Source organism: Streptomyces sp. NPDC037290 (assembly GCF_055603245.1).
Map to the genome: position 1 here is coordinate 91,206 of NZ_JBVJVZ010000016.1, position 50,468 is coordinate 141,673.

Sequence of the window (50,468 nt, forward strand, 5' to 3'; positions counted from 1 at the left end):
GAGGCCCTGAAGGCCATGGACCGCACCCTGCTGGGCGGCACCCCGGAGGAGGTCCCCGAGCGCTTCGAGGCCTCGTCCCCGCTGACCTACGTCGACGACGTCAGGGCCCCGGTCTACATCTCGGCGGGAGTCAACGACCCCCGCTGCCCGATCCGCCAGATCGACAACTACGTCAAGCGCCTGGAGACGAGAGGCGCACCCCACGAGGTGTACCGCTACGACGCGGGGCACGGCTCCCTGGTGGTGGACGAGCGGATCAAGCAGGTGAGACTCGAGATGGACTTCGCGGCACGGCACCTGGGCGGATAGGGGGCCCTCAGCGGAGCTCCGCGAGGCCTCTGCGGGTGGCGGCGACCACGACACGGTCACCCTTGTCCAGCACGTGGTCCGGTGCCGTGTCCGTCCGTCCCTCCAGCGCCAGCACCCTCCAGGACCCGGCCCGGAAGGCGTCCCGCACCGTCCGGCCCTCCAGCTGGGGGTGCCCGGCGACGTCGACCGCGGCGAACAGCAGCACCCTGCGCTCCACGGCGATCGCGCCGAGGACCTGCCGCCCGAGCATCGCCCCGGCGAACGCGGGCGCGGCCAGATGGGTGACGCTCCGGCTGCGGGTGAGGGCGTGCGGGTAGGCGGCGCGCAGGGTGCGGTACACGGCGGTGGCGAAGTCGTCGTCGTACAGCCGCAGCACCACCCGGAGATCGGGCCGTACGGACCGCGCGTACAGCACGGCCTCCAGGTTCGTGGTGTCCGCGCTGGTCACGGCGAGCAGTGCGTACGCCCGGTGGATCTTGGCGGACTCCAGCACCCCTTCCTGGGTGACGTCCCCGAGCACCACCGGCACGCGCAGCCGCCGGGCGGTCGCCAGTCCCCGCGCCTCCGGGTCGGACTCGACGCACACCACGGGGATGTTCAGTTCGCGCAGCCGGGTCAGCACCCGGGTGCCGATCTTGCCGAGCCCGAGCAGCACCACATGGCCGCCGAGGCCGCGCGGCGGCTTGCGCAGGGCGGAGGCGGTGCGGAAGGTGCCCAGCGCCTCCAGCACGGCCGCCAGCAGCACCGGAAGCAGCAGCAACCCGACGAGCCCGGAAAGGAGTTGGAGGATCTGGCGGCCGAGCGGCGCCCCGATGGCCGGGTTGTCGATCGCGAACAGGTCCAGCAGCGTGAAGTAGAAGGCACGCAGCGGATGGATCCCTGGAGTGACCACCCACAGCGCCACGGCGAGCGCGACCACGCACGCCGTCGCGCCCGCCAGCGACCACCGCAGCCGCCGGGAGAAGAGCGAGGCGAGCGGCGGTACCCCGCCACGACCGGGCGCGGCCGGCTCCCCGCCGCCCGCCGACGACACCTGCTCCAGCACCACGGCCGCCCGTCCGGCGGCCTGCCGTACCTCGTCGTCGTCGGGCAGCAGCCGTGGTTCCGGCTCCCCGGCTCCCTCGGGCCCGTCCCCGCCGACGGCGTCCGTACCGGCAGGGGAGAGCAGGGCGAGCGTGCACAGCCCGGTACCGGCCGACGGCCGTTCGACGGCGCGCAGCAGCAGCCCCTCGGTCTGCACGACCTTGCTGGTGCCGGCGACGGCGGTGGCGGCCAGCGCGGGGGCTGCGGTGTCGGCGTCGGACAGCACGGTGGTGGACGCGTCCGTGCCGCCCTCACCGTCGCCGCCCGCCAACGCGGCCGCCTGGTCGAGGAGTTCCTCGATGTGCTGGCCCAGCCGGCGGTTGTAGAGCCTGAGGACGAGCCGCAGCCGCGGGTTGAGCCGGCGGGCGGTCAGCGCCGCCCGGATGTTGGTCTCGTCGTCGTCGAAGACGAGGGCGAGCGCGGCCGCCCGTTCCACCCCGGCCTCGGCGAGCACGGCCTCGGTGACCTCGGCGGCCTCCAGCACCCGGCCGCCGCCCCCGCCGCCCCCGCCGCCCCCGCCGTGACCCCCGCCGGTGCCGGTGCCGCCGCCGGTGGCTGTCGCGGTGTGTGCGGGCCCGGTGCCGCCACGGCCGACCGCGGCGCTCACCACGCGGTCGAACAGCGCGGCCGACGCGGACCGGGCCCGTCCGACCACCGGAGGTCTGGCGGTGGCTTCGTTCGGCGGCACCACGAGGGTGACCTGCTCGCCGTAGACCCCGCGCAGCTCGGCGGCCAGCCGGTGGGCGAGCCCGTCGTCACCGCACACCACCATGTGCGGGGTCGTCGGCCCACCTTGATACGGAACGCTCGCCATGAGGTAAAAGACTGCCCCAAGGAGAAGAGTGGTTCCAGCAACGATGTGAACACCCGGGGGACCGCCCGCGTACGCAGGGGGAGGGAGCGAACCAGGACAGTCAGCCGGAGGGATCCACCCGTGGCCATCACCGAAGACGCCCCGCCCGGCGCGGACGTCACCCCCGCCGGCGCGCCATCGGCTCCGGAGGGCCGCCGGCTCAACTCCCCTCTGGTGCTGACCCTCACGCTGCTGCTGGCGGTCCTCGCCCAGTCCCCGATCCGCGGGTTCCTCGGCACGCCGCTGATGCAGAGCTGGATGACGGTGTTCGTCGCGGTGACCGTGCAGGCGCTGCCCTTCCTGGTGCTCGGCGTGCTGCTGTCGGCGGCGCTCGCGGTGTTCGTGCCGCCGTCCTTCTTCGCGCGTGCCCTGCCCAGCCGCCCCGCCCTCGCCGTCCCCGTCGCCGGGATCGCGGGCGCGGTGCTGCCGGGCTGTGAGTGCGCGTCGGTGCCGGTGGCGGGCGCCCTCGTCCGCAGGGGAGTCACCCCGGCCGCCGCCCTCGCCTTCCTCCTCTCCGCCCCCGCCATCAACCCGATCGTGCTGACCGCGACCGCCGTCGCCTTCCCCCGCGACCCGGAGATGGTGCTGGGCCGGTTCCTGGCGAGCCTGCTGGTGGCGTGCGCGATGGGCTGGCTGTGGCAGCGCCGGGGCCGCACCGACTGGCTGCGTCCGCCGGCCCACGGCGCGCACGAGGGCGCGACGAAGGGGGAGGCGTTCTGGAACTCGGTGCGGCACGACACCATGCATGCCGGCGGGTTCCTGGTGCTCGGCGCGATGGCCGCGGCCACGCTGAAGGCGGCGACCCCGGCGGACTGGCTGCGCACGGCGGCCGGAAACCCCGCCTTCTCCGTGCTCGCCCTCGCCGTCCTGGCCGTGCTGCTGTCCATCTGTTCGGAGGCGGACGCGTTCGTCGCGGCCTCCCTCACCCAGTTCTCGCTGACGGCGAAGCTGGTGTTCCTGGTGGTGGGCCCGATGATCGACCTCAAGCTCTTCGCGATGCAGGCCGGCACCTTCGGCCGCGGCTTCGCCCTCCGCTTCGCCCCCGCCACCTTCGTGATGGCGGTCGCGGGTGCCGTACTGACCGGGACGGTGCTCCTGTGAACCGCCAGTCCCAGGCCGCCGTCCTGTTCCTGCTCGGCGCCGCCCTGCTCCACGCGGGCGGCACGGACCTCTACCTCCGGTACGTCAAGGAGGGCCTGCGCCCGCTGCTGCTGGCCTCGGGCGCGGTCCTGATCCTCGCCGCGCTGGCGACGGTCTGGTACGAGCGCCGACGCGCGAAGGCCGCCACCCCCGAGGCGCACGCGCACCCCGAACCCCGGGTGTCCTGGCTGCTGTTGCTCCCCCTCCTCGCCCTCATCCTGGTCGCCCCGCCCGCCCTCGGCTCGTACAGCGCCCTGCGCGCCGGTACGGCCCTGCAGAAGCCGTACAGCTACGGCACGCTGCCCGCCACCGATCCGGCCCCCCTCTCGGTGATCGACTACGCCTCCCGCGCGGCCTACGGTCACGGCCGCTCCCTGCACGGTCGTGCGGTCCGCGTCACCGGCTTCCTCGCCCTGGACCACTCGGGGGCGCCGTACCTGGTCCGCATGGCCCTCAACTGCTGCGCGGCCGACGCCCAGCCGGTGAAGATCGCCCTGACCGGCACCCTGCCACCGGTCCTGCGACCGGACGCCTGGCTGGAGGTCACCGGCACCTACAGCCCCCGGTTGACCCGTGACCCCGTCAACAACGGCCCCATCCCCTATCTGAGGGTCACCTCGGCCAAACCGGTCCCGGTGCCGCACGACCCGTACGACGAGACCTGGAACACCTGACAGGCCTAGGCCTCCGGTTCCTTCCAGTCGAAGCGCTCCAGGTCCCGCAGCCAGGCGTGGGCGTTGCCGTCCGACGGGGCCCGCCAGTCGCCGCGCGGTGACAGCGAGCCGCCCGCCGAGACCTTCGGGCCGTTCGGCATGGCCGAGCGCTTGAACTGGGAGAAGGCGAAGAAGCGACGGATGAAGACCTCCAGCCAGTGCCGGATCCGGGCGAGGTCGTAGGAGCCGCGGTCGGCCTCCGGGAAGCCGGGGGGCCAGGCGCCGGCCTCCTGGTCGTGCCAGGCGTGCCAGGCGAGGAAGGCGATCTTCGACGGCCGGAAGCCGTAGCGCAGGACGTGGAACAGGGTGAAGTCGTGCAGCGCGTACGGGCCGATCTTCGACTCGGTGGACTGCATCTCCTCGCCGGGGACGAGTTCGGGGCTGATCTCCGTGTCCAGGATCGCGGCCAGGATCTTGCCGGTCTCCTCGTCGAACTGCTCGCTGCTGATGACCCAGCGGATGAGGTGCTGGATCAGCGTCTTCGGCACGCCGGAGTTGACGTTGTAGTGGCTCATCTGGTCGCCGACGCCGTACGTGGACCAGCCGAGCGCCAGCTCGGACAGGTCGCCGGTGCCGAGCACGATGCCGCCGCGCTGGTTGGCGAGGCGGAACAGGTAGTCGGTGCGCAGGCCCGCCTGGACGTTCTCGAAGGTGACGTCGTACACCGGCTCGCCGGAGGCGAAGGGGTGGCCGATCTCCTTCAGCATCAGGCGGGCGGTCGGCGTGATGTCCAGCTCGGCCGCGGTGACACCGAGGGCCCGCATCAGCCGGTGGGCGTTGTCCTTGGTGTGGTCGCTGGTGGCGAAGCCGGGCAGGGTGAAGGCCAGGATGTCGCTGCGCGGACGCCCTGCGCGGTCCATCGCCCGGGCGGCGACGATCAGCGCGTGCGTGGAGTCCAGGCCGCCGGAGACGCCGATGACGACCTTGGGGCCGCCGATCGAGGCGAGGCGCTGCTGGAGGCCGGCGACCTGGATGTTGTACGCCTCGTAGCAGTCCAGGGCGAGGCGCTCGGCGTCGGCGGGCACGAAGGGGAAGCGTTCGACGCGGCGGCGCAGACCCAGGTCGGTGGTGGTGGGCGGGGCGAGTTCGAAGGAGACGGTCCGGAAGCCGCCGGTCCGCGCGGCATGGGTGCGGCGGTTCTCGCCGAACGTGCCCATCCGCTGCCGCTCCTGCCGCAGCAGGTCCAGGTCCACGTCGGCGACCGCGTACTGCTCGCCGAGCGGGAAGCGTTCGGTCTCGGCCAGCAGCGCCCCGTTCTCGTAGATCAGGGTCTGGCCGTCCCAGGACAGGTCGGTGGTCGACTCGCCGAGGCCGGCCGCCGCGTAGACGTACGCGGCGAGGCAGCGCGAGGACGCCGAGCGGCACAGCAGCTTGCGGTCCTCGGCCCGGCCGACCGTGATGGGGCTGCCCGACAGGTTGAGGAGGACGGTCGCACCGGCGAGGGCCGCCTCCGCGCTCGGCGGCACCGGCACCCACATGTCCTCGCAGATCTCGGCGTGCAGCACGAGACCGGGCACATCGGTGGCCGCGAACAGCAGGTCCACGCCGAACGGCACGTCCGCGCCGCCGAGCCGGATCGTTCCGCCGCGCTCGTCGTCGCCCCCGGCGATCTGCCGGCGCTCGTAGAACTCCCGGTAGTTCGGCGGGTACGACTTCGGTACGACGCCGAGGATCCGGCCGCGGTGCACGAGCACCGCGCAGTTGAAGATCCGGTCGCGGTGGCGCAGCGGGGCGCCGACGACCAGGACCGGCAGCAGGTCCGCCGACCCGGCCACGATCGTGGCGAGCGCCGTCTCGACGTCGTCGAGCACGGCGTCCTGCAGCAGCAGGTCGTCGATGGCGTACCCGGACAGGCACAGCTCCGGGAAGACGGCGACGGCGACGCCCTCCTCGGCGCACCTGCGGGCATGGCGCAGGACCGCCTCGGCGTTGGCGGGCGGGTCGGCGATGACGGTGTGGCCCGTGCACGCGGCGACGCGCGCGAAGCCGTGCTGGTAGATCGACCAGAAGCTCAACGGGACCTCTTTCCGAAGCGGCTTTCCTACAGCAGGAAGCCTAAACGGCGGCCCGCCACCCACCGCCCACCTGCGGGTTTCAGCGCGCTGGGGCCGCCTTCGGCGGGCTGAAACCCGGCTGAAGCCGCGCTGAACCACCCCGACGGCAGTCTCTGCGGCATGACGACGACGGACCATGAACTCGCGATCGCAGCCACCGGGTTGCGCAAGTCCTACGGGGACAAGACCGTCCTCGACGGCATCGACATCCAGGTGCCCGCCGGCACCGTCTTCTCCCTGCTCGGGCCGAACGGCGCGGGCAAGACCACGGCGGTGAACATCCTGTCCACCCTGATCCGTGCCGACGGCGGCCAGGCACGGATCGCCGGACACGATGTGACCGCCGGGGCCCAGGCGGTCCGGGCGGCCATCGGGGTCACCGGCCAGTTCTCGGCCGTGGACGGACTGATCACCGGCGAGGAGAACATGCTGCTGATGGCCGACCTGCACCACCTCTCCCGCCGGGAGGGCATGCAGGTCACCGCCGGGCTGCTGGAGCGCTTCGACCTGGCCGAGGCCGCGAGGAAGCCGGCCTCCACCTACTCCGGCGGCATGAAGCGCCGCCTCGACATCGCCATGACCCTGGTGGGCAACCCGCGGATCATCTTCCTCGACGAGCCGACCACCGGCCTCGACCCGCGCTCCCGGCACACCATGTGGCAGATCATCCGCGAACTGGTCTCCGGCGGTACGACCGTCTTCCTCACCACGCAGTACCTGGAGGAGGCCGACCAGCTCGCCGACCGCATCGCGGTGCTCGACGGCGGCCGGATCGTCGCCCAGGGCAGCGCCGAGGAGCTCAAGCGGCTCGTGCCCGGCGGCCACGTACGGCTGCGGTTCTCCGACCCGGTGGCGTACGAGCGGGCGGCCACCGCACTGCGCGAGACCACCCGGGACGACGACGCGCTCACCCTGCAGATCCCGAGCGACGGCAGCCAGCGCGAGCTGCGCGCCATCCTCGACTGGCTCGACGCCGCCGGCATCGAGGCCGACGAGCTGTCCGTGCACACCCCGGACCTCGACGACGTGTTCTTCGCCCTGACCGGCAGTTCCGTACCCGCTCAGACCACCGACAAGGAGACCGCCCGATGAGCACCGCCGGCTACGCCTTCCGCGACAACCTCACCATGCTGCGGCGCAACCTCCTGCACGCCCGCCGCTACCCGTCCCTCACCCTGAACCTCCTGCTCACCCCGGTCATCCTGCTGCTGTTGTTCGTGTACGTCTTCGGCAACGTGATGAGCGCCGGCATCAACGGCGGTCACGCGGACCGCGCCGACTACGTCGCCTACCTCGTCCCCGGCATCCTCTTCCTGACCGTGGCCATGACCTCGCTCGGCACCGCGGTGTCCGTGTGCACCGACATGACCGAGGGCATCATGGCCCGGTTCCGCACCATGGCGATCTCCCGTGCCTCCGTGCTGATCGGCCATGTGATCGGCAGCGTGATCAAGACGCTGGCGGCCCTGGTGCTCGTCCTGGGCATCGGACTGGCCATCGGCTTCCGGCCGAACGCGACGCCGGTGGAGTGGATCGCGGCGGCCGGGCTGATGGCGCTGGTCAGCCTCGCGCTGACCTGGATCGCGGTCGGCATGGGCCTGGTGAGCCCCAACCCCGAGGGGGCCAGCAACATCGGGACCCCGCTGGTCATGCTGCCGTTCCTGTCCAGCGCGTTCGTACCGGTGGACGCCATGCCGGGCTGGTTCCGCTGGTTCGCCGAGTACCAGCCGTTCTCGCCCTTCATCGAGACGCTGCGCGGACTGCTGCTGGGCAGTGGGATCGGCACGAAGAACGCGGTGCTGGCCCTCGCGTGGTGCGTGGGACTGACGGTGCTGGGCTATCTGTGGTCCAAGGCGCAGTTCAACCGCGAGCCGAAGCGGTGAGTGCCCGCAGTGCCTCCGCCCGCAACTCCTCCCGCCCCAGGGCGGCGTACCTCGACCTCGCGTCGGTGTACGCCGCCCTGTCGGCGTTCTCGGCCGCTTCCCGGGAGCGGGTCAGGGACAGGGTGGGGAACTCCCGTACCACCGGCATCCGTTCGGCCAGCGCCATCAGCCGTACGGCGGCCGCCTCGCCCTGGGCCAGCCGGGCATGTCCGAGCGCCAGCAACAACGTCCCGTACACCGGCAGTTCCACCGGGGCCCCGTCGCCGGTCGAGCCGTCGGCCAGGGCACCGGACAGCAGCCCGAGCAGCCGGGCGCGCAACTCCTCGGTGAGCCGGGCGACCGGGTCGGGCCGGCCGTGCAGCGCGTGCGCGGCCACGGCGGCCGACTGCAGCTGCAGCGCCCACGGGTCCACGAACGGATCGTCGGCGGCGTACAGGGCACTGATCTGCCGTACCCGCTCCGCCGCCCGGCGCCACAGTCCGAGTCCGAGTTCGGTCAGTCCGCGGGCCAGCGCGATCTCCGCCCTGGCCGGCAGCTCGGGGCTGAACGTCCCGTCCGTCTCCGGCGGCTGGTCCAGGGTGGCGCGGTCCAGCCAGTACTCGGCCTCCTCGACCTCGCCCTTGTGCAGACAGGCCAGTGCCAGCCCCCAGCGGACGCCGATCGTGTCCTGCCAGTCGCCGAACGCGTCCAGCGCGCTCAGTGCGGCGCGCAGATGGTCGTACGCCTCCGCGCCCCGCTCGGTCTGCAGGCACAGCTCGCTGACCCGGCCGTGGCTGAGCAGGTGCATGGCCGGGTTGTTCAGCGGGGCCAGCGCGTCGACCATCCGGCGGGCGCTCGCCAGCGCCCGCTCCACGTCGTGCCCCGACTCCCAGACGTAGCTGGCGACGCCCGCGGCGATGCCCGCCAGCAGCGGCTCGTCGGCCTCGCACAGCTCCTGGAGCCGGGCGAACTCCGGCGGCCGCATCTCCGGCACGGCGCACAGCACGACGGACAGGGCCCGCAGCACGGTGTCCGGCGGGGCGGGCGGCAGCCGGCGAAGGGTCACCAACTGGCGTACGGCGTGCGGGCCGTGGCCCATGAAGAGGCTCGCCGCGCACACCGCCGCCGCGCTGCGGGCCGGTTCCACGTCCTCGGCGTTCCCGGGCCGGAAGTGGGACAGGGGGCCCGCGGTGTCGGCGGCCAGCGAGGCCAGCCGGGCGTAGTTGGAGCCGGTGGACCACAGGGAGGACAGCACGGCGGTGACGGCCGCGGTGGTGGGTCCGTCGGCGCGGGCCAGCGCGTGCCGCAGGGCGAGGACGAGGTTGTCCTGCTCGGCGCGGATGCGGGACCAGGCGGGCACCGGGTCGTGGCTGAACAGCTGGTCGTGGTGGGCGCGGCCGAAGTCCCGGGCCCAGGCGAGGTACCGGTCGGTCACCGTCTCCTCCTCGCGGGCCTCGGCGCGCTTGGCGGAGCCGAACTCGCGCAGTGTCTCCAGCATGCGGAAACGCACCCCGCAGGGGCTGTCGTCGACCTTGATCAGGGACTGCCCGGCCAGCTGCTCCAGCAGGGTCAGTGCGTCCGCGCTCTCGCCGAGGACGTACTCCGCCGCGTCCTCGGTGAAGCCCCCGGGGAACACGGACAGGGCGCGCAGAGCGGCCTGGCCGTCGGGTTCCAGGAGATTCCAGCTCCAGTCGACCACGGCGCGCAGCGTGCGGTGCCGCTCGGGCGCGTCGCGGGCGCCGCCGCGCAGCAGCGCGAACCGGTCCCTCAGGCGGCTGGAGATGTCGGCCACGGAGAGCACCCGTACCCGGGCCGCGGCGAGCTCCACGGCGAGCGGCAGCCCGTCCAGGTGCCGGCAGATCTCGGCGACCGGACCCGGGGGCAGCTCCACGCCGGGCCGGGCGGCGCGGGCCCGCTGGGTGAAGAGCTCCACCGAGGTCGCATGGGACAGCTCCGGCAGGGCGTAGACGGACTCCGAGCTCAGCCCGAGCGGGGCCCGGCTGGTGGCCAGGACCCACAGCTTGCCCGACCGCGACACCAGCGCCTGGACGAGGGCGGCCGCACCGGCGATGACCTGCTCGCAGTTGTCCAGCACCAGCAGCACCGGCCCGGCGCCCAGCGCGCCGACGATGCCGCTCACCACGTCCGTGCCGCCGGTGAACTGCCGGCCCTCCCCGGCGCCGACCGCCGAGGCCACCTCGCCGGGCACGTCGTCGTCGGCGGTGACACCGGCCAGCGGCACGAAGTGCACCACGGGCTGCTCGGCGGCCCGGCTCACCGCGTGGGAGAGCCGGGTCTTGCCCAGTCCGCCGGGACCGACGACGGTGACCACCCGGGCCTCGCGCAGCAGCCCGGTCACGGCGGCGAGGTCGGCGTCCCGGCCCAGCAGCGGGTTCGGGTCGTGCGGCACACCGTGGCGCACCGGCGCCGCGTCCGCGCTCAGCAGATCCTGGTAGACGGCCTTGAGGCCGGGGCCGGGATCGGCCCCCAGCTCGTCGCGCAGCCTGCGCCGATAGGTGTCGTACCGGGTCAGGGCGGCGGCCCGGCCCGCGGTGGCGGCCTCGCAGCGCAGCAGCTCCGCCAGCACCTCCTCGTCCCGCGGCAGCGCCTGCGCGAGTTCGGCCAGGGGTGTCGCGGCCTCCTCCAACCGGCCCAGCCGGGCGAGGGAGAGCGCCCGGGAGCGGACCAGCGCGCGGTGCGCCCGGACCCGGTCGGTACGCAGCGCCACCACAGGATCGTGCAGGCCCTCCGCGGCCGCGGCGCCCAGGCTCCCGTCCCACAGCGCCAGCCCGGCCTCGGCCTCGGCCAGCGCGCCCTCGTGGTCCCCGGCCCGTGCGCGTTGGGCGCTCGCCGCCTCGTGCAGCAGCAGCGCGGACGCATCGACCTGCGTCTGCGCCAGGGCCAGCCGATAGCCGGTCGGTGTGCTCACGACCAGCTCGGCGCCCAGCTGCGCCCGGAGCCGCGACACCAGGATCTGCACCGCCTTGCCGGGCCGTTCGGGCAGCTCGTCCGCCCACAGCCCCTCCACGAGCCGGCCGGTGCTGCAGCCGGTGCGCAGGTCCTCGGCGAGCAGCGCGAGCAGTCCGCGCAGCCGGGGCGCGGTGATCTCCCGCCCACGGCAGGCGACTCGGGACAGCAGGGTCAACTCGGTCGTCACGCTCCGAAGACTAGCCACCGGCACGAAGGGGCCCGACGGCTACGAGTCACCCGCGAAGACGCGGGAGGATGGAAGGGACACATCCTTACCGACTCAGTGGAGAGGAGGAGACGGGATGGTTACTGCGGCACAGTCCGTGCTCGAGCCCACCGCGCGGGTGCGGGCGCAGAAGAAGTTCTCCGAGGCGGCGCTGACCACCCTCGAGCCCACGGAGCGCGTGCGGGCCCAGAAGGGGCGTCCCAACCCCCGCAGCACCCGGATGTCCATGGGGAGCGTGCGGGCAGGGCAGGAGCGGTCCGAAGGGAGGCACCCCGACGGCGCGGGCCTCCACCTGCACACCCGCACCTTCCACCCTCCGGTTCCGGTCCCGTACCTCAGCCTGGAGAAGATGCCCGCGGGCCTGGACAAGGTCCCCGACAAGCTGGAGCACATGCCCGCGCGGGACCTGGCCTTCTACGGGGGCCTGGGCGCGCTCACCGTGGCGGGAGCCCTGGAGTGGCCGGTGGCACTGGCCATCGGCGGAGCCACCTGGCTCCTGCGCAGCAGGCGGAGAGAAGAACACTGAGGCAACCCCGCCGTCCTCGGGCCGCCAGGCCGGGCCACACGTGGTCGCCGGCGTCGGCTCACAGGCCGGGATCATCGAACTGTTCGAGCAGGAAGTCGACCGGTACGAGGCCCGAGGCGGCGGGTGCGCCGTCGTGAAGCATCTGTTCCGCCCAGATCACCTTGCCGCGGGGGGTGTACCGCGTGCCCCACCGCTGGGCGAACTGCGCCACCAGGAACAGCCCACGGCCGCCTTCGTCCATGGTCGTCGCCCGGCGCAGACGCGGGGAGGTGCCGCTGCCGTCCGACACCTCGCAGATCAGACAGCGTCCGTTCAGCAGCCGTACGCCGACGGGCGGCGAGCCGTACCGGATCGCGTTCGTGACCAGCTCGCTGAGGATCAGTTCCGTGGCGTACCCGGTCTCCTCCAGCCCCCATTCCCGCAACGTCTCCCTGCACCGCGCCCGCACCGAGGGGACCACCGCCGGGTCCGACGGCACCTCCCACTCGGCCACGCGCGAGCGCGGGAACATCCGGGTGCGCGCCGCCAGCAGTGCGATGTCGTCGGCGGAGTGGGACGGCTTCAGCGCGTCGATCACCGCCTGGCACGTCTCCTCCGGAGTGCGGCGCCCACAGCCGTCCAGCGCCCGGTGCAGCCTGTCCATCCCGGCGTCGATGTCGTGGCCGCGGTCCTCCACCAGGCCGTCGGTGTACAGCACCAGCTGGGAACCCTCCGGCAGGGACACCTCGGCGGTCTCGAAGGGGTAGCCGCCCAGGCCGAGCGGTGCCGAGGCCGGCACGCCGGGACAGACGATCGTGCCGTCCGGGCGCACCACCACCGGTTCCGGGTGCCCCGCACGGGCCATCGTGCAGACCCCCGACACCGGGTCGTAGACCGCGTACAGGCAGGTCGCCCCGGTCACCCCCTCCCCTTCGTGGCCCTTCGCGGCGGCGCCCGCGTTCTCCTCGTTGTCCATGCGGACGACCAGGTCGTCCAGGTTCCCCAGCACCTCGTCCACGGGCAGGTCCAGGGTGGAGAAGTTGTGCACCGCGGTGCGCAGCCGGCCCATCGTCGCCGCCGCGTGCAGCCCGCGGCCGACGACGTCACCCATCACCAGGGCGACCCGGGCGCCCGGAAGCGGGATGACGTCGAACCAGTCCCCGCCCACTCCGTCCTCAGCGGGCAGATACCGCCAGGCCACCTCCAGCGCGTCCTGCTCCGGCTGGCCCCGCGGCAGCAGGCTGCGCTGCAGCGTCACCGCCATCGCGTGCTCCCGGGTGAACCTGCGTGCGTTGTCGATGGCCACCGCCGCCCGCGCGGCCAGTTCCTCGGCGAAGGAGAGATCCTCCGGCTCGAACGCCGGGGACCGGGCCTTCCGGTAGAAGTTCGCCACGCCGAGCGGTACGTTGCGCGCCCGCAGCGGCACGGTCACCAGCGAACGCAGCCCGCACTCCATGGCCTTGCGGGCGCGCTCGGGATCCTGCTCCTGCCAGCCGTGCGCCTGCTGCAGATCCGCCTCCAGCAGGCCCCGTCCCTCCCGCAGCGTCCGCATCTGCGGGGCCCGGGCCGAGAACTTGATCACTTCGCCCAGCGGATACACCGGCAGCATCCGCTGGTCCCCGCCGATCGCCGCCCGGCGCAGGTGCCGCCAGCCCTCCGCCGTCGGCTCCCATCCGCGCAGCACCGCGTCGAGCAGGTCCACCGTCACGAGGTCGGCGAACTGCGGCGCCGCGACGTCGGCCAGCTCCTGGGCCGTACGCCCCACGTCCAGGGTCGTGCCGATCCTCACCCCGGCGTCGTACAGCAGCCTCAGCCGTTCCCGCGCGACGTCGGCCCGGCCCGAGACCGCCGCCAGCTCCGTGGTGTCCCGCAGGGTCACCACGCTGCCTCCCCGGCCGCCCTGCGGGTACGTCGGCCGCTTGTTGACCGCCAGCAACCGGTCGCCCACCAGATGCACCTCATCGGAGACCGGCTCCGGCGACGACAGCACGCGCATGATCGGCTCCGGCACACCCAGCTCCCGCACCGGGCGCCCCTGCACGTCCGCCGGCAGTCCGAGCAGCCGCGTCGCCTCGTCGTTGGCCAGCAGCAGCCGGCCGTCGGCGCGGATGATCAGCACTCCTTCGCGTACCGCGTGCAGGACCGCGTCATGGTGCTCGTACAGCTGCGCGAGCTCCGCCGGGGCCAGGCCGTGCGTATGCCGGCGCAGCCGGCAGACCACCAGCGTCGTCCCCGTCATGGCCAGCACCAGTGCGGCCGCACCGGTGCCCAGGATGATCGGCAGCTGCGGCATCCACAGGGCCGCCACGTTCTTGACCGTGATCCCGGCCGAGACCAGGCCGACCACCTTGCCGTGCGTGTCGGTCACCGGGACCACCGCCTGCACGTCCGTGCCCCTGCCCGCGGGCAGCGGCGGCCCGCCGGCCTGCTCGACGACGGTACGGCCCTGCAGCGCCGGTCCGATGGTGCCGACGAACTTCTTCCCGATCTCCCGCGGATAGGGGTACGTGTAACGCACACCCTTCGTGTCCGTGACGACGACGAAATCCACGCCCGTGCGCTTCCGTGCCTCCTCGGCCCGGGGCTGGAGCACCGCTGTGGGATCCCGGCTCCGCAGCGCCTCGGCCGTGCCGGGGGCACTCGCGAACGACTCGGCCGCCACGACCGACTCACGACGCCCCTGCTGCAGCGCGTCACGTGCCGTCTGGACCACCATGGCCGCCACCGCGCCCACGATCAGCAGGACCACGATGAGGACCTGGAGAAGGAACACCTGTCCGGCCGCAGTGCGCACGTTCAGCAGGGAAGCCCGGGACTGCCGCGAGCGTCCGGCGAACGGGTGTTGTTCCGGACCCCGAGGGCGCCCGGAAAATACCTCCATACACCCTTGATAACACCGCCACGTCAAACGTGACGCCGCGACGCGGGGGCCGGTGCCCCGGGCTCGCTCAGGCCAGGTCGTGCAGTCGGCGCAGCGGGCTCACGGCGAGTGTCACGGCCGCGGCCGCGCCTGCCGCCGGCACCAGCCACAGCGCCCCGCGGGGCCCGGCGGTGCCCGCGAGCAGGCCTGCGGTCAGCGCGCCCACCGGGACGGCGCCCCAGGAGACGAAGCGGACGGTGGCCATCACCCGGGGCAGCAGCTCCGGCGGGGTGACCGTCTGCCGGTGGGTGCGGGTGAGGATGCTCAGCACCACCACACCCATCGCGAACCCGACGGCGCCCGCCACGTACGGCAGCGTGCCCCAGCCGCCGGAGGCCAGCGGGACGAGCGCGGCGAGGACCGCCCCGACGGACGTCGCGGCGAGCACGGCGCGTGCGCCACCGAGTCGCCCGGCCAGGAGAGGGGTCACGGCAGCCCCCAGCAGGCTGCCCGCCCCCTCGGCGGCCATCAGCAGGCCGACCACGCCGACGGGGAGGCCCAGCGTCCGGACCAGGAAGACCGGGGCCAGCGCCATCAGCGCGCCGCAGGCGAAGTTGACCAGGGTCGCGGCGGCCACACACGGGCCGATGACCGGGTGGCGGGTCACGAAGCGCCAGCCGTCGCGGATCTGCCGGCCCATGGAGGTGTCCGCCGGCGGGCGTGTCTCGCGGGCGGGCCGCGGCAGGCTCTGCAGCAGGAGCGCGGACACGAGGTAGCTCACCACGTCCACCAGCAGGCTGGCCGCGGCACCCACCAGTTGCACCAGGACGCCGCCCAGGGAGGGGCCTCCCAGCTGGGTGGCGGCCGAGGACGCGGAGGTCAGACTGTTGCGGGCGGTCAGTTCCTCCTTGCTGACGATCGACGGCAGGAGGGTCGAGTTCCCAACGTCGAAGACGACACCGGCGAGCCCGATGACGAGCGCCACCACGACGAGGTGGACCAGGTGCAGATGCCCCAGCGCCGCCGCCACCGGCACGGACAGCAGCACCAGCGCCCGGACGAGGTCCATGGCCACCTGGGTGCCGCGGAGCGGCAGCCGCTGCACCAGGACTCCGGCCGGAAGGCCGATCAGGATCCAGGAGGCGTAGCTGGCGGCGGTGATGAGGCTGACCTCGAAGCTGCTCGCGCGCAGGGTCTCCACCGCCACCAGCGGAAGGGCGACCGCGGTCACCGCGTCGCCCACGCTGCTGACGGTGGAGCCCGCCCAGTACCGCCAGAAGACGCCGACGGCGCGGCGGCCCGTGGGCAGCTGATCGTCGACGGTGGTGTCTGTCACTGCTCGTAGTCTCCCCGGTGTCGTCCTGCTTGTCGTGACACGTGGTCGTACGACCCGTCCGTGTCCAGGCGCCCCTACCGCCCCACCCGGTCCGGTGCGTGGGCGTCGGCCAGGAGGTCCTCGATGTCGGCGGCGCAGTCCCCGCAGCCGGTGTTGGCCCCGGTCCGGTCGCGCACCTCGGCGAGGGTGCGGCACCCCAGGCCGGCGGCCGCCAGGATCGCGCTCTCCCGGACCTGGCGGCACAGGCAGATCAGCGGGTCGTCGGCCTCAGACACCCTGAGCGAGTCCTTCCGCCCAGTCCACCAGGTCGTGGTCGGCGAGCGCGGACGCGAGATGGTCGTGGTCCAGAGCCGTTCCGGGCAGGGAGGGTACGACCACCACGTACAGCCCCGCGCTGCGCGCCGCCGCGATGCCGGTGGCGGAGTCCTCGAAGGCGACCGAGCGGGCCGGGTCCGCGCCGAGCGCGTCGCACGCCTTCAGGTAGAGATCGGGGGCGGGCTTGGCGTGCGCCACCTCGTCGGCCGCGAAGGAGACCGGGAAGAGGTCCGCGAGGCCCGCCGAGGCCAGGGCGGTGTCGAGGAGTTCGCGGGGGCTGTTGCTGGCGACCGCGACGGGGACCGCCCGGGCACAGGCCTTGACCAGTTCGGCGGCTCCGGGCAGGGGGTCGGCGCCGTTGGCGAGTTCCTGCCGTACCAGGTCAAGGAGTTCCGCGGCGAGTTCGGCGCCGGCACCGGGCCTGCCGAAGTAGCCGGCCATCGCCTCGCCCGCGCCCGCCAGCGTGCGGCCGATCACCAGAGCCTTCTGCTCGGGGCCGAAGCCGTGACCGTGTGCGGCGAAGATCTTGGTCTCGGCTCTGGTCCAGCAGACCTCGGTGTCGACCAGCAGCCCGTCGCAGTCGAAGACGACGGCCTGGGGGGCGAGGGGAAGGGACGTCACGTTTCTTTCCTCCAGTCGGTCGCCGACACGGTCGCCAGCAGGGGCGCGACACCCGGCTCGTTGCAGTCGATCCAGTCTGTCAGGACCGACAGCACGTCCCAACGGGCCGTGCCCGAGGGGAGATCGGCCTCGTCGAGGGCCGCCAGCCACTGCCGTACGGCGTCCCGGGTGCCGTGGTCGCGGGCGAGGCTCCCCCACCCGTCGGAGCGCGCGGCCAGCCGCACCAGGCTCTGTGCCGAGTCCAGGTCGTGGGCCGGGACATCGGCTTCGAGGCCGGCCAGCAGGCTTCGGGCCGGGCACTCCTCGCCGGTGGACGGCGGCGCCGTGGTCAGGGCGGTGCGCAGCCAGGCGGTCCCGGTGCGGTAGCAGAACAGCCGCAACTCCCGTACCAGGTCGGCTGGTTCGTCGGCTGTGTGGACGAAGTTGAACAGGCCGTTGACCCTGCCGAACCGGGTCCGCAGATCGCGCGCGTGAGCGGCCTGCGGGTCGGCGGCGCCCTTGGCCGCGGTCAGCCGGACGCTGGCGGGCAGTCCGTCCGTGCGGCGCGTGTCGCGCAGCAGGACCAGCAGTGAGGGGCTCGATCCCAGCAGATGGTCCACCACCGCGATCCGCTGCCGGGACGCGGCGTTGAACTGGTAGCGCCAGATCTCCCTGGTCAGCACCGGGTCGAAGGTGAACGGCCGGGCCGCGAACGGCTTCCACCCCTCCTCCTCCAGGATGTCCAGCACCAGCCCGCCGCGCCGGCCGGCGACCGCGTCCGGCTTGATGACCACGAAGGTGGTCGTGTACAGCCAGGCCCGGTCGCTGGGCGAGTGGAACAGGTCGAGGCCCTCCCGGGCGTAGGGGTCGAGCCGGTACGCCGCCCGCTTGCGCGGGTCCGCGGTCAGCGAGTCGAACGCCCGGTGGCTGACGGCGGACATGGTCGCGTTCGGCGCCGGGCGGGTGACCGGGTCCGCCTCGGCGGTGGTCGTCGTCATCCTTCTCCTTCCTCCGGGTTCGAGGGGTGGCCGGCCAGCAGCGGCAGGACGACGGTGCCGCAGGCCGGGCGCTCGGGGTTCACCAGGTGCATGTGGCGGGCGTCCGGCACCGTGACCGAGGTCGCCGGGAGCCCGCGCTTGCCCCACACGGCGAGCTGGTGGTCCGTCAACTCGTGGGGGACGGCCTGGTCCTGCTCGGCGACGACGACGGTGAGGGAGTGCAGGTCGGCCGGGTCCGGCTCGGGGGTCGCCTGCTCGTGACTGCCCCCGGCCGCCAGGTGGGCGGCGAGGAAGTCCGCCACGGCCGCGCCGCCCACCCCGAGGCGCGCCGCCTCGGCGAGGTCGGTCACCGGGGCGAGCAGGACCACGCGGGCCCCGCGAGCCGTGCCGGCGATCGAGGCGAGCAGGAGATGGCCGCCGGCGGAGTGCCCGACGAGTGTGGCGCCGGCCCAGGCCGCGTCCTGCTCCTCCAGCGTCCGCAGCGCGGCCCGGCAGTCGTCGGCGGCGGCCGGCCAGGCGCCGCCGTCCCAGCTCGGCCGGTACTCCACCACGGCCACCCGGTGACCGCGCCCGACCAGGGCACAGGCCAGCGGTTCCAGGTCCTGCGCGGTACGGTCGTGCCGCCAGAAGCCGCCGTGCACCAGCACCACCGGGACAGCGGAGTCCGTCTGTTCCGCCTCCGCCTCCGCCTCGGCCTCCGCCTCCGTCGCCGTGCCCGGCTCCGGCTCCGCGGGGCCGTAGAGATCGATCCGCTGCCAGGGCGAGGGGCCGTAGCCGAGACGGCCGTACGACATGCTCACAGCAGGCCGAACGCTTCGAGGCGGGACAGCCAGTGGTGGAGCCGCTCGTCGGACATGCGCACCTCGGCGCGGCGTTCCGCGGACTCGTCGGCGGTCCCGTAGCGGTACCAGACGTCACCGCTGTCCCGCCGGATCATGAACGCGCGGCGCTTGCGGGCCGGGCTCTGGATCATCAGCGAGATGGTCTCCGGCTCGGTGATGGTGGTGTGCAGCTGCTCGTGGTCGAGGGTGATGACGCGGCCCGCCGGCTCCTCGCGCACGAAGTACGGCCAGAACCGGCTGACGTCGGCGCTCTCGTCGAGCGGCTGGTCCGTGGCGTACAGGGTGTGCTGGTACGCGCCGTGGAGGATGTACGCGGTGAAGCTGTAGCGGTGGTTGTGCACCCGCTCGTACTGGTCGGTGTTGGCGAGCCGGAGCCTGATGCGCAGGCCCTTCTCCTGGTCGTCCCAGATGACGATCTTGTCGTCGAGGGCGTGGCACTCGAACTTCTCCCGCAGCTCGGGAGTCCGGACGGCACGGGCCACCAGGGTGCGCAGCAGCGCGCGGTCGTCGCCGAGGCGGCGGGCGATGGCGTCGGTGATCTCCGCCGCGCGTTCGAGTTCGTCCCAGCGGACGGTCGGGAGCGAGGCCATCAGCGCCTCGGCCCTGCTCACCTCGGTGTCGGAGGGCGGGGTCAGCAGGACCGTCGGGGTCGGGTCCAGCAGGTCGTCGCCGGGGCGGGTGGCCATCACAGCACCTCCATGGCACGCAGGCGGCCGGTGAGTTCGTCGAAGTAGTCCTTGCTGATGCGCTTGCTGCCCCGGCGCTCGGCCTTCTCCTTCTCCTCGCCGAAGCGCCACCACACCCGGCCGGTCTCCCGCTCGGTGATGATCGAGCGCTCCTTCTCGGCGGGACCGCGCAGGAAGAGGGAGACGGTGTCGGGAGTGGTGTACGTGGTGTGGATCTCGCTGTGGTGCAGCGTGTAGCAGTTGCCCGCCTGCTCGTTGGTGACGAACCGGGGCACGACGCGAAGGTCGGTGGGGACGGCGTCGAAGTCGTCCTGCACGTTCCGCGGGACGTTCTCCTCGTCGACCCGCCCGACCAGTTCGTGCCGTACGTGCTTGTACTGCCCGCGCACGATCAGCGAGGTGAAGGTGAACCGGTGGTCGTGCGGCCGGTCCCGGTGGTCCTCGGTCGAGACGTGCACGCGGATGCGGAAGCCGCGGTCCAGGGCGTCGTAGATGACCAGCTTGTCGAGCAGCCGGTGGTGCTCGCACTTGTCGAACAGGTCCTCCTCCTCCCGCGCGCGCTCCAGGAGCTGGGTCAGCGTGGCCTTGTCCTCGGCGAGGGCGGTGAGGATCTCCCTGGTCTGCGCACGGGCCTTGGGCAGGTCGGACCAGTCGACGACCAGCCGGTCGAGGTCTTCCAGCATGTTGGGCTCCTTGGGGGGTTAGGCGGTGGGGAGGCGCAGGTCCGTACGGGCGGACAGGCCGAACACCCGGTGCGCGGTACCGGCGACGAGGGCCTGCACCTGTGCGGGCGTGAGTCCCTGGGACAGGGCGTTGGCCTGCTGGCGGGCCAGCGGCATGGAGCCGGCCGCGACGATGCCCTCGTCCTGGTACCACAGGCCGTTGTCGGCGACGTGGTGGAGGTCCTGGCCGCCGAGCCGGGCCGAGTCGCAGCGGTCCGTCATCATCATCGAGTTCTCGGCGCCCATCAGCTGCACGGCCCGGGCCGCGATGGCCAGGTCCACGTGTTCACCGTCGAAGTTGATGCAGGCGCCGATCCGCCCGGCCGCCGCCTGCCGCATGATCGCCGCGGGAACCGGTCCGGCGATCTCCGCCATCCTGTCGAGCGACCACGAGGGCAGGTCGTACGAGGCGATGACCGCGTCCCGCTCCGCGCGCGCCCGTGAACTGCGGAAGGCGTGGCGGATGTTGAGCGGCATGTCGTTGAAGAGGTGGTCCGTGACGACCCGGACACCGTTGTCCGCCCAGTCGGACTGCCATGCCATCTCGACGATGTCGTCGACGAGTTCGGCGCTGGCCGCCGGGTCGGCCCGGGTGAAGTGCCCGAGCGCGGGGCGGATGCCGTGGGCCATGAGGAGGGGGATGATCCAGGCGAAGCCGGTCTCCCGGGCGCCGGGCTCGTCGTGGAGCTCCGAGGCGGGTGAGAACGCGTCCGGTGACAGCACCGTGTAGGTGAGGCCGTACGAACCGAGCGCCGCGATGCGCTCCCACTCGTGCCGGGTGGGGGCCCAGACGGTGGCGGCGGGCGTGCCGCCGTGGCTGGCCAGCAGCGGGCCTTCCAGGGCGATGCCCGCGATGTGGGGCAGCCGGCCGTCGTTCCGCATGCGGTGGTACTCGCGGACGAACGCCTCGAACTCCCCGAGATGCGCCCGGTGGAGGTACATCGTGGGCAGGCACAGGACGCCCTCGCGTGCGCACCATGCGTCGAGCCGGTCGAGGTCGACCGTCGTGAAGTCCGAGAAGTCGACATCGCCGAACCCGTGGCAATGGACCTCCACCGGCGGCAGCTCGGGAAGGTCTTCCAATGGCGGCCGCAGCCGGCTTTCGTCAGGGGATTTCACGAGAACACTCCCAATCCTATAAGTCGCACTCTCTCGAGTGTGATTCAGCTGCTCGTGCCACAGCCAGCCCGGACCGAGCTCAGGATCCTGCACTGCATGTTGCTGAAGGTGTGCAACCCGTTCGGGATCTCCTACGGTTGTTGCAGCGAGGGAACAACCCCCCGGTCACGGGGCGGAATCCCCGTGAATTCCCCTGTGAAAGAGAGGTGATTCCCCATGAAGAACTACACCAAGCCCGCCGCCAAGAAGGTCGCGTACGGCACGGTCCTGACGACCGTCGCGTGACGTGAGCGCCGGGACGCCCCGCTCTTTCCGAGCCCGGCGTCCCGGCTCTCCTTTTCTGACTTCCCCTCTGTTTCTGGTCCCGGAATTCGGCTTCGAGTGAGGTGAACATGTGCGGCTTGGCCGGCCTGGCCCGCACTGATGGCGGGGTGCTCTCCCCGGACGCGGACGGCCTCCTGCGGCGCATGGCTCACGCCGTGACCCACCGCGGCCCCGACGAGCAGGAACTGCTGCGCTCCGGACCCGTAGGACTGGCGTTCACCCGCTTGTCGCTGGTGGATCCGACCGCGGGGAGCCAACCGCTGCACAGCCCGGACGGCAGTGTCGTCCTCATCGCCAACGGCGAGGTCTACAACCACCGCGAGCTGGCCGCGGCCCTGCCCGCCGGCTCCCGGCCGCGCACCGGCTCCGACTGCGAGGTGCTGGTCCACCTCTACCAGCACAAGGGACTCGGCTTCCTCGACGACGTCCGCGGCATGTTCGCGATCGTCCTGTGGGACAGAAAGCTCAATCGCCTCGTCCTGGCCCGCGACCGGTTCGGCGTCAAACCGCTCTTCATCCACCGCAACAGCGAACGCATGGTGTTCGGCTCGGAGATGAAGGCGCTCTTCGAGGACCCGGCCTGCCCGCGCGAACTCGACTGGGACGGCGCATTGTCCGACCAGGCGGTCAACGGTGCTCTGGAATTCACCGACAAAACTCCCAGGACCTGGTTCCGGGGAATCGAGACGGTGCCGCCCGGGACGATTCGCACCATCGATCTGAACGACGGCAGCACCAGCGAACACGTCTACTGGTCGTTCCCGGATCCCGGCGATTTCCGCGACGACCTGTCCGCCGAGGAATTCATCGAGGAGTACGCGGGGCTGCTTGCCGCGTCGGTGGCCGAATGCGAGACCTCCGACGCCGAGCTGGGCCTGTTCCTCAGCGGTGGTGTCGACTCGGCCGCGATCGCCGCGCTCAGCACCGTACGGCCCCGCACGTTCACCGCGCTGAACGGCAGCACCCTGGCCAACCGGGACGCCGAGTACGGGCGCCGGGTCGCGGACCTGTTCGGGCTCGCCAACCACCAGGTGCTCTTCGACACCTCCCAGGTGCCCACCGCCGAGGAGTGGAAGAGTCTGCTGTGGCTGCTGGAGAGCCCGCAGTGCGGCCCGGAGATCTACTACAAGCGGGAGCTCTACCGCTTTGTGAAGGCCCGGTTCCCCGAGATCAAGGGCATGCTCCTGGGCGGCGGCAGCGACGAGTTCAACGGCGGCTACTCGGTCTCCATGGCGGCCGGCGGCGGCTGGGAGCAGTTCCAAACCAACATCGGCGGGATGGCGCTGCGCGACCACCTCCACCGCAACCGCGGTGCCGCGGCCTGGTGGGACCAGTCCGAACTGCCCTTGGTGCGGGCCGAGGTGCTGCGCCGCGGGGCGCCGCCCGAGGATCCGTACGAGCGGTTCCTGCGCTGGAAATACCGTGACGTCCAGCAGTACAACTGCTGGCACGAGGACCGCACCGCGGCCGGCAGCGGCATCGAGGCCCGGGTGCCGTTCCTCGACCACCGCCTGGTGGAGATGTCCGTACGGGTCCCGCCCGCGTTGCGCGAGCGGTTGATCTGGGACAAGCGCATCCTGCGGGACGGCCTCACCGGTGTCCTTCCCGACGAGTTCGTCCACCGCCCGAAGGTGCCCTTCTTCTACGGCGACGGCGTCCGCCACACCTACCGCGCCTTCGCGGCCATGCTCGCCGCGGACGGGGACGCGCTCCTCGACGAGGCCCTGTCCGGCCCGCGCGCCAAGGAGTACCTCGACGCCGACAACGCGCGCGCCACGCTGCGGATGCTGCAGGACGACCCCACCTCCGGGCATGTGGAGTTCCTGCTGCGGGTGGTCAACCTCGGACTGCTGGAGCAGATGGCCCAGCAGCCGCCCCGGCCGCCGGTGGAGGCCACCTGGGGACCCGTCCCGGCGGAGCTGCCCGTCGCCGACTGGCAGAGCGAGAGCGCCGCCATCGAGGCGCGCGTCCTGCTGCACCCCTCGCTGCACGACGCCCTCGTCCCGGCACTCGACGACACCGTCCTGGTCCTCTGCGACCAGCGGGAACCGCTGGTGCGGTACGTGACCGTCAACGGCGAGATCGAGTACGTCGTCGACGGTGCGGAGACCCCCGAGTGGCAGCGGCTGCTCGACGCCGTCGACGGGCGGCGCGGTCTCGGCGAGCTGCTGGCCGCCGCAGGCTGTGCGCTCGCCGACGTCGAGGAACCGCTGCTGCAGTCCGTGGAGCTCGGCGTGCTCACCCTCGCCGAGCCGGCGCCGGCCGACGTCTAGCCGTGGCAGGTGCAGTGGGCCGCGAGCGGGCACCCCTCGGCGCGGGACCGCTCGGCCGGGTCTTCGACTGGCCGCGCTGGCCGCTCACCCGGGGGCGGCTGGCCGCGGCCGCGTGCGCGGCCGCGTTCGCGGTGGCCCTGTGCGCGGACGCCGGCTCCTTCCGGGCCGCGGGCGTCCTCGTCCTGGTGGAGACGCTGCTGCTCGTCCTGCCGTGGCGGCTGCCCAGGACCGAGCGCTCGGTCGCCGGATTCTGGGCGGAGACCGTCTGCGGCCTCCTCGCGCCCCTCGGCGCGATCGCCGTCGCCGCCTGGTCCGGCGCCCCCTGGCTGCGGCAGCCGGGAGCGCCGCAGTGGTACGCCGTCGGCGCCGTGCTCGGCGGCGCGCTGCTGTGGCTCGGCGGCATGAACCTGCGCGCCCTGGCCACCGGCGAGCTCGCCTTCCTCGCCGGTCCCACCCGCCCGGGCCACGGACATGCGCGGGCCACCGCGATCCTCCTCGGCCCGTTCGGCGAGGAGGCCCTGTACCGGGGCCCGGTCCTGGCGGCCGCATCGGCCCAGACCGCCGCCCTGCCCCTGGGGCTGCTGGCCGCGGCGGCCTTCGTCGCCCGCCACCACATCTCCCCGGGCGCCAACGGCCGTGACTCCACACGCGCCATGGCGGTGGAGGTGAGCGCGGCCGCGCTGCTGCTCGCCCTGACCGTGCTCTCGCACTCCGTCTACCCGGCGCTGCTGGCCCACCTGCTCAACAACGTTCCCTCCGCCGTACTCCAGATCCAGTGCGCCCGCTCCGGAAGGGCAGACACCCCGTGACCATCGACTTCTCCCGCTGCCTGCCCGAACTGGCCGGCCGCGGGCTGCTGCCCGCCGCGTACCGCTCCGCCTTCGTGGTCGGCTCGCTGGCCCGGGGCTGGGCCAACGCGGCGAGCGACGTGGACATCTACGTCATCGGAGACGCACCGTGGCCCGGCCCGGTGTCCTCCGCGATCCGGGTGCCGCTCAGCCACCCCGACGTGCCCACCGAGAGCTGGTACACCGACGACCGGCGCTGGGAACTGAAGTACTGGACCACCGGCCAGCTGACCGAGATCCTCGGCAAGGTCTCCTGGGACAGCTTCGAAACCGCCGCGCCGATCGGACAGTTGCTCAGCCGCGACGAGGAGCAGCTGCTGGAACGGCTGCTGTTCTGCCGGCCGCTGGACGGGGAGGACTGGATCGCGGACCGGCAGGAGGAGATCCGCGCCTCGGCCTTCGGCGCGTCGGTGGTGTCGTACTGCCTCGCCAACGCCGACGACTTCGTGGACGACGCGCTCGGCCAGCTCGCCGAGCAGGACACCGTGAGCGCGGTCCTGTCGGCACGGCAGGCGTTCGGACACGCCGTCGACGGTCTGCTCGCCTCCCACGGGGAGTGCAACCGCCTGGTCAAGTGGCGGGCCCGGCGCATGCTCGCCGCCCGGCCGAAGGCGCTGTCCTTCGAGCGGTACTGGGCGGTCGAGACCATGGCCGACTTCGACGCGGCCGCCCCGGAGACATGGGTGCGGGACGTGGTCGCCCTGTGCAAGAACCTTTCCCTGCAAGTGGAGGTCTGAGAGATGACGACCAGTCCGGTGGCCGACAGCGTGCCCCTGCTCCGGCCGGAGGCGCGGTTCAGGAGGTTCCGGGGCAGGACGATGGTGGCGAACGGGCCGAACGCCCTGGAGCTGTCCGAGACCGCGGCCTTCCTCCTCGCCCTCATCGACGGACAGCGCTCCGTGGCACAGCTCGGGGCGCTGCTCGCCGAGGAGTACGGCATCGACGCCGAGGAAGGGACCGCGGACACCCTGGAGCTCGTCGCCGACCTGGCCGAGTCCGGAATCCTCACGCTGGGAAGCTCCTGAGCCACCGGCCCGGCCCAGCAGCCACAGGGGGCGCGCTCGCCCGGCAACCACCACTGTCACGAAAGATTGGGAACCCTCGATGTGCGGGATTGTCGGGCTCTTCACTGGCTGCTCCGCCCTCGCCTACTGTCCCCGCCGGGCCCTCGCCCCGGCCGGCCCCGCGCCGGCCGGACAGGGCCCACCGCAGGACACCGGTGAGCCGGGCGAGGTGTCGTACACCAGCCCGTTCCCGCGCTGGCACGAGCGGGCCGCCGTCCGCCGCTCACCACGGCGCGTGCTCGACGACTCCCCGTCGGAGACGGCCCGTTACTTCTCCCCCGACCTGGTTCCCGTCGCCCGCCACCGGCTCGTCACCGGGCTGCGCCCCGAGCTGTTCGACGAGATCCTCGTCCAGCACCTCTACCGCTACCTCGACTTCACCGCCAAGCTGGAGACGCTGGTCGTCAACCGCACCGTGCTGGGCATCGCCACGGGCTCGGTCGGTGTCGGCCTGCCCGAGGAGATGCGCTTCGACGCGTACAAGATCTACTGCGACGAGGCCTATCACGCGCTGTTCTCGGTGGACCTGATGCGCCAGGTGCGCGAGGCCACCGGGATCCGTCCACTGCTGCCCGAACAGCCCTACTTCCTGCGGCGGCTGGCGCAGATCCAGGAGTCGCTGGCGCCCGAGGACCGGCCGCTGGCGGAGCTGCTCTTCGTGACCGTCTCGGAGACCCTGATCTCGGCGAGCCTCGCCGAGCTGCCGGCCGACGACACCGTGCTGCCCGCCGTGCGCGAGTCGATCCGTGACCACGCCGCCGACGAGGGCCGCCACCACGCGTACTTCGCGACGTTCCTCCGGTACCTGTGGGCGAGCCTCGACGCGGCGGGCCGGCGGTCGGCGGCCCTGCTGGTGCCGCGCCTGGTCACCGCGTTCCTGCAGCCCGACCGCGACGCCATCCGCGCGGAACTGCTGGAGTACGGGCTGTCGCGGGACGACGCCGAGCAGGTTCTCGCGGAGGTCTACGACGAGGAGACCGTGGCCGCGCACACCCGGGCGACGGCCAAGCGGACCCTGCAGTACTTCACCGCACTGGACGTACTCGACGACCCCGAGACGAAGGAGGAGTTCCGTGTGCACGGACTGCTCTGACCGTGACCCCAGCGCGTCCGCGCCGGTGCCGGCCACCGGTGCGTGGCTGCCCGGCCGGCCGGAGGGGCGGCGCTCGTGGTGCGTGCTGCCGGAGCCGCTGAAGCTGGAGTCGGGGGAGGTCCTGCCCGAGGCGGTCCTCGCCTACGAGACGTGGGGCACACCGGCGCCGGACGGCTCGAACGCGGTGCTGCTGCTGCACGCGCTCACCGGGGACAGCCACGCGGCCGGGCCGGCCGGCCCCGGTCATCCGACACCGGGCTGGTGGGACGCGTGCATCGGGCCGGGCCGGGCGCTGGACCCGGAGCGCTGGTTCCTGGTGGTGCCGAACGCGCTGGGCGGCTGCCAGGGCAGTACCGGGCCGTCGTCCCCGGCACCGGACGGCCGGCCCTGGGGCAGCCGGTTCCCGGCGGTGACCCTGCGGGACCTCGCGGCGGCGGAGGCCGTCCTCGCCGACACCCTCGGCATCGCGCGCTGGGCGGCGGTCATCGGTGGCTCGATGGGCGGGATGCGGGCGCTGGAGTGGGCGGCGAGCCATCCGGAACGGGTGGCGCGGCTCGGTCTGCTGGCCTGTCCGGCGGCTTCGTCGGCCGACCAGATCGCCTTCTCCTCGGCGCAGGTGCACGCCATCACGGCCGACCCGGGCTGGCACGGCGGCGACTACTACGACGCGCCCGACGGACAGGGACCGCACCGCGGCCTGGGAGTCGCCCGGCGCATCGCCCACCTCACCTACCGCAGCGCGGCGGAGCTCGACGAACGCTTCGCGGCCCGGGCCCAGGACGGGGAGGACCCGTTGACCGGTGGCCGGTACGCCGTCGAGTCGTACCTGGACCATCAGGCGGCGAAACTGGTGCGCCGGTTCGACGCGGGCAGCTACGTGGCGCTCACCCGCGCCATGAGCGGCCATGACGTGGGCCGCGACCGGGGCGGGCTGCGGGCGGCGCTGGCCCGGATCCAGGTGCCCACGGCGGTCGCGGGCATCACCGGCGACCGGCTCTTCCCGCTCTGGCAGCAACGCGAACTCGCCGACCTCCTGCCCGACTGCGCCCACTTCCGGGTGATCGTGTCCGCGCAGGGCCACGACGGCTTTCTCACCGAGACCGAGCAGGTGTCGGCCTTCCTGGCCGACGTCCTCGCCTGACACCATCCCAGGGGACCAGCATGGCCAGCACCACGTCCGACGGCGCCGCCCGTTCCCAGGCCCAGGGCCAGGCGCGGCCGCGGCCCGAGTGGTCCTTCGAGACGCGTCAGATCCACGCCGGCAGCGCCCCGGACCCGACCACGGGAGCCCGGGTCGTGCCGATCTACCAGACCGGCTCCTACGTCTTCGACGACGTCGACCACGCCGCCCGGGTCTTCGGCCTGGAACAGCCCGGCTACATCTACTCCCGCGTGCAGAATCCCACCAGCGAGGCGTTGGAGGCCCGGCTCGCCGACCTCGAGGGCGCGCTGGAGGCGGTGGTGTTCGCCTCCGGCCAGGCCGCGATCACCACGTCGCTGCTCAACATCTGCGGCGCCGGGAGCCATGTGGTGGCCGGCGCGGCCCTGCACGGCGGCAGTTACAACCTGCTGCGCTACACGCTGCCCTCCTACGGCATCGAGACCACCTTCGTCGACGACCCGGACGACCTGGACGCCTGGCGGGCGGCGATCCGCCCGCAGACGCGGATCGTGTTCGGTGAGACGGTCGGCAACCCGCGCAGCAATCTGCTGGACGTTCCGGCGCTCGCCGGGATCGCGCATGCCGCCGGGGTCCCCCTGATGATCGACAACACGGCCCTGTCCCCGTACCTGCTGCGCCCGCTGGAGCACGGCGCGGATCTCGTGGTGCACTCCACCTCCAAGTACCTCTCCGGGCACGGCACCCTGATCGGCGGGGTCCTGCTGGACGGCGGCAGTTTCGACTTCGGTGCCGATCCCGCACGTTTCCCGGAGTTCAACGAGCCCGACGCCAGCTTCCACGGGCTGCGGTTCTGGCCGCGGTACGGTCCCGGCGCGTTCGCCAGGCGGCTGCGGACCCGGCTGATGCGGGACATGGGCCCGACCGCCGCGCCGATGAACAGCTTCCTGGTGCTGCAGGGGGTGGAGACGCTCTCGCTGCGCATGGCCCGGCACGTCGAGTCCGCGCTGGAGCTGGCCACCTGGCTGGAGAGCCGGCCCGAGGTGAGCGCGGTGCACTATCCCGGGCTGCCGTCCAGCCCCTGGTACGAGCTGTCCCGGAAGCTGACCCCGCGCGGCGCGGGCGGTGTGGTGGCCTTCGACCTGGCCGGGGGCATGGCGGCCGGGGCCCGGTTCGTGGACGCGCTGGAGCTGATCAGCCATCTGGCCAACCTCGGTGACGTGCGCACCCTGGTGGTGCACCCGGCGAGCACCACGCACTACCAGCTCACCGACGAGCAGAAGCTCGCCGCGGGCGTCACCCCGGGCCTGATCCGCCTCTCCGTCGGTCTGGAGGGCGTCGACGACCTCAGGGCCGACCTCGCGGCCGGCCTCGCGGCGGCGGGCACCGGCCCGTCGGGAACCGCCGCATGACGGTCCTCGTCCTGCACCGCGGCCCGCTCGCCGACAGCCCCTACCACCGGTGGCTGGCCGCCCATGACGGCCCGATCGTGCTCCTCGCCTCGGCCCGGCACCTGGCGCCCGGCGAACGGCTGCCCGTGGAGCACGAGAAGTACGCGCACGCCGAGATGTTCGACGACTACGACGACTGTCCCGAGGTCGAGCGGCGGGCCGCCGAGCTGGCCGTCAAGTTCGGCTGCACGCACGTGGTGGCGTGCGCGGAACGCGACCTGGAACGGGCGGCCCGGATCCGCGAGCGGCTGGGCCTGCCCGGGGCGCGGCCCGCGGTGGTCACGCCGTACCGCGACAAGTGGCGGATGCGGCGCCTCGCGGCCCGCGCCGGGGTACCGGTGGCCGCGCAGGCGCTGCTGACGTCCGGCGACGCGTTGCGCGCCTTCGTCGCCGAGCACGGGCTGCCGGTCGTGGTGAAGCCGCGGCGCGGTGCCGGCTCGGTCGGGGTGCGCGTGCTGGCGAACGCCGAGGACGCCGAGGCGATGGCGGCCGGGCCGGTGGCGACCACCCCGGAGCGGGAGCCCGCGCGGTTGGTGGAGACCTTCGTGCCCGGGGAGATGCTCCACGTCGACGGCGTGGTGCTCGACGGGCGGATCGTCACCATGTGGCCGTTCGCCTACCTGTTCCGGCTGGCGTCCTTCCGCGAGGACCGGGGCGCGCGTCTGGACCTGTCCCTGGACCCCGCCGATCCGCTGACCGGACGGCTGCTGGAGTTCGCCGAGCGGGTCCTTTCGGCCCTGCCGCGCCAGCGCGACCACGCCTTCCACATCGAGGTGTTCCACACCCCCACGGGTGAGCTGGTGCTGTGCGAGGCCGCCTGCCGCCCGCCGGGGGCGGCCCTGCGCCATGTGCACCGGGCGATGTTCGGCTTCGACCCGGCCGAGGCCACGGTCCGCGCCGAACTCGGACTGGGCGGGACGGGGCCGGCCGGGCGGCCGGCGCCGCGCGCCATGGCCGGGCAGCTGCTGATCATGAAGCGTCCCGGGCGGGTACGGAGCCTGCCGCACCGTGTGGAGGACGCGGCCGGTGTCGTCTGGCACCGCACCAACGCGGCCGTCGGCGGTGTGCTGTCCGCGCCGACGGCCTCCAGCGACGTCCTGACGGCCACCGTCGTCACCGGCGCCGACCGCGCCGAGTGCGAGCAGCGGATGCGGGCCCTGGGCGCCCGCATCCTGGCGCAGACGGAGATCGAGCCGGGGCAGTGAGCCCGGCCGGGTCAGGGCCCCGGCTCCTCCGGCCGCGTCCGCAGCACGAGTTCCTCCTCGAGCAGGCGCGCGCAGTGGGACAGGGCCGTGTCGGTGTCGGGGCCGGTGACCGCCAGCAGGCCCAGGCGGTCCCAGTTGTCGCGCAGGGGGCGCACACGGTCGCCGGGGCGGACGGAGACCTCCGCGGCGAGTACCTCGGGGCGCGAGGCGAGGCGTTCGACGCCGTCGACCTCCGTGACCACGCCGGGGCTGCGGTGGACGAAGAGGGTGCAGGCGGCGGCCAGCGGCGCCGGGTCGTCGGGCAGTTCGGGCAGCAGGCGGAACGGCCAGGCGATGGTGTGCGAGGCGAGGTCGACGCCGTAGGCGCTGTGGACGAGTTCGTTGATGCAGCCGCCGCCGATGCGGTTGTGGGACTCGATGACGACGGGCCCCGCGGGACCCAGCCGCACCTCGGTGTGGGCGGGGCCGTCGGCCAGACCGACCGCGTCGAGGAAGGCGCGTACGGCCCGGGCGATGCGGTCGCGGTCGGCCGGTCCGATGCGGGCCGGGACGGCGTGGCCGAGCTCGGCGAAGTGGGTGTCGGAGACGGTCTTCTCGGTCACCGCGACGACCACGTGCCGGCCGGCGAAACTGAAGGTCTCCACGCTGAACTCGGCTCCGGGAACCCACGCTTCCGCGATGAAGCCGTCGAGGGTGAACATGCGGGACTTGCGGTCGCTGCGGCTGCCGTCCAGCTCACGCACCCGCTGCCACACCGCCGGTGTCTCCCCGGGCGCGGACACGCGCATCACGCCGAGGCCCGCGGCGCCGTTGAGCGGTTTGACGATGAAGGGGTAGCCGGCCCGCTCCCCGAAGGCGCGCAGGTCCTCCTCCCGGGTGACGGGGGTGAACGGCACGGCCAGGGACGGGTGCTGGGACAGGTGCTCGCGCATCCGCTGCTTGTCACGCAGCCGGGCCACGACCTCGGACGGGGGTGAACCGGGCACGCCGTGGAGTTCGGCGAGGCGGGCCGCGGGGTGCAGCCCGGCCTCGGTGAGGGAGACGATCGCGTCCGGCTGCCACTTGCGGAACGCCTCGTCGGCCAGGCGCAGGGCGGTCGGCCAGTCGGTGTAGTCGTCGACCAGGACGCTGTCGGCCCGGTCCGCCTGGTGCGCGCTCATCCGCTCAGGGTGCTGGACGAGCACCACGCGCAGCCCGAGTGCCCTGGCCTTGTCGACGGTGGCGTCCTTGCCGCCGAACAGCAGGACGGTACGTCCGTCGGCGCTCATCGCGTGCTCCCTTCCGGGCCGTCGGCCCCGGCGTCGATGTCCAGTGCGTCGAGGAACCAGTCGCTCGCCCGCCGCAGCCGTTCCTCCACCTGCGCGCGGGTGTCGCCGTGCGCGACCATCCCGGCCATGAAGTCCGCCGAGGCCGCCGGGCCCGGACTCCACATCCCCGGCCGCAGTGGTGTCTCGTAGCCGGTGACCCAGGGGAAGGGCACCCGGTCGGGGATGGCCCGCACCAGGCCGCGGCGTTTGAGGAAGGTGACCTCACCGGCCAGCCGGGCGGGCCGCATCCGGCCGCCGTCGCGCGGGACGGGCACCGGCAGGTCGCAGCCGGCCCTGACCCACGCCTCGGGGAAGTGCACGCCGAACATGGTGCGCAGGACGACGGAGATCAGTGCGCCGCCGTTCCGGCTGGCGATCTCGCACAGGACGAGCCGGTCGTCGGGGGTGTGGAACATCTCGGCGTGGAAGGTGGTGTGGCGGGGGGTGGGCAGGGCGTCGATGACGTCCTCGGTGAAGTCCATCACCCGTGCGTTCATGGGGTCGTCGTGGTCCAGGGCCACGTCCAGGCGGGGGCCGGGAGTCATGGCGAAGTCACCGAGGCGGTAGTGGTAGACCGACGGCCAGGCGGCGGCGATGCGTCCGTCGAGGACGATGCCGTCGACGTGGTACATCGTGCCCTCCACGAAGCCCTCCGCGAGCATTCCCGCCTGCCCCGAACTGAGCTTCCATGCCTGGGGGTCGGCGATGAGCGTCTCCACGTCGTCCGGCGTCCGCAGCACCCGCAGGCCGACCGATCCGGCGCTGTCGCGGGGCTTGACCACGACCGGCAGGCCCTGCTCCGCGGCGAAGGCGCGCAGCTGACCGGGCTCGTCGACCGGCCGGTGCGGGGCGACGGGGATGCCGCCCCGGACGGCGTGCTGCTTCATCACCAGTTTGTCGCGGAAGGCGCGGGCGCTGACCTCGCTCTGCCCGGGCAGGCCGAGCAGGTCCCGCAGACGCCCGGCCGGCTCCAGGTCCCGCTCCTGCGAGGCCACGACATACCGGAAGCGGTACTTCTGGTCGAGCTCCAGGGCCCGCTCGACCAGCTCGGTGCCCTCCTCGTACCCGGCGAGCGACTCGGTGTGCAGGTAGCTTCCGCCGGGCTCGGGCAGGGTGTCACCGGTCTTCTTCAGGGACGCGGCGGAGGCGAGCAGGACGAGGGGCAGCGGCGCGTCCCGCAGCCACTCGGGGTAGGGCCGCCGGGCCAGCGGTCCGCGGTTGAGGATGAGGATCGACATGGTGCGGTCTCCGGATCAGCTTCGTCACGTGGTGGGAACGGGCTCGCCGGGTGCGCACGCGGCTGCCGTGCGCTGCTCCCGGCGGACCCGGACCGGCACCCGCAGCAGCAGCGCGGCGCCGGTGCCGAGGACGCCGAAGAGCAGGGCCATGCCGGCGGGCGGCACCACCGAGCCGATGATCACGCTCAGCGAGGCCGTCAGCCCCGCCGCGCGGGTGCGCAGCCCGTACAGGGCCATGTACTTGGACCGGTGACCGGGATCGACCAGGTCGGCCATCAGCGCCTGCCGGACCGGTACGTGCATCAACTCGCCGACGGTGTACACCACGGACAACGCGATCAGACCCCACGGGCTGCCGGTGACGGCCAGTCCCATGAACCCGGTGATGAACAGGGCGATCCCCGTGTACATCCGTACGGTCTCCGGCAGCCACCGCACCAGCCGGCCCACTACCAGGGCGAGCACCACGACCAGCACCGTGTTCAGGGTGCGCAGCAGCGCGAGCATGCCCACGCCGTCCAGGTGCACCCGCCAGGAGCCCAGGTGCAGCAGCGTCTGCGGCCGGAAGTGGGCAGCCAGGTGAATGCCCAGGTAGTACGTCAGCTGCTGCTCCACGGACGTGATGAGGATCGCCGCCAGTACCAGACGCAGGAAGACCCGGTCGGCGGCGGCCCGGGCGTAACCCCGCAACGCCGCGCCGACACCCTGGCCGGCGCCGGCACCCGGCGTCGTGCGCTCGGGCCGGGTCTCGGTGAGCCGGGTGAGCGTGACCGTCCACACGGCGGCCGACAGGATCAGCCCGAGCAGCAGCAGCGCGGCGAAGTGCGCCCCGTAGAAGAGGCCCCCGACGGCCGCGCCCGAGGCGAACGCCAGGTTCATCAGCCAGTAGTTGACGGTGTAGAGCGCGGCCCGCGTGCCGGGCGTGGCGATGTCCGTCATCACCGCGTCGGCCGCGGGGAAACCGAGCGCGCCCATGCAGCTGTTGAGCAGGAAGCAGCCGTAGGCCAGGGCGGTGCTGTGCCACCAGGGCGAGTTGGCCAGGAACATGCCCGCGTAGGCCACCACCACCCCGCCCTCGGACAGCAGCAGGGTCGGCCGCCGTCCCCGCGCGTCCGACAGGTGCCCGCCCACGAAGGTGCACACGATGGTGGCGGCGACCACCACCAGCAGCAGCAGACCGGTGGTCGCGGACCCGTAGCCGGTGGCCAGCAGGATCGCCACCAGCGGAGTGAGCATGAAGTTCAGGAACCGGTTGACGAAGGCCACCGCCAGCCGCACCCGGATGAGGGGATGCGCCCGCAGGGGACTGACGGGCGCGGGCCCCTGCCGCGGGGCCGGGTCAGCCATGGCCGCCCGCTGCCGCCGCGCCGGCCGGTGCCGTGAACTCGACCAGGGGTGAGCGCAGTTGGGCCCGCAGCGCCTCGCGGTAGATCTTGCCCGACTCGGTGCGCGGCAGCTCGTCGGCGAACTCCACCACCGACAAGCCGGCCAGATCGCCCTCGCCACGGGCGTGCCTCAGCAGCGCCTGCGCGGTCACCGGGCCCGCGTTCCAGCCCGTGGCCGCGACCACGTACGCCTTGGCCACCAGGGGCGCGTCCCCTTCGGCCGTCTCCGGCACGGTGACCACGCCCACCTCGTGCACCGCCGGGTGCTCCAGCAGCACCGCCTCCAGCGCGGCCGGCGCCACCAGCCTGCCGTCAGCGGTCCGGAAGACGTCCTTGACCCGGCCGATGAAGGTCAGCGAGCCGTCACCCTCCCGGCGTGCCAGGTCGCCCGTGCGGTACAGCGGCAGCGACGCCGGGTCCGCGCCGACGCGCCGGCCGTCGTCGTCGAGGTAGCCGTGCATCAGGCTGGGCAGCCCGGGGGACAGGTCCAGGCAGACCTCGCCCTCCCCGGCCGGGGTGTCGCCGTCCACCGGACACAGCACCACCTCGCAGCCGGGCAACGGCCGCCCCAGCGACCGCGGGTCGTCCCCACCGCCGGAGGTGACCCCGGTCATCGCGGTCACCTCCGACTGCCCGTAGCCGTTGCGCACCGTCACACCCCAGGCCTCGCGCACCGCGGTCACGATGTCCTGGGTCAGCGGCTCGCCCACGCTCATGGCCTCCCGCAGCACCACCCGCCGTCCGCTCAGGCCCGCCCGGACCAGGGTCCGCCAGATGCTGGGCGGCGCACAGAACGTCGTCGCCCCGGTCCGCTCCAGCGCCGCCAGCACGAACTCCGGATCGGCGTGCCGGGTGTCCACCGACACGATCGTCGCCTCGGCGTTCCAGGGCGCGAAGAAGGAGCTCCACGGGTGTTTCGCCCAGCCCGGCGAGGAGATGTTGAGGTGCACGTCACCGGGCTGGAACCCGGCCCAGTACATGCCCGTCAGATGACCCACCGGGTAACTGACGTGCGTGTGCGCGACCAGCTTCGGCCGCGCCGTGGAACCGGAGGTGAAGAAGCAGCTCATCACCTCGTCCGCGGGCGTCGGCCCCACGTCCGGGCGCGGCCCGCGGTGCCGCAGGGAGTCGCCGTACGCCTGCCAGCCGGGTCGTGCGCCACCCACGGTCACCCGCACACCGGGCACGTCCGCAGCCTCCAGGGCGCCCGCGACCGACTCGGAGGCCACCACGTGCCGGGCACGGCTGCGCCGCAGCCGCTCGTGCACCTCGGCGGCGGCCAGGGTGGTGAAGACGGGGACGGCGACCGCGCGCAGCTTCATCAGCGCGAGCAGCAGCTCCCACACCTCGACGCCGTTGTCGAGCAGCAGCAGCACCCGCTCGCCCCGGCCCACCCCCAGCGCCGCCAGCCACGCCGCCACCTGGTCGGAGCGGGCCGACAGGGTCAGGAAGTCCACCTGGGCGTCACCGTCGGGGGTCAGCACCCGCAGCGCCGTCGCCCGGTTCCCGGCGGCGATCACGTCGAACCAGTCCACCGCCCAGTTGAAATGGGCGAGCGCGGGCCAGGCGAACTCCGTACGGGCCCGCCCGAGGTCGGCGGTGTGCCGCAGCAGCACATCGCGCGCGGCCCGGAAGGCGGCGTGCGGGGACAGGGCGTCGGGTGTGCCGGATGCGGTGGGGGACGGCATGGTGTGTCTCCTCGTGGGCGGCCGCGTCAGGGGCCGACGTGGCGGCGGACGACGTCGAGCGCGAGGGCGTCCGCCTCGCGGTGGAAGGCGGTACGGCTGCCGGGGCGCCCGTTGCCGATCTGGGTGAACCAGCGGAGCCCCTCGGTCGGGATGCCGATGGCGTAGAGGCCGCCGGCCGGCCGGCCCGCCGGGTCCAGCAGCCGTCCGGTGGCCGCGCCGACCCGCAGCGACGCGGCGTCCGGCCCGGCCGCGTTCCAGGTGGCGGCCACGCCGTCGGCGACCAGCCGGCCCAGCAGCGGGTCCCCGTCCTCGCCCGGCCGGGGCGACGGGACGCGCGTGTCGACGACGGCCTGCACATGCCGCAGGGAACCCGCCACCGCGGGCGACTCGACGGTGAACAGCTCCCGGCCGGGGTCGAAACCGAACCGCACCCGGGGGCCGACCACCCGCACCAGCCCCGCCCGGGACAAGGCCAGGAACTGCTCGGTGCGCAGCGGCGGCGGACCGGTGGACACCAGCGACAGCATCGGTGCGATGTCCCGGAAGAAGTCCTCGCCCGGCGCACCCGGCACGAGCCCGTCACACTCCACGGCCGCCCGCAGCAGGTCCCGCGCGTCCCGGATCACGTCCAGGGCCGCCTTCAACGGCCCCCGCGCGTTGCCCAGCCGCGCCTGCGCCAGATCCTCCTCGAGCAGCTCGTGCAGGGCCTGGCCGTACTCCTCGGGCGAGGCGAAACGACGGCCCGTGAACGGCCGGGCCAGCCGCTCCAGATCCAGCGGGGCCTCGTCCGCCACCCCGTGAGCGGCAAGCACCGGCTGCCAGCAGGACCGGTCGGCACCCGCCGCGACCAGCGCCCCCGCCAGCCGCCCGGCCCGCTCCGCACCGTCCCGCTCACGCACCAGGGTCTCGTACCTGACGAGGTCGATCTCGGCGCGGAGCAGCGGCAGGACCTCCGCCGCGAAGTCCAGGCGCGCCGAACCCCGTTCCCGCACCGCCCGCTCACGCAGCCGTGCCAGCGCCCGCGGGGTGAACAGCCGCGGCCGGAAACCGCCGTGCGCGCTCTTCTGGTTGTGACCGCGCGTCCCGATCGGCACACCGCTGCGCGAACCGGCGTACAGCACCGGCTCCTTGCCGCTCGGCTCGTACTCCAGCAGACCCTTGTGGCGCCGGAACTCGCCCCCGCGGCCGGCGGTCAGCGACAGCAGCAGGTCGTAGAACGACAGGCCGAGGCCCAGGACGCCCACGTCGGCCTGCGCCGGTATCGCGTCCAGGTCGAACTCGGCGACCGCGTCCCCGGCGAAGTGCAGCAGCCACGGGTGGTCGGCGGCGACACGGGCCAGGCCGGCCACCGGGTCCCGGCGCTGAGCCGGACTGTGCCCGGTGGCCAGGACGACGGCGTCGGCCTCCACGTGCCAGGCGGCGCCGTCGGACTCGAGCCGCAACCGGTGCCGGTCACCGGACCGGGTCAGTGCGGTGACCCGGCCGACCGTCTCCGTCACGTCGGCGTAGGGGCGCAGTGCCCGGACCACCGTGTCGTACACATGCCGCAGGTACCGGCCGTACACCCGGCGCGGTGCGTAGTCGTCCGGGCCCAGGGAGCCGTGCTCCGTGCCGCTCTGGGTGCCCAGCCATGCGGAGAACGACGGCAACGGGCACAGCGCGTCGCCGTCGGGCGCCATGGTCAGCTCGCCCACCACCGTGTTCATCAGCAGCCACGGCGGCTGATCGGTGCGCCAGACCCGCCCCGCACCCAGCTGGACCGCGTCCGTCAGTACCACCCGGGGGCGCGGGACGCCGGGGCGGCGCGAGAGGTGGTGGGCGAGCCGTTCGAGTACCGCGATGCCGCGTGGCCCGGTCCCGACGATCGCCACCGTCACCCCGGCCGCGGTCCCCTCCGCGCCCGGATCGCTGTCGGACGGGTTCACTTCTGCCAGCGCTCGGTCTCTGCGAAGAAGTCGCCGATCGGCGTCGTACGCCCCGACTCCACCGCGCGCCGGTGGATGTGGGAGCCGACGGCCAGGTCGAGGATGCCGAGGCCGAAGGGGGAGAAGACGCGCGGCTTGGCGGCGTCGAACTCCAGCTTGCCGAGCAGGGCCTCGGCCAGCGTCCCGTCGATGAAGTCCCGGTTGCCGCAGGCCTGTTCGGCCAGGTGCGGGGAGGTCTGGGCGGTCAGGCAATGGTCGATGTCGTCGACCACGTTGTTCGACGCCAGGATGATCTCGGGGGCGAGGTCGCGCAGCGAGATGTTGAGCACCGTCTGCCCGGCGCAGAAGACGTCGGTGCCGGTGATGTAGGGGGCGGCGGCCGTCGTCGCCAGGACGACGACGTCGGCGCCGCGCACCGCGGAGTCCAGGCTGTCCGCCGGCGTCGCGGCGATCCCCAGCGTCTCGCGGGAGTACGACACCAGCGCGTCCGCGTAGCCGGGCACCTGGTCGTACACGGCGAACTCGCCGATGTCCCACTGGCCCGCGGCGAAGAACTCCAGGATGTTGCGCGCGATGACACCGGCGCCCACGACGGCGATGCGCGACGCGCGGGTGGACCCGTGCAGGGCCTCGGCGCCGAGGACGCAGGAGGCGGCGGTGCGCGCGGCGCTGATCTGGGACGCTTCCAGGCAGGCGAACGGATAGCCGGTCGCGTAGTCGTTCAGCAGGAGGACGGCGGAGGCCCGGGGGACGTTGCGGGTGACGTTCTCCGGGAAGCTCGCGATCCACTTGATGCCGGCCACGTCATGGTCGCCGCCGAGGTACGCGGGCAGCGCGATGATCCGGGCCGAGGGCTTCTCGGGGAACCGCAGGAAGTAGCTGTTGGGGTTGACCGACTGCCCCGACTCGTGGGCCAGGTAGGCCTCTTTCACGACCTGGAAGATGTCCTGCCGTGACTCGGAGATGACCTCACGGGCGACCGTACCGCTGACTACATCGAACGTGAACAAGGCGTTTCCTTCTCGGGGCTGTGAGGGCGCGTGAGAGCCTCGACGGCGGGGGTGGGGTCGATGCCGAAGCGAGCGGCGACCCAGTCGTCGTCGTACACGGTGCTGAGGTAGCGCTCGCCCATGTCCGGCGCGAGGGCCACCACACGGGAGCCGGACGGGATGTCGGCCGCGGCGCGCTGTACGGCCGTGAACACCGAGCCGGTCGAGCCGCCGGCCAGCAGGCCGTGCCGGCGGGCGAGCATCCGGCAGGTGCGCACCGCCTCGGTCTCCTCGACCAGCACCACCTCGTCGACCAGGTCGGGGCGGCAGATCTCGGGAGCCCTGCTGGTGCCCAGGCCGGGAATGTGGCGGGGGCCCGGGGCGGTGCCGAAGGTGACCGAGCCGAGGGTGTCGACGGCGATGATCCGGGTGTGCGGCGAGACCTCACGGAAGTGGGTGGCGCATCCGGTCAGGGTGCCGGTGGTGCCCGCGCCGACGAACAGGAAGTCCACGGCCCCGATCGCGGCGAGGATGGCCGCGGCCGTACGCCTCTGGTGGACCTGTGGGTTCGCGGGGTTGGCGTACTGGTTGGGCCACACCAGCAGGGGGTCGTCCGCCAGCATGCGCTGGATGTGGGCGATCCGCGTGCCCAGGAAGCCGCCGTTGGCGTCCCGCTGGTCCACCACGGCGACACTCGCTCCGAGGGCACGCATCAGGTCCACGTTGTGCGGTGCGGCGTTGACGTCGGTCACACAGGTGAACGCGTAGTCCTTCGCCGCGCAGACCGTGGCCAGGGCGACCCCGAGGTTGCCCGAGGAGGACTCGACGACGCGTGCGCCGGGAGTCAGCAGCCCGCGCCGCTCGGCGTCCTCGACGAGCCCGACCGCCGTCTTGAGCTTCACGGAGCCGGCCGGGTTCAGTCCCTCGATCTTGAGGAACAGCTCGCTGCCGGGGAGCACGTCCGAGAACCTCAGGAAGACGTCGTCGGTGACGAGGTCGCACACGGAGTCCCTGATCACCGGACTCCCCGGCGCGGCTGCACCAGAGCCTCCAGCACCGCCATGGCACTGGTGAGCTTCATCTCCGCCTGGGTCCAGGCGAGCGACCGGTCGCCCTCCAGCACACGGGCCGAGATCTCGTCACCGCGGTGGGCGGGCAGGTCGTGCATGACGACGGCCCCGGGCCAGCGGCTCATGAACGCCGTGTCGATGTACAGATGGCGGAACTCCTCCCGCCAGTCCGCGTTCGGCTTCGACGTCCCCGTGGTCTGCCAGCGGGTCGTGTACACCACGTCCGCGGCGTCGGGGGCCTCGTCGAGCGTGTGGACCTGCCGGACGGTGGAGCCGCGTTCGGCGGCCCGGGCGCGGGCGGCGGCCAGTTCGGCCTCGGGTATGCCGTAGCCGGACGGGGTGAGCAGGGTCAGCTCGATCCCGGGGTAGTGGGCCAGGCCGTGCGCCAGGGCCACGGCGCTGTTGTTGCCCTCGCCGACGTACAGCACCTTGATGCCGTCCAGGGAGCCGAAGTGCAGGCTCATGGTGGCGAGGTCGCAGATGCCCTGGGTGGGGTGCTCCTCCTGGCCCATGGCGTTGACCACGGGGAGGCCGCCGTACCGGGAGAGGGTCTTCAGCTGGGCCACGGGCCCCGCGGTGCGTGCGACGAGGAGGTCGAGCATCCGCCCGAAGACCCGCCCGGTGTCCTCCAGGGACTCGCCGGTCTCCAGCTGGAGGTCGTGCGGACCGTAGCTGATGACCCGGGCGCCGAGGCGCAGGGCCGCGGTGGTGAAGGCCGTACGGGTGCGGGTGGATGTCTTGGTGAACAGGATGCCCGCGATCTTCCCGCGCAGCGGCTCCTCGTGGTCCGTCCGGTCGGCGAAGAACTCACAGGAGCGGCGGACCAGTTGGTCGAGGTCCTTGTCCTCCAGGTCGGCAAGGGAGAAGACCCCCGACTCCGGAACGCGCTCAGGCAGTCCCAACAGGGATCGGCCCGCTGCCAGCATGTCTCATGTCTCCTGTCGAGTCGTCACAGCAACCCGGCGGCCGTGAAGGCGTCCCGCGCCCCGGGGACGTCCAGCACGCCGGTGGTTTCGAACAGTTGGAAGGTGTGCCGTGCGGACGCCCGGACACCGCTTTGGAGTTGCTTGGGGGCGTAGGTGTCCGCGACGACCTCGCGCACGGCCGCGTCGCTCAGCCCGGCCGCGGCCAGGGAGGCGCGCACCGGCACCAGGTCGGGCAGGAGGCTGCGGCTGACCAGCTCCGGCAGACAGCGCGAGGCCCGCTCGCGCAGCGCCGGGGTCATGCCGTGCCAGAGTTCCTTGAAGAAGGCCGCGAAGTAGGCGTGGTGGCGCCCCTCGTCCTCGGCGTGGTCACGGACCACCTCGCGGATCGTGCCGACCACGCAGGGGTCCTTCGGCACGTCCTTGAGGATCGAGGTGACCAGGGTCTCGAAGACGACCACCTGGAGCAGTTGCACGAGGACGGGCTCGCCGGGCAGGACCTCGGCGCCGATGCCGTCGAGACGGCCGAGGAACGGCGTGAAGTCGTAGTCGGGCGTCTCGATGCCCGTCGCGTCCCGCACCTGTTCCACCACGTCCAGGCTGTACAGCGCGTGGTAGGCCTCGTCGCAGTAGATCTTGTACGCGTCCAGGCGTACCGGGGAGGGCAGGTGCAGGCCCGATGTGCCGTCCGCGATGCGTGCGGCGGCGCGGTTCACCACGCTCGTCTCGAAGTGCATCGTGAACTGCATGTACTGGTAGAGGTGGCGGGCCACGAGGCCGAACCGCTGCCGTGACTCCAGTGCCCGCACCAGTGGATGGTCCAGGTAGGGGATCAGTTTCTCGGGAAAGAGGGTCTTCCCCGCTTCCAGTTCGTCCCCGATTACCCGCCGCGGGTCGGTCCGCACCCCGGCCTTTTCGTACCAGCCGTCCAGCGGCGACTTCATGCGACTTTCTCCAGCCTTTGTTAAATCCCTGTCACCGCGGACACCATCAGCCACAGTCCGACGGCACACAAAGCGGTCCCCGCGCCCCTTTCCAGAAACCTGCGCCATCTCCCGGTACGGAAGACGTCACCCATGCGCGCCACCAGAACGCCATAGGCGAGCAGCGACAGGAAACTCAGGGCGATGTGAATCGACGCCAGCAGCGTGGCGGGCCCGAGCGCCGATCCGTGGGTGGGCAGGAACTGCGGGAGCAGGGACGTGTAGAAGACGCCCACCTTGGGGTTTCCCAGGCTCGTCAGCGCACCCTGCCGCCAGTCCCGGCCGGAGGGCAGCTCGCCCTCCGCCGCCGCCCGGTTCGCGGCCATCAGCGCCTGCACCCCGAGAAGGACGAGATACGCGGCGCCGGCCGCCCTGAGGACGGCGAAGAGCGTCGGAGAGGCGGCGACGGCGGCCGCGAGGCCCGCCGAGGACAGCAGGGCCCAGGCGGCCAGCCCCATGCACACGCCGGTCGTCGTCCGCACGGCGCTCCGGGGGCCGCCGCTCAGGGTGTTGCGCACCACGACGAGCGTGTCCGCTCCCGGGACGGCCACCACGAGCGCTGCCAGCGCCGTATAACCCGCGAGGCCGGTCAACGTGCCGCTGTCAGCAGGAGACGGACGGGGCGACGCGCAGACCGAAGATCAGATCCCACCGAATGTCACTCACCGTGGTGAGGGGCGCGAAACGGGAGCGTATGAACGAGCGCGTGGCCATCCGAATTCTCCTATTGTTACGAATTCAAGTAATGCCGCTCGTGGCGGCATCGCCTCGCCACACTCGCTCACCAGCCCGGCCGATCTCCAGCATCGTGGGCATCATCTCCATGCATTGCATGAACATGAGTGCACGGCAGGCGTAACGCCGGCCGCAGGAATGGGTACTTCAGCTTCCTGCACTGCAGCAAACTGGGCCGGCCCGGGATGGACCGGCATGCCGCCGCACCGCACAGTGGAACGTCGAACCGGCTGTCGCCCACGGCCTCGCACCCGTGCAGTGGACCCGAGAGAAGAGACCACCTTTGTCCGTACCCCCGCCCGCCACCGGCAATCCCGGCCCGCTGTGCCGCCGTTCGGCCACCGCACCGCTGCGCATCGGTGTCCTGGTCTCCGCGACCGGCGCCAACCTCAGCACGCTGCTCGGCATGCGGGACGCGCGGCCGGACGAGTTCGAGGTCTGCCTCGTCGCCTCGCACGGGGAGCGGGTCAGGGCACTGGACGTGGCACGCCAGGCCGGAGTCGAGGCGTGGACGGGTGACTTCGACCGCCACTGCGGCACCGCCTCGGCCGCCCGTGACGCGGAAGCCCGCGCGCGGTACCGGGCCCGGGCCCGGGAGTGGCACGACGGCCTGGCCGCACGGCTGGCCGACTGGGAGCGGCGCAACGGCGAACTGGACCTGGTCGTCCTCGCCTACCACCGCTGGATCGAGGGCCGGCTCCTGGAGCAGTACCGGGGACGCATGATCAACCAGCACCCGGCCGACCTCTCGGTCCTGACCGACCGGGGCGTGCGGGCGTTCACCGGCAAGGACCCCGTACGGCTGGCGATGGCCGCGGGGCGCCCGGCCACCCGGACCTCCTGCTTCCTGGTCGACGAGACCCAGGACGGAGGGGCGGTGCTGGCCATGGGACCTGAGGTGCCCGTGGAGGAACGCCGGCCGACCGCCGAGGACGCCTGGCAGCAGGAGCTGGCGCAGAAGAGCCGCAGCGACCGCCCCTGCCTGCAGTGGACCGTGCGGGCGTTCGCAGCCGGCCGGCTCGCGCTCGGCGAGGGCACGCACCCCGACGGAAGCCGCGTGGTGCTCGTGGATGGACGGCCGACACCGTTGGGCGGCCGACGGCTGACCGAGGAGGCCCACACATGACCGGACCCGAGAACACAGCAGGCATCCCCGCCTTCGCCGGAGCGGGCAACCTCGTGTACCGCGAGCCCGACGTCCCCCGCTTCGTCTCGGGCGAGGGCTGCTGGCTGACGGCCGCCGACGGACGCCGGTACCTGGACGCGGAGGCCGCCAACGGCACCGTCGCCTGGGGCTACGACGCCGCGTTGCTGCGCGAGGCGCTGGCGCGCTGCGAGCAACTGCCCGCCCTGCCCTCCTTCTGCGAGTCCGAACTGCGGCTGAAGGTGCTGGCCCGGCTGGAGCAGCTGGTGTCGGGCGCCCTCGGCACGCCCGGGCGCGTGGAACTGGACCTCGGCGGCGCCCAGGCCATGGAGACCGCGCTGCGCATCGCCTTCGCGGCCAACGGGCCCGGCACGGTCGTCGTCTTCGAGGGGTCCTTCCACGGCCGCTCCGGGGTGACGAGCATGCTGAGTTCGAGCCCCCGCTACCGGGAACTGCTCGCCGCGTGGGGCCTGGAAGTGGTCCGGCTGCCCAGCCCGGACTGCCGGCGGTGCCCGCACTCTCCCGTCGGCGGCTGGTGCGCGGCGGGCTGCCGCCAGGCCGTCGCCCGCTGGGGATCGGAGCTGAGCGGGGTCGGCGGCAACGGCTTCCGCCGCAAGGTGTCGGCGTTCGTCTTCGAGTCCGTACAGAACGTCGGCGGCATGGTGGAGCCCGATCACGAGCTGCTGCGCTCCGCGGTGGCGCACGCGCGGGAGCAGGGCGCGGTGGTCATCGCGGACGAGATCTTCACGGGCATGCACCGGGTCGGACCCCGCTGGGGCTTCCAGCGCGCCGGCGTGGTCCCGGACGTGGTGGTCACCAGCAAGGGCCTGACCAACGGCGGTGCGGCCCTGAGCATGGTGTGGTCGCGCGAGCCCCTGGGCCACCCCGAGCGGTACCGGCCCGGCAGCCACTCCTCCACGTACATCGGCATCCCGCACGCACTCGCCGTCGTCGACACGGTGCTGGACCGCTGGGAGCGGTGGACCACGGTGGACAAGGACATCCTGCTCCTGGAGGAGGCGCTGCGGCAGCGGCTGTCCGCCGTCGCGACGCGTCACCCCTCCCTGGTGCACGGCGTCGACGCGATGGGGGGCACGGCGCGCATCGTCCTGAACGGGCCGCACGCCGGCCGGCTGCGCCACCTCTTCCGCTCCGCGCACCCCGAGGCCGGGGTACTCGTCGCGACGACCGGCATGGCACCCGACGTCATCAACGTGCATCCGCCCCTGGTCATCGGCGAGCCCGAACTCGACGTCTTCGCCGAGGTCTTCGACACCGCGCTGAACGGGATCGCGTGATGGGAGTGGAGACGGAGCGCAAGTTCCTGGTGCGCCGCGGCTGGCGCGAGGCGGTGGTCCGGACCCGCGAGATCCGCCAGGGCTACGTGTCCGAGAACCCCGAGCGGGCCGTGCGGGTGCGGATCACCGACGGGCAGTCGGCGGTCCTCACCGTCAAGGGCCCCCGGGAGGGCGCGCGCAGACCCGAGTTCGAGTACTCCGTTCCGCTCGCCGACGCCGCGGAGATGCTCGCGCGGCTGTGCCCGCAGCCGCTCGTGGAGAAGGTGCGGCACTATCTCGGCGCACCGTACGGCGGCTGGACCGTGGACGAGTTCTACGGCTCCAACGCCGGCCTCGTCCTGGCCGAGCTCGACGCCGATGACGCCGCCTCCGTCACCGACCTGCCCCCGTGGATCGCCGCGGAGGTCACCACCGACCTCCGCTTCGACAACGCCCGTCTGCACGCCGACCCGTACCCCGGCTGGGCACCGCCCGCCCCCGTCACGCCGCGGCCGCGGGACCCCGCCCACGCCGAGCTGGTGATCTTCGACAACGACGGCGTACTGGTCGACTCGGAGCCGATCGCCAACCGGGTGCTCGCCGCCCTGCTCACCGAGTCCGGGTTCCCCACCACCGTCGAGGACAGCATCCGCCGCTACATGGGCGGCACCCTGGACCGCGTGCGGGACATGGTCCGCGCGGACACCGGACGCGAACTGCCGGCCGACTTCGCCGCGCGCTACCGGGAACGGCTGAAGGCGGCGTTCGAGCGGGAACTGCGCCCCGTTCCCGGGATGCCGGACCTCCTGGCAGCCCTGGCCGAGCGGGGGACCCCGTTCTGCGTCGCGTCGAGCTCACCGCGGGACCGGCTCCGTCTCGCGCTCAGGGTCACCGGGCTCGCCCCCCACTTCGGGCACCGGGTGTACTCGGCGGACGACGTCCTGCGCGGAAAACCCGCCCCGGACCTGTTCCTGCACGCCGCCGTGCGCATGGGCGTCGACCCGGCGCACGCGGTGGTCGTCGAGGACAGCGTGCCGGGGGTCGACGCGGCGGTGGCCGCCGGCATGACCGGCATCGGCTTCGCGGCGCGGACCCCGGCCGGCCGGCTGAGCCGTGCGGCGCACGTGGTCCGTGACACCGCGGACCTGGCACGGCACCTCGGCCTGCCCGCCGTCGTGCCGGCGTGAGCCCGCCCTGTCCCGCTCAGCCCACGGCCGGCTCGTCGAGTTCCTGGACGTCTTCGGCGTCCAGGATGCCCGAGGTGGCGATCAGCACCCCCAGCTGGCAGCGGCTGCGGGCGCCGAACTCCTCGTAGATCTTGGATATATGGCCCCGGCAGGTGCGCACGCTCACGCCCATGCGGCGGGCGATGGTGTCGTCGGTCTCCCCTTCGGCGAGCAGCTTGATGATCGACATCCGGACGTCGGACAGCAGGGTCTTCACCTCCGACGCCCGGTTGCGGGTGGAGAAGGGGGTCGCGAGGTTCCAGAACCGCTCGAAGACCGCGACCAGGAACTCGACGACGGCCGGCTGGTGGATGGCGAGCGCGATCTGCCGGTCGCTGCGGGCCGGTATGAAGGCGACCTTGCGGTCGAAGATGATCATCCGCTCGGTGCACGCGTCGATGCTGCGCACGGCCCCGCCATGACTGGTGACCTGCTTGACGTACTGCCGGGTGGCGGCATGGAAGCGGGCGGAGTGCTGGTAGATGGTGCGCATCTGGACACCGCGCTCCAGCATGGAGCGGGTGGGTTCCCAGGACGCGGCCAGGCTCTCGGCCCTGCGGCCCCCGCCGGGCTGGACGGTGAGCACTTCCTTCGTGCAGCGCGCCGACGCGACCTCCAGCTCGGAGTTGATGGCGTCGAGCCCGACCAGCGTGCTGAACTCCTTGCCGTCCTCGGTCCCGTGGACGGCCTTCTCGTAGGTGACCTGGTAGCGCCCCAGGCCGGCGCGGAGCTGTTCCGCCTCGCGTTCGAGGTTCTTGATCTGGTCGTCCAGCGGGGTGAGCAGCCGGGAGGCCGCGCTGCGGGGCGTGGAGACGGCGAAGGCGTTCCCCTCGCCCAGCAGAGGAACCAGCAACTCGTACCTGCCGAGGCGCTCGGCGGCCGCAGCCGCGCGCTCCTCGCTCCAGCCCAGCAGCCTCGCCGCATCGGGCAGCGTCATGACTTCCTGACGGACCATCAGGTGATAGAGGTCCACTGAATCAGCCTCTGACCCAGCGAGTTCTCCCTGCTCAAGCTCTGGTTCCTGCATGCTTTCCCCCGAGTTCGCCTGCTGTACCAACGCGCGTAGACAGTAACAGCGGGAGATGTGCATACCGTAAGTGAACGCTTGATGCCGCTCCGGGTAACACGGAGCGGCTGAACGGCCCGACGGAAGCGAAGGCCGCCGGGCGGCGGGCATCGAGCCCCTCGGCCTGGGCCAAGCGGAAACAGGTGGGACTGGCGGGGCTGACGGGGCCGAGGCTGACGGGGCTGGCGGGGCAGACGGGGCTGAAAGAGACGGAGGCCGATGCGGCCGGCCCGCGGGCGGGGGCGGGCAGGTGGCCGGCGCGACCCCCGCCAGGGCCTGTCCGGCGGATCAGGCCGGGTTCAGGCAACGGCGCCGTGCCGGCGTGGGCGAGCGGGGCATGGTGCGTCCAGCTGAGGGCGGAGGAGGGCGTCGACGCGGAGCGTCGGGGCCGACGACAACGCCGCAGACGGGCGTGCCATGCCCCGCGACTCCGGCATGATCCGCCGGACAGGCCCTGGCCTAGGCGGCCTTGGGGGGCGTCGTCCGCGTGCCCGGGGCGGGCTCCTGCGCGTCCTCGGGCCAGAAGATCCCGTCTTCTCCGAAATCCGGGGCTCGGAAGGGCTCTGTGGCAGGAGGCGGCGGTACCGCGGTGGAACGGGTGGGTTGTCCTTCCAGGGCGGAGAACAGCGACGTCGGGTCGATGAGAGGTCTCTCTTTCGGTACAGGTCCCTGATGAGGCCTGGTCTGCCAGGACCGGGCACGGCGGTCCTACAGCTTGGTCATCTTGGTGTACGGGCTCAGGATCCGCATTTGTGCCGAGCCGAAATCCACGAGCGCCGCGATGCCGTCCTCGATGCCGACCACGCGGCCGAGGCCGTACACGTCATGGGTGACCTGGTCGCCCATGGCGAAGTGCTTGGGAGCCGGTCTGACCGGGGCCTTGAAGGGGCTGGTAGGCAGATGACGCTTCTGTGCAGGGGGCTTTGTCATGGCTCAGTATGAGCCCAAGTGGAACCGGCTCGCTGTGGCCGTCGGCACAGATCACGACGGGAACGCTACCGTCACGCCCCTGACCTGGTGTTTTCGAGAGCCGGAAATCTCCAGCACGAGGTGCCTCGACCTGGCCTGGGCCCCCTTCCCGGCGCTGGCTCGCTCAGCCCGGCGCGTTGCGCCGGGGTCCTTTGACAGCAGTGCCGGAGCTGGGCAAGGTCCTGGCAGCAGTGGACCGTGTACCGCGACTCAACGAACCCTACTGACATGATCGCGGCGTCCCAGGACCAGGGTCCGCCATCGTTCTGGGCATCGAGGACCGCGTGGTGGAAGCACAGGGCCAGTTGCAGTTTGGCCGCGGCGTAGGAGATGCCGGAGGCGCCGATTTCCGCGAGCTGGACGGCCCACCACACGTTCCCCAGCACCCGATGGTGCCGCCCAGCCCAGACCAGCCTCCCGGCGGCCTCCACCGCCGCAGGGAAATCTCCGGAGGCTCGGCTCAGGTGCGCCAGACCCCGTCGAGCGGCGCAAGCGAGCCGACCGCCGGCGGACGCGACACGCTGCATGCCGCGGCGAGAATCATCGGTCAACCCGAGGTCTCGCTGGGCCTTCGCCCGGTAGTACGCGGCCCGTTCGACCAGCCCGTCAGGGGCGGCGTCTGCCGCGGCGCCCACTGTCAGCTCCCGACCACGGGACCACATCTGAACAGCGCCTGATCACCACCACTTTAGGAGTTCGGTCGATCCTCGGCACTGCCAGGGGACCATGCAGTCACACTCGCCGTGTCGGACCGTCCAGGAGTGCTGGCGTCCGGCTTCATTGAGGTCACCTGGGGATGTCAGAACGGAGCAACCCGCGCTCGCTCTCGATGAGAACGCCACCCTGCGCAAGCCGAGCAGGCTCCGGCCGGCCAGCTCCGCCGGTACAGCTTGCGGTAGGTCAGGTGACCCGCGGAAACTTCTACCCAGCTAGTGGGCGGAATGGTGCCTGCTGATCACCTTCGTTGACCGTGGCTGACCCCTGCACCTGGCACGACCGTGGCACGCGACGAGCGGACGGCTCGGGAGCGGCCGACTGCAGCGGGCTGAGATGTGCCACTACTGCAGCCAACGAGTCGTCGCCAGAATGACTGGTATGACGGCATTGCTAGCCTTACTGGCAGCCCCGGCCGGGGCCGTGATGACCACCCTCATTGGTGTGTTCACCGGGAGCATGGTCGGCAGAAGAGCTCAAGACCGCCACTGGATCAGGGAACAGCAGGCGGCAGCATGCGCGCGCGTGCTGCGGGAGTCCTCCTCAGTGCTCGTGGACCTCAGCGACATGGACCGCGACCGCCCCGACGACATCCCCCAGGGCGTGCTGGCCCCGACCACAGTTGACTGGCGCCCCTGGAACGAGGCCCTCGGCATCGTCAACCTCGTTGCCAGTAAGGACATTGCAGAAGCCGCACACGCCATTGACGAAGAGATCTGGCGGTTCCACATAGCCATTCGACGGGGTCTGACACCCGACGAGAACTGGATGGACCTTCGAGGGAGAGTGGTTGCAGCACAAGGAAACTTCATTGCCGTCGCCCGTCGTCATCTCTCGCTCGCCGGAGAACCGCTCCAGCGCCTTGACGGACGTCCCGCCCCCGACGACGCGATCTGGCAGACAGGGCGGTTCCAGACTCCAGCCTGATCCGAGGCAAACCATCGCTCAGTGTGCGGCACCCATGGTTGCCGTACTGCCGTGCTGTACCGCACACCGCCTATCTCGGTGATCGCCCTCCAGGTCTTTGTGGCTCGATCTGTCCGAGGCGCACCGCCGTTAGTCACCGGCAAGAGCGTCGTAGATCGCTTCATCCAACTCCTGGCGCAGCGGTGCGACTAGTCCGTTCCACAGATCCTCGCGCTCCTGCCTTGACTCTAGGCGTCCTAGGGCGCGTATCGAGTCGTGATCAATCAGCGGGTTTCACTGTCTCGGCGGGGCACCGACGCCGACCCTCCAGCCGTGCCAGAGGACCCGCTGA

General features: G+C 72.5%; 42 protein-coding genes (1 of these 42 only partly in view). 18 read left to right on the forward strand and 24 right to left on the reverse strand.

Annotation, left to right across the window (positions count from 1 at the left end; genetic code table 11):
• Window positions 1-309 carry the 3' portion of a S9 family peptidase gene (locus tag ACZ7HQ_RS35665; RefSeq protein ID WP_470999103.1) on the forward strand. The gene continues 1,506 nt to the left of window position 1, outside the view, so 309 of the gene's 1,815 nt are visible here — the last part of the coding sequence; its start codon lies off the left edge, out of view; it ends in the stop codon at window positions 307-309.
• Between the two features lie 7 nt (window positions 310-316).
• On the opposite strand, the gene ACZ7HQ_RS35670 is transcribed toward ACZ7HQ_RS35665, so the two are convergent.
• Complete coding sequence (locus ACZ7HQ_RS35670; RefSeq protein ID WP_470999189.1) at window positions 317-2,164, reverse strand: NAD-binding protein; 1,848 nt, start codon at window positions 2,162-2,164, stop codon at window positions 317-319.
• Between the two features lie 162 nt (window positions 2,165-2,326).
• Here ACZ7HQ_RS35670 and ACZ7HQ_RS35675 point away from each other — a divergent pair, with 162 nt between their 5' ends.
• Together ACZ7HQ_RS35675 and ACZ7HQ_RS35680 are read left to right on the forward strand one after the other, a co-directional pair.
• Window positions 2,327-3,346 (forward strand): permease, encoded by a 1,020-nt coding sequence (locus tag ACZ7HQ_RS35675; protein WP_470999105.1) that lies wholly within the window; start codon window positions 2,327-2,329, stop codon window positions 3,344-3,346.
• Window positions 3,343-4,059 (forward strand): TIGR03943 family putative permease subunit, encoded by a 717-nt coding sequence (locus ACZ7HQ_RS35680; protein ID WP_470999107.1) that lies wholly within the window; start codon window positions 3,343-3,345, stop codon window positions 4,057-4,059. The genes ACZ7HQ_RS35675 and ACZ7HQ_RS35680 overlap by 4 nt, the downstream gene beginning before the upstream one ends.
• 5 nt (window positions 4,060-4,064) lie before the next feature.
• Here ACZ7HQ_RS35680 and ACZ7HQ_RS35685 read toward each other — a convergent pair whose 3' ends face one another.
• Window positions 4,065-6,113, reverse strand: coding sequence for an NAD(+) synthase (locus ACZ7HQ_RS35685; RefSeq protein ID WP_470999109.1), 2,049 nt, complete (start codon window positions 6,111-6,113; stop codon window positions 4,065-4,067).
• Between the two features lie 159 nt (window positions 6,114-6,272).
• Between ACZ7HQ_RS35685 and ACZ7HQ_RS35690 the strand changes: the two genes are divergently transcribed.
• Together ACZ7HQ_RS35690 and ACZ7HQ_RS35695 are read left to right on the forward strand one after the other, a co-directional pair.
• On the forward strand, window positions 6,273-7,244 hold the full coding sequence (locus ACZ7HQ_RS35690) for an ATP-binding cassette domain-containing protein (RefSeq protein ID WP_470999111.1): 972 nt from the start codon (window positions 6,273-6,275) through the stop codon (window positions 7,242-7,244).
• Window positions 7,241-8,035, forward strand: coding sequence for an ABC transporter permease (locus ACZ7HQ_RS35695; protein ID WP_470999113.1), 795 nt, complete (start codon window positions 7,241-7,243; stop codon window positions 8,033-8,035). The genes ACZ7HQ_RS35690 and ACZ7HQ_RS35695 overlap by 4 nt, the downstream gene beginning before the upstream one ends.
• Here ACZ7HQ_RS35695 and ACZ7HQ_RS35700 read toward each other — a convergent pair.
• Window positions 8,013-11,171, reverse strand: coding sequence for an ATP-binding protein (locus tag ACZ7HQ_RS35700; protein WP_470999114.1), 3,159 nt, complete (start codon window positions 11,169-11,171; stop codon window positions 8,013-8,015). The genes ACZ7HQ_RS35695 and ACZ7HQ_RS35700 overlap by 23 nt on opposite strands.
• Window positions 11,172-11,286: 115 nt before the next feature.
• Between ACZ7HQ_RS35700 and ACZ7HQ_RS35705 the strand changes: the two genes are divergently transcribed.
• Window positions 11,287-11,736: a hypothetical protein gene (locus tag ACZ7HQ_RS35705; RefSeq protein ID WP_470999116.1), complete on the forward strand. Its 450-nt coding sequence runs from the start codon at window positions 11,287-11,289 to the stop codon at window positions 11,734-11,736.
• A 58-nt stretch (window positions 11,737-11,794) separates the two neighbouring features.
• Here the strand turns inward: ACZ7HQ_RS35705 and ACZ7HQ_RS35710 are convergent, their stop codons facing one another.
• From ACZ7HQ_RS35710 to ACZ7HQ_RS35750, 9 genes are all read right to left on the reverse strand, one after another.
• Entirely contained in the window at window positions 11,795-14,596 is a 2,802-nt protein-coding gene (locus ACZ7HQ_RS35710) for a SpoIIE family protein phosphatase (RefSeq protein ID WP_470999118.1), read from the reverse strand.
• A 67-nt stretch (window positions 14,597-14,663) separates the two neighbouring features.
• A complete protein-coding gene (locus ACZ7HQ_RS35715) occupies window positions 14,664-15,911 on the reverse strand; it encodes an MFS transporter (protein ID WP_470999120.1) in 1,248 nt (415 codons plus the stop codon).
• Window positions 15,912-15,985: 74 nt separating this feature from the next.
• Window positions 15,986-16,186 (reverse strand): (2Fe-2S)-binding protein, encoded by a 201-nt coding sequence (locus ACZ7HQ_RS35720; protein ID WP_470999122.1) that lies wholly within the window; start codon window positions 16,184-16,186, stop codon window positions 15,986-15,988.
• Window positions 16,179-16,847 carry an HAD family hydrolase gene (locus ACZ7HQ_RS35725; RefSeq protein WP_470999124.1) on the reverse strand — a complete coding sequence of 223 codons (669 nt, stop codon included), beginning with the start codon at window positions 16,845-16,847 and terminating at the stop codon, window positions 16,179-16,181. The genes ACZ7HQ_RS35720 and ACZ7HQ_RS35725 overlap by 8 nt, the downstream gene beginning before the upstream one ends.
• A complete protein-coding gene (locus ACZ7HQ_RS35730; protein WP_470999126.1) occupies window positions 16,844-17,824 on the reverse strand; it encodes a nucleoside-diphosphate kinase in 981 nt (326 codons plus the stop codon). Before ACZ7HQ_RS35730 ends, ACZ7HQ_RS35725 begins: the two co-directional genes overlap by 4 nt.
• Window positions 17,821-18,618, reverse strand: a complete 798-nt coding sequence (locus tag ACZ7HQ_RS35735; protein ID WP_470999128.1) for an alpha/beta hydrolase fold domain-containing protein — start codon at window positions 18,616-18,618, stop codon at window positions 17,821-17,823. Before ACZ7HQ_RS35735 ends, ACZ7HQ_RS35730 begins: the two co-directional genes overlap by 4 nt.
• A 2-nt stretch (window positions 18,619-18,620) precedes the next feature.
• Window positions 18,621-19,352 carry a hypothetical protein gene (locus ACZ7HQ_RS35740; protein ID WP_470999130.1) on the reverse strand — a complete coding sequence of 244 codons (732 nt, stop codon included), beginning with the start codon at window positions 19,350-19,352 and terminating at the stop codon, window positions 18,621-18,623.
• Window positions 19,352-20,035 (reverse strand): hypothetical protein, encoded by a 684-nt coding sequence (locus ACZ7HQ_RS35745; RefSeq protein WP_470999132.1) that lies wholly within the window; start codon window positions 20,033-20,035, stop codon window positions 19,352-19,354. Before ACZ7HQ_RS35745 ends, ACZ7HQ_RS35740 begins: the two co-directional genes overlap by 1 nt.
• An 18-nt stretch (window positions 20,036-20,053) precedes the next feature.
• Window positions 20,054-21,193, reverse strand: coding sequence for a hypothetical protein (locus tag ACZ7HQ_RS35750; protein WP_470999134.1), 1,140 nt, complete (start codon window positions 21,191-21,193; stop codon window positions 20,054-20,056).
• Window positions 21,194-21,585: 392 nt separating this feature from the next.
• On the opposite strand from ACZ7HQ_RS35750, the gene asnB reads away from it, so the two are divergent.
• The 8 genes from asnB to ACZ7HQ_RS35790 all read left to right on the forward strand — a co-directional run bounded on the left by asnB (window position 21,586) and on the right by ACZ7HQ_RS35790 (window position 30,571).
• On the forward strand, window positions 21,586-23,790 hold the full coding sequence (gene asnB / locus ACZ7HQ_RS35755; RefSeq protein ID WP_470999136.1) for an asparagine synthase (glutamine-hydrolyzing): 2,205 nt from the start codon (window positions 21,586-21,588) through the stop codon (window positions 23,788-23,790).
• A 2-nt stretch (window positions 23,791-23,792) separates the two neighbouring features.
• Window positions 23,793-24,599 carry a CPBP family glutamic-type intramembrane protease gene (locus ACZ7HQ_RS35760; protein WP_470999138.1) on the forward strand — a complete coding sequence of 269 codons (807 nt, stop codon included), beginning with the start codon at window positions 23,793-23,795 and terminating at the stop codon, window positions 24,597-24,599.
• A complete protein-coding gene (locus tag ACZ7HQ_RS35765; RefSeq protein WP_470999140.1) occupies window positions 24,596-25,375 on the forward strand; it encodes an Mce/MlaD family protein in 780 nt (259 codons plus the stop codon). The genes ACZ7HQ_RS35760 and ACZ7HQ_RS35765 overlap by 4 nt, the downstream gene beginning before the upstream one ends.
• 3 nt (window positions 25,376-25,378) lie before the next feature.
• The gene (locus ACZ7HQ_RS35770) at window positions 25,379-25,663 is read left to right on the forward strand and encodes a PqqD family protein (RefSeq protein ID WP_470999142.1); all 285 of its coding nucleotides are present in this window, start codon (window positions 25,379-25,381) and stop codon (window positions 25,661-25,663) included.
• 79 nt (window positions 25,664-25,742) lie between these two features.
• On the forward strand, window positions 25,743-26,795 hold the full coding sequence (locus ACZ7HQ_RS35775) for a diiron oxygenase (protein WP_470999144.1): 1,053 nt from the start codon (window positions 25,743-25,745) through the stop codon (window positions 26,793-26,795).
• On the forward strand, window positions 26,776-27,936 hold the full coding sequence (gene metX, locus ACZ7HQ_RS35780; protein WP_470999146.1) for a homoserine O-acetyltransferase MetX: 1,161 nt from the start codon (window positions 26,776-26,778) through the stop codon (window positions 27,934-27,936). The genes ACZ7HQ_RS35775 and metX overlap by 20 nt, the downstream gene beginning before the upstream one ends.
• Before the next feature lie 20 nt (window positions 27,937-27,956).
• Window positions 27,957-29,327, forward strand: coding sequence for an O-acetylhomoserine aminocarboxypropyltransferase/cysteine synthase family protein (locus ACZ7HQ_RS35785; protein WP_470999148.1), 1,371 nt, complete (start codon window positions 27,957-27,959; stop codon window positions 29,325-29,327).
• On the forward strand, window positions 29,324-30,571 hold the full coding sequence (locus tag ACZ7HQ_RS35790; RefSeq protein WP_470999150.1) for an ATP-grasp domain-containing protein: 1,248 nt from the start codon (window positions 29,324-29,326) through the stop codon (window positions 30,569-30,571). Before ACZ7HQ_RS35785 ends, ACZ7HQ_RS35790 begins: the two co-directional genes overlap by 4 nt.
• An 11-nt stretch (window positions 30,572-30,582) precedes the next feature.
• Here ACZ7HQ_RS35790 and ACZ7HQ_RS35795 read toward each other — a convergent pair whose 3' ends face one another.
• The 10 genes from ACZ7HQ_RS35795 to ACZ7HQ_RS35840 are packed head-to-tail and all read right to left on the reverse strand — an operon-like array spanning window position 30,583 to window position 42,672.
• Window positions 30,583-31,839 (reverse strand): ATP-grasp domain-containing protein, encoded by a 1,257-nt coding sequence (locus ACZ7HQ_RS35795; RefSeq protein WP_470999152.1) that lies wholly within the window; start codon window positions 31,837-31,839, stop codon window positions 30,583-30,585.
• Window positions 31,836-33,116 carry an ATP-grasp domain-containing protein gene (locus ACZ7HQ_RS35800; protein WP_470999154.1) on the reverse strand — a complete coding sequence of 427 codons (1,281 nt, stop codon included), beginning with the start codon at window positions 33,114-33,116 and terminating at the stop codon, window positions 31,836-31,838. The genes ACZ7HQ_RS35795 and ACZ7HQ_RS35800 overlap by 4 nt, the downstream gene beginning before the upstream one ends.
• Window positions 33,117-33,140: 24 nt before the next feature.
• On the reverse strand, window positions 33,141-34,463 hold the full coding sequence (locus tag ACZ7HQ_RS35805; protein ID WP_470999156.1) for an MFS transporter: 1,323 nt from the start codon (window positions 34,461-34,463) through the stop codon (window positions 33,141-33,143).
• Window positions 34,456-36,189: an AMP-binding protein gene (locus tag ACZ7HQ_RS35810; protein WP_470999158.1), complete on the reverse strand. Its 1,734-nt coding sequence runs from the start codon at window positions 36,187-36,189 to the stop codon at window positions 34,456-34,458. Before ACZ7HQ_RS35810 ends, ACZ7HQ_RS35805 begins: the two co-directional genes overlap by 8 nt.
• Window positions 36,190-36,215: 26 nt before the next feature.
• Complete coding sequence (locus tag ACZ7HQ_RS35815; RefSeq protein WP_470999160.1) at window positions 36,216-38,114, reverse strand: FAD/NAD(P)-binding protein; 1,899 nt, start codon at window positions 38,112-38,114, stop codon at window positions 36,216-36,218.
• Window positions 38,111-39,124, reverse strand: coding sequence for a 2,3-diaminopropionate biosynthesis protein SbnB (gene sbnB / locus ACZ7HQ_RS35820; protein WP_470999161.1), 1,014 nt, complete (start codon window positions 39,122-39,124; stop codon window positions 38,111-38,113). The genes ACZ7HQ_RS35815 and sbnB overlap by 4 nt, the downstream gene beginning before the upstream one ends.
• Window positions 39,106-40,122: a 2,3-diaminopropionate biosynthesis protein SbnA gene (gene sbnA, locus ACZ7HQ_RS35825; RefSeq protein ID WP_470999163.1), complete on the reverse strand. Its 1,017-nt coding sequence runs from the start codon at window positions 40,120-40,122 to the stop codon at window positions 39,106-39,108. Before sbnA ends, sbnB begins: the two co-directional genes overlap by 19 nt.
• Window positions 40,119-41,099, reverse strand: coding sequence for an ornithine carbamoyltransferase (locus tag ACZ7HQ_RS35830; RefSeq protein WP_470999165.1), 981 nt, complete (start codon window positions 41,097-41,099; stop codon window positions 40,119-40,121). The genes sbnA and ACZ7HQ_RS35830 overlap by 4 nt, the downstream gene beginning before the upstream one ends.
• Before the next feature lie 23 nt (window positions 41,100-41,122).
• Window positions 41,123-42,040: a diiron oxygenase gene (locus ACZ7HQ_RS35835; protein WP_470999167.1), complete on the reverse strand. Its 918-nt coding sequence runs from the start codon at window positions 42,038-42,040 to the stop codon at window positions 41,123-41,125.
• Between the two features lie 20 nt (window positions 42,041-42,060).
• Window positions 42,061-42,672 (reverse strand): LysE family translocator, encoded by a 612-nt coding sequence (locus tag ACZ7HQ_RS35840; protein WP_470999169.1) that lies wholly within the window; start codon window positions 42,670-42,672, stop codon window positions 42,061-42,063.
• Window positions 42,673-43,097: 425 nt separating this feature from the next.
• On the opposite strand from ACZ7HQ_RS35840, the gene ACZ7HQ_RS35845 reads away from it, so the two are divergent.
• From ACZ7HQ_RS35845 to ACZ7HQ_RS35855, 3 genes are read left to right on the forward strand one after another with little or no spacing between them, the layout of a single operon-like run.
• Window positions 43,098-43,940 carry a formyltransferase family protein gene (locus ACZ7HQ_RS35845; RefSeq protein ID WP_470999171.1) on the forward strand — a complete coding sequence of 281 codons (843 nt, stop codon included), beginning with the start codon at window positions 43,098-43,100 and terminating at the stop codon, window positions 43,938-43,940.
• Window positions 43,937-45,256 (forward strand): aminotransferase class III-fold pyridoxal phosphate-dependent enzyme, encoded by a 1,320-nt coding sequence (locus ACZ7HQ_RS35850; RefSeq protein ID WP_470999173.1) that lies wholly within the window; start codon window positions 43,937-43,939, stop codon window positions 45,254-45,256. The genes ACZ7HQ_RS35845 and ACZ7HQ_RS35850 overlap by 4 nt, the downstream gene beginning before the upstream one ends.
• A complete protein-coding gene (locus ACZ7HQ_RS35855) occupies window positions 45,256-46,422 on the forward strand; it encodes an HAD-IA family hydrolase (RefSeq protein WP_470999175.1) in 1,167 nt (388 codons plus the stop codon). Before ACZ7HQ_RS35850 ends, ACZ7HQ_RS35855 begins: the two co-directional genes overlap by 1 nt.
• Window positions 46,423-46,438: 16 nt before the next feature.
• Here the strand turns inward: ACZ7HQ_RS35855 and ACZ7HQ_RS35860 are convergent, their stop codons facing one another.
• Both ACZ7HQ_RS35860 and ACZ7HQ_RS35865 read right to left on the reverse strand, forming a co-directional pair.
• Entirely contained in the window at window positions 46,439-47,434 is a 996-nt protein-coding gene (locus ACZ7HQ_RS35860) for a helix-turn-helix transcriptional regulator (RefSeq protein WP_470999177.1), read from the reverse strand.
• Window positions 47,435-48,235: 801 nt separating this feature from the next.
• A complete protein-coding gene (locus ACZ7HQ_RS35865; RefSeq protein WP_470999179.1) occupies window positions 48,236-48,457 on the reverse strand; it encodes a hypothetical protein in 222 nt (73 codons plus the stop codon).
• Window positions 48,458-50,000: 1,543 nt separating this feature from the next.
• On the opposite strand from ACZ7HQ_RS35865, the gene ACZ7HQ_RS35870 reads away from it, so the two are divergent.
• Window positions 50,001-50,219 carry a hypothetical protein gene (locus tag ACZ7HQ_RS35870; RefSeq protein WP_470999181.1) on the forward strand — a complete coding sequence of 73 codons (219 nt, stop codon included), beginning with the start codon at window positions 50,001-50,003 and terminating at the stop codon, window positions 50,217-50,219.
• Window positions 50,220-50,468 lie beyond the last annotated feature (249 nt).

Excerpts from the sequence above, each read along its gene's own strand:
- ACZ7HQ_RS35810 (WP_470999158.1), bottom strand. The coding sequence starts at position 36,189 with ATGCCGTCCCCCACCGCATCCGGCACACCCGACGCCCTGTCCCCGCAC.
- ACZ7HQ_RS35850 (WP_470999173.1), top strand. The coding sequence starts at position 43,937 with ATGACCGGACCCGAGAACACAGCAGGCATCCCCGCCTTCGCCGGAGCG.
- ACZ7HQ_RS35800 (WP_470999154.1), bottom strand. The coding sequence starts at position 33,116 with ATGTCGATCCTCATCCTCAACCGCGGACCGCTGGCCCGGCGGCCCTAC.
- ACZ7HQ_RS35690 (WP_470999111.1), top strand. The coding sequence starts at position 6,273 with ATGACGACGACGGACCATGAACTCGCGATCGCAGCCACCGGGTTGCGC.
- ACZ7HQ_RS35745 (WP_470999132.1), bottom strand. The coding sequence starts at position 20,035 with ATGCTGGAAGACCTCGACCGGCTGGTCGTCGACTGGTCCGACCTGCCC.
- ACZ7HQ_RS35705 (WP_470999116.1), top strand. The coding sequence starts at position 11,287 with ATGGTTACTGCGGCACAGTCCGTGCTCGAGCCCACCGCGCGGGTGCGG.
- ACZ7HQ_RS35770 (WP_470999142.1), top strand. The coding sequence starts at position 25,379 with ATGACGACCAGTCCGGTGGCCGACAGCGTGCCCCTGCTCCGGCCGGAG.
- ACZ7HQ_RS35735 (WP_470999128.1), bottom strand. The coding sequence starts at position 18,618 with ATGTCGTACGGCCGTCTCGGCTACGGCCCCTCGCCCTGGCAGCGGATC.
- ACZ7HQ_RS35775 (WP_470999144.1), top strand. The coding sequence starts at position 25,743 with ATGTGCGGGATTGTCGGGCTCTTCACTGGCTGCTCCGCCCTCGCCTAC.
- ACZ7HQ_RS35785 (WP_470999148.1), top strand. The coding sequence starts at position 27,957 with ATGGCCAGCACCACGTCCGACGGCGCCGCCCGTTCCCAGGCCCAGGGC.
- ACZ7HQ_RS35740 (WP_470999130.1), bottom strand. The coding sequence starts at position 19,352 with ATGGCCACCCGCCCCGGCGACGACCTGCTGGACCCGACCCCGACGGTC.
- ACZ7HQ_RS35730 (WP_470999126.1), bottom strand. The coding sequence starts at position 17,824 with ATGACGACGACCACCGCCGAGGCGGACCCGGTCACCCGCCCGGCGCCG.
- ACZ7HQ_RS35855 (WP_470999175.1), top strand. The coding sequence starts at position 45,256 with ATGGGAGTGGAGACGGAGCGCAAGTTCCTGGTGCGCCGCGGCTGGCGC.
- ACZ7HQ_RS35805 (WP_470999156.1), bottom strand. The coding sequence starts at position 34,463 with ATGGCTGACCCGGCCCCGCGGCAGGGGCCCGCGCCCGTCAGTCCCCTG.
- ACZ7HQ_RS35710 (WP_470999118.1), bottom strand. The coding sequence starts at position 14,596 with ATGGAGGTATTTTCCGGGCGCCCTCGGGGTCCGGAACAACACCCGTTC.
- ACZ7HQ_RS35865 (WP_470999179.1), bottom strand. The coding sequence starts at position 48,457 with ATGACAAAGCCCCCTGCACAGAAGCGTCATCTGCCTACCAGCCCCTTC.
- asnB (WP_470999136.1), top strand. The coding sequence starts at position 21,586 with ATGTGCGGCTTGGCCGGCCTGGCCCGCACTGATGGCGGGGTGCTCTCC.
- ACZ7HQ_RS35790 (WP_470999150.1), top strand. The coding sequence starts at position 29,324 with ATGACGGTCCTCGTCCTGCACCGCGGCCCGCTCGCCGACAGCCCCTAC.
- ACZ7HQ_RS35835 (WP_470999167.1), bottom strand. The coding sequence starts at position 42,040 with ATGAAGTCGCCGCTGGACGGCTGGTACGAAAAGGCCGGGGTGCGGACC.
- ACZ7HQ_RS35830 (WP_470999165.1), bottom strand. The coding sequence starts at position 41,099 with ATGCTGGCAGCGGGCCGATCCCTGTTGGGACTGCCTGAGCGCGTTCCG.
- ACZ7HQ_RS35670 (WP_470999189.1), bottom strand. The coding sequence starts at position 2,164 with ATGGTGGTGTGCGGTGACGACGGGCTCGCCCACCGGCTGGCCGCCGAG.
- ACZ7HQ_RS35695 (WP_470999113.1), top strand. The coding sequence starts at position 7,241 with ATGAGCACCGCCGGCTACGCCTTCCGCGACAACCTCACCATGCTGCGG.
- ACZ7HQ_RS35795 (WP_470999152.1), bottom strand. The coding sequence starts at position 31,839 with ATGAGCGCCGACGGACGTACCGTCCTGCTGTTCGGCGGCAAGGACGCC.